51 protein-coding genes, 1 tRNA gene and 1 pseudogene (2 of these 53 running past the window's edge) are annotated in these 56115 nt (G+C 69.2%); 19 read left to right on the forward strand and 34 right to left on the reverse strand.

The genetic code is table 11. The features are described 5' to 3' along the window. The 3 genes from WDJ58_RS14245 to WDJ58_RS14255 form a co-directional block, all read right to left on the reverse strand. Positions 1-775, reverse strand: the 5' portion of a protein-coding gene (locus WDJ58_RS14245; RefSeq protein WP_338913930.1) for an acyl-CoA dehydrogenase family protein. It extends 389 nt beyond the left edge of the window; the window shows 775 of its 1164 coding nt (coding positions 1-775); the start codon lies at positions 773-775; its stop codon lies beyond the left edge, outside the window. Between the two features lie 24 nt (positions 776-799). Then, positions 800-2623 (reverse strand): 2-oxo acid dehydrogenase subunit E2, encoded by a 1824-nt coding sequence (locus WDJ58_RS14250; protein ID WP_338913931.1) that lies wholly within the window; start codon positions 2621-2623, stop codon positions 800-802. An 87-nt stretch (positions 2624-2710) separates the two neighbouring features. Further along, the gene (locus WDJ58_RS14255; RefSeq protein ID WP_338913932.1) at positions 2711-3361 is read right to left on the reverse strand and encodes a hypothetical protein; all 651 of its coding nucleotides are present in this window, start codon (positions 3359-3361) and stop codon (positions 2711-2713) included. Positions 3362-3670: 309 nt separating this feature from the next. On the opposite strand from WDJ58_RS14255, the gene WDJ58_RS14260 reads away from it, so the two are divergent. From WDJ58_RS14260 to WDJ58_RS14285, 6 genes are all read left to right on the forward strand, one after another. Then, positions 3671-5200: an AMP-binding protein gene (locus tag WDJ58_RS14260; protein WP_338913933.1), complete on the forward strand. Its 1530-nt coding sequence runs from the start codon at positions 3671-3673 to the stop codon at positions 5198-5200. 436 nt (positions 5201-5636) lie between these two features. Next, entirely contained in the window at positions 5637-6392 is a 756-nt protein-coding gene (locus WDJ58_RS14265; protein WP_338913934.1) for an SDR family NAD(P)-dependent oxidoreductase, read from the forward strand. A gap of 115 nt (positions 6393-6507) precedes the next feature. After that, positions 6508-6732 (forward strand): antitoxin VapB family protein, encoded by a 225-nt coding sequence (locus WDJ58_RS14270; protein WP_338913935.1) that lies wholly within the window; start codon positions 6508-6510, stop codon positions 6730-6732. Further along, positions 6729-7112, forward strand: a complete 384-nt coding sequence (locus tag WDJ58_RS14275; RefSeq protein WP_338913936.1) for a type II toxin-antitoxin system VapC family toxin — start codon at positions 6729-6731, stop codon at positions 7110-7112. The genes WDJ58_RS14270 and WDJ58_RS14275 overlap by 4 nt, the downstream gene beginning before the upstream one ends. A gap of 106 nt (positions 7113-7218) precedes the next feature. Next, positions 7219-8847 (forward strand): acyl-CoA synthetase, encoded by a 1629-nt coding sequence (locus WDJ58_RS14280; RefSeq protein ID WP_338913937.1) that lies wholly within the window; start codon positions 7219-7221, stop codon positions 8845-8847. Between the two features lie 106 nt (positions 8848-8953). Further along, positions 8954-9721, forward strand: a complete 768-nt coding sequence (locus WDJ58_RS14285; RefSeq protein WP_338913938.1) for an SDR family NAD(P)-dependent oxidoreductase — start codon at positions 8954-8956, stop codon at positions 9719-9721. A gap of 59 nt (positions 9722-9780) precedes the next feature. Here the strand turns inward: WDJ58_RS14285 and WDJ58_RS14290 are convergent, their stop codons facing one another. From WDJ58_RS14290 to WDJ58_RS14305, 4 genes are all read right to left on the reverse strand, one after another. Beyond that, a complete protein-coding gene (locus tag WDJ58_RS14290; protein ID WP_338913939.1) occupies positions 9781-10542 on the reverse strand; it encodes a sulfite exporter TauE/SafE family protein in 762 nt (253 codons plus the stop codon). A 225-nt stretch (positions 10543-10767) separates the two neighbouring features. Further along, the gene (locus WDJ58_RS14295; protein ID WP_338913940.1) at positions 10768-11955 is read right to left on the reverse strand and encodes an alanyl-tRNA editing protein; all 1188 of its coding nucleotides are present in this window, start codon (positions 11953-11955) and stop codon (positions 10768-10770) included. A 30-nt stretch (positions 11956-11985) separates the two neighbouring features. Further along, positions 11986-12495, reverse strand: coding sequence for a helix-turn-helix domain-containing protein (locus tag WDJ58_RS14300; protein ID WP_338913941.1), 510 nt, complete (start codon positions 12493-12495; stop codon positions 11986-11988). A 224-nt stretch (positions 12496-12719) separates the two neighbouring features. After that, positions 12720-13781, reverse strand: coding sequence for a M20/M25/M40 family metallo-hydrolase (locus WDJ58_RS14305; RefSeq protein ID WP_338913942.1), 1062 nt, complete (start codon positions 13779-13781; stop codon positions 12720-12722). 112 nt (positions 13782-13893) lie between these two features. On the opposite strand from WDJ58_RS14305, the gene WDJ58_RS14310 reads away from it, so the two are divergent. Continuing rightward, positions 13894-14202: a hypothetical protein gene (locus tag WDJ58_RS14310; protein ID WP_338913943.1), complete on the forward strand. Its 309-nt coding sequence runs from the start codon at positions 13894-13896 to the stop codon at positions 14200-14202. Positions 14203-14401: 199 nt separating this feature from the next. Here the strand turns inward: WDJ58_RS14310 and WDJ58_RS14315 are convergent, their stop codons facing one another. Further along, positions 14402-14929, reverse strand: coding sequence for a helix-turn-helix domain-containing protein (locus WDJ58_RS14315; RefSeq protein ID WP_338913944.1), 528 nt, complete (start codon positions 14927-14929; stop codon positions 14402-14404). Between the two features lie 75 nt (positions 14930-15004). Continuing rightward, positions 15005-15142, reverse strand: a complete 138-nt coding sequence (locus WDJ58_RS14320; RefSeq protein WP_338913945.1) for a hypothetical protein — start codon at positions 15140-15142, stop codon at positions 15005-15007. 88 nt (positions 15143-15230) lie between these two features. Here WDJ58_RS14320 and WDJ58_RS14325 point away from each other — a divergent pair, with 88 nt between their 5' ends. After that, positions 15231-16241 (forward strand): NAD-dependent epimerase/dehydratase family protein, encoded by a 1011-nt coding sequence (locus WDJ58_RS14325; protein WP_338913946.1) that lies wholly within the window; start codon positions 15231-15233, stop codon positions 16239-16241. 41 nt (positions 16242-16282) lie between these two features. Here the strand turns inward: WDJ58_RS14325 and WDJ58_RS14330 are convergent, their stop codons facing one another. Then, positions 16283-16984 carry an alpha/beta hydrolase gene (locus WDJ58_RS14330; RefSeq protein ID WP_338913947.1) on the reverse strand — a complete coding sequence of 234 codons (702 nt, stop codon included), beginning with the start codon at positions 16982-16984 and terminating at the stop codon, positions 16283-16285. Between the two features lie 154 nt (positions 16985-17138). On the opposite strand from WDJ58_RS14330, the gene WDJ58_RS14335 reads away from it, so the two are divergent. Then, positions 17139-18104 carry a zinc-dependent metalloprotease gene (locus tag WDJ58_RS14335; protein WP_338913948.1) on the forward strand — a complete coding sequence of 322 codons (966 nt, stop codon included), beginning with the start codon at positions 17139-17141 and terminating at the stop codon, positions 18102-18104. A 28-nt stretch (positions 18105-18132) separates the two neighbouring features. On the opposite strand, the pseudogene WDJ58_RS14340 reads toward WDJ58_RS14335, so the two are convergent. Then, a pseudogene (locus tag WDJ58_RS14340) lies at positions 18133-19376 on the reverse strand (MFS transporter). A 114-nt stretch (positions 19377-19490) separates the two neighbouring features. On the opposite strand from WDJ58_RS14340, the gene WDJ58_RS14345 reads away from it, so the two are divergent. The 3 genes from WDJ58_RS14345 (at position 19491) to purF (ending at position 21589) form a co-directional block, all read left to right on the forward strand. Next, positions 19491-19676, forward strand: coding sequence for an LSM domain-containing protein (locus tag WDJ58_RS14345; protein WP_338913950.1), 186 nt, complete (start codon positions 19491-19493; stop codon positions 19674-19676). Beyond that, a complete protein-coding gene (locus WDJ58_RS14350; RefSeq protein WP_338913951.1) occupies positions 19673-19849 on the forward strand; it encodes a 50S ribosomal protein L37e in 177 nt (58 codons plus the stop codon). Before WDJ58_RS14345 ends, WDJ58_RS14350 begins: the two co-directional genes overlap by 4 nt. Before the next feature lie 276 nt (positions 19850-20125). Then, positions 20126-21589 carry an amidophosphoribosyltransferase gene (gene purF / locus WDJ58_RS14355; RefSeq protein WP_338913952.1) on the forward strand — a complete coding sequence of 488 codons (1464 nt, stop codon included), beginning with the start codon at positions 20126-20128 and terminating at the stop codon, positions 21587-21589. Between the two features lie 35 nt (positions 21590-21624). Here purF and WDJ58_RS14360 read toward each other — a convergent pair whose 3' ends face one another. From WDJ58_RS14360 to WDJ58_RS14405, 10 genes are all read right to left on the reverse strand, one after another. Then, positions 21625-22182 (reverse strand): DUF420 domain-containing protein, encoded by a 558-nt coding sequence (locus WDJ58_RS14360; protein WP_338913953.1) that lies wholly within the window; start codon positions 22180-22182, stop codon positions 21625-21627. A 210-nt stretch (positions 22183-22392) separates the two neighbouring features. Then, positions 22393-22477, reverse strand: a tRNA-Leu gene (locus WDJ58_RS14365). Between the two features lie 176 nt (positions 22478-22653). Continuing rightward, positions 22654-24126: a response regulator gene (locus WDJ58_RS14370; RefSeq protein WP_338913954.1), complete on the reverse strand. Its 1473-nt coding sequence runs from the start codon at positions 24124-24126 to the stop codon at positions 22654-22656. A gap of 176 nt (positions 24127-24302) precedes the next feature. Next, positions 24303-24728: a Zn-ribbon domain-containing OB-fold protein gene (locus WDJ58_RS14375; protein WP_338913955.1), complete on the reverse strand. Its 426-nt coding sequence runs from the start codon at positions 24726-24728 to the stop codon at positions 24303-24305. Further along, positions 24725-25891, reverse strand: coding sequence for a thiolase C-terminal domain-containing protein (locus WDJ58_RS14380; RefSeq protein ID WP_338913956.1), 1167 nt, complete (start codon positions 25889-25891; stop codon positions 24725-24727). The genes WDJ58_RS14375 and WDJ58_RS14380 overlap by 4 nt, the downstream gene beginning before the upstream one ends. Positions 25892-25950: 59 nt before the next feature. Further along, positions 25951-26169, reverse strand: coding sequence for a hypothetical protein (locus WDJ58_RS14385; protein ID WP_338913957.1), 219 nt, complete (start codon positions 26167-26169; stop codon positions 25951-25953). After that, entirely contained in the window at positions 26169-26585 is a 417-nt protein-coding gene (locus WDJ58_RS14390) for a nuclear transport factor 2 family protein (protein WP_338913958.1), read from the reverse strand. Before WDJ58_RS14390 ends, WDJ58_RS14385 begins: the two co-directional genes overlap by 1 nt. A 113-nt stretch (positions 26586-26698) precedes the next feature. Then, entirely contained in the window at positions 26699-27112 is a 414-nt protein-coding gene (locus tag WDJ58_RS14395; protein ID WP_338913959.1) for a hypothetical protein, read from the reverse strand. Further along, the gene (locus WDJ58_RS14400) at positions 27109-27330 is read right to left on the reverse strand and encodes a hypothetical protein (protein WP_338913960.1); all 222 of its coding nucleotides are present in this window, start codon (positions 27328-27330) and stop codon (positions 27109-27111) included. Before WDJ58_RS14400 ends, WDJ58_RS14395 begins: the two co-directional genes overlap by 4 nt. Positions 27331-27651: 321 nt before the next feature. After that, positions 27652-28200 carry a hypothetical protein gene (locus WDJ58_RS14405; RefSeq protein ID WP_338913961.1) on the reverse strand — a complete coding sequence of 183 codons (549 nt, stop codon included), beginning with the start codon at positions 28198-28200 and terminating at the stop codon, positions 27652-27654. A gap of 111 nt (positions 28201-28311) precedes the next feature. Between WDJ58_RS14405 and WDJ58_RS14410 the strand changes: the two genes are divergently transcribed. Continuing rightward, positions 28312-31014, forward strand: coding sequence for an AAA domain-containing protein (locus WDJ58_RS14410; RefSeq protein ID WP_338913962.1), 2703 nt, complete (start codon positions 28312-28314; stop codon positions 31012-31014). A 51-nt stretch (positions 31015-31065) separates the two neighbouring features. Here WDJ58_RS14410 and WDJ58_RS14415 read toward each other — a convergent pair whose 3' ends face one another. Further along, on the reverse strand, positions 31066-31584 hold the full coding sequence (locus WDJ58_RS14415; RefSeq protein ID WP_338913963.1) for a DUF6789 family protein: 519 nt from the start codon (positions 31582-31584) through the stop codon (positions 31066-31068). Between the two features lie 216 nt (positions 31585-31800). Further along, positions 31801-34563 carry an ATP-dependent helicase gene (locus WDJ58_RS14420; protein WP_338913964.1) on the reverse strand — a complete coding sequence of 921 codons (2763 nt, stop codon included), beginning with the start codon at positions 34561-34563 and terminating at the stop codon, positions 31801-31803. Between the two features lie 174 nt (positions 34564-34737). Between WDJ58_RS14420 and WDJ58_RS14425 the strand changes: the two genes are divergently transcribed. Together WDJ58_RS14425 and WDJ58_RS14430 are read left to right on the forward strand one after the other, a co-directional pair. Beyond that, positions 34738-35487 (forward strand): MBL fold metallo-hydrolase, encoded by a 750-nt coding sequence (locus WDJ58_RS14425; protein WP_338913965.1) that lies wholly within the window; start codon positions 34738-34740, stop codon positions 35485-35487. Continuing rightward, positions 35484-36341 (forward strand): poly-gamma-glutamate hydrolase family protein, encoded by an 858-nt coding sequence (locus WDJ58_RS14430; protein WP_338913966.1) that lies wholly within the window; start codon positions 35484-35486, stop codon positions 36339-36341. The genes WDJ58_RS14425 and WDJ58_RS14430 overlap by 4 nt, the downstream gene beginning before the upstream one ends. A 188-nt stretch (positions 36342-36529) precedes the next feature. Here WDJ58_RS14430 and WDJ58_RS14435 read toward each other — a convergent pair whose 3' ends face one another. Further along, entirely contained in the window at positions 36530-37597 is a 1068-nt protein-coding gene (locus tag WDJ58_RS14435; RefSeq protein WP_338913967.1) for an mRNA surveillance protein pelota, read from the reverse strand. Positions 37598-37775: 178 nt separating this feature from the next. Further along, on the reverse strand, positions 37776-38459 hold the full coding sequence (locus WDJ58_RS14440; RefSeq protein ID WP_338913968.1) for a DUF4013 domain-containing protein: 684 nt from the start codon (positions 38457-38459) through the stop codon (positions 37776-37778). A gap of 21 nt (positions 38460-38480) precedes the next feature. On the opposite strand from WDJ58_RS14440, the gene WDJ58_RS14445 reads away from it, so the two are divergent. Continuing rightward, positions 38481-38732 (forward strand): hypothetical protein, encoded by a 252-nt coding sequence (locus WDJ58_RS14445; protein WP_338913969.1) that lies wholly within the window; start codon positions 38481-38483, stop codon positions 38730-38732. A gap of 85 nt (positions 38733-38817) precedes the next feature. Here the strand turns inward: WDJ58_RS14445 and rqcH are convergent, their stop codons facing one another. From rqcH to WDJ58_RS14465, 4 genes are all read right to left on the reverse strand, one after another. Then, positions 38818-40926 carry a ribosome rescue protein RqcH gene (rqcH, locus tag WDJ58_RS14450; RefSeq protein WP_338913970.1) on the reverse strand — a complete coding sequence of 703 codons (2109 nt, stop codon included), beginning with the start codon at positions 40924-40926 and terminating at the stop codon, positions 38818-38820. A 77-nt stretch (positions 40927-41003) separates the two neighbouring features. Continuing rightward, entirely contained in the window at positions 41004-42305 is a 1302-nt protein-coding gene (locus WDJ58_RS14455; RefSeq protein WP_338913971.1) for an MFS transporter, read from the reverse strand. A 195-nt stretch (positions 42306-42500) separates the two neighbouring features. Then, positions 42501-43532 carry an NAD(P)/FAD-dependent oxidoreductase gene (locus tag WDJ58_RS14460; protein ID WP_338913972.1) on the reverse strand — a complete coding sequence of 344 codons (1032 nt, stop codon included), beginning with the start codon at positions 43530-43532 and terminating at the stop codon, positions 42501-42503. Positions 43533-43659: 127 nt separating this feature from the next. Further along, positions 43660-44346 carry an MBL fold metallo-hydrolase gene (locus tag WDJ58_RS14465; RefSeq protein WP_338913973.1) on the reverse strand — a complete coding sequence of 229 codons (687 nt, stop codon included), beginning with the start codon at positions 44344-44346 and terminating at the stop codon, positions 43660-43662. Positions 44347-44516: 170 nt separating this feature from the next. Here WDJ58_RS14465 and WDJ58_RS14470 point away from each other — a divergent pair, with 170 nt between their 5' ends. Both WDJ58_RS14470 and WDJ58_RS14475 read left to right on the forward strand, forming a co-directional pair. Then, positions 44517-45278: a hypothetical protein gene (locus tag WDJ58_RS14470; protein WP_338913974.1), complete on the forward strand. Its 762-nt coding sequence runs from the start codon at positions 44517-44519 to the stop codon at positions 45276-45278. A 58-nt stretch (positions 45279-45336) separates the two neighbouring features. Continuing rightward, positions 45337-45543, forward strand: coding sequence for a hypothetical protein (locus WDJ58_RS14475; protein ID WP_338913975.1), 207 nt, complete (start codon positions 45337-45339; stop codon positions 45541-45543). A gap of 25 nt (positions 45544-45568) precedes the next feature. Here WDJ58_RS14475 and WDJ58_RS14480 read toward each other — a convergent pair whose 3' ends face one another. From WDJ58_RS14480 to WDJ58_RS14500, 5 genes are all read right to left on the reverse strand, one after another. Next, entirely contained in the window at positions 45569-47251 is a 1683-nt protein-coding gene (locus tag WDJ58_RS14480) for a tRNA uridine(34) 5-carboxymethylaminomethyl modification radical SAM/GNAT enzyme Elp3 (protein WP_338913976.1), read from the reverse strand. Positions 47252-47344: 93 nt separating this feature from the next. Next, the gene (locus tag WDJ58_RS14485; RefSeq protein WP_338913977.1) at positions 47345-49540 is read right to left on the reverse strand and encodes an OB-fold nucleic acid binding domain-containing protein; all 2196 of its coding nucleotides are present in this window, start codon (positions 49538-49540) and stop codon (positions 47345-47347) included. Positions 49541-49611: 71 nt separating this feature from the next. Beyond that, positions 49612-49875, reverse strand: coding sequence for a hypothetical protein (locus WDJ58_RS14490; RefSeq protein WP_338917863.1), 264 nt, complete (start codon positions 49873-49875; stop codon positions 49612-49614). Between the two features lie 862 nt (positions 49876-50737). Continuing rightward, the gene (locus tag WDJ58_RS14495; RefSeq protein WP_338913978.1) at positions 50738-51847 is read right to left on the reverse strand and encodes a DNA topoisomerase IV subunit A; all 1110 of its coding nucleotides are present in this window, start codon (positions 51845-51847) and stop codon (positions 50738-50740) included. 38 nt (positions 51848-51885) lie between these two features. Further along, positions 51886-54288, reverse strand: coding sequence for a DNA topoisomerase VI subunit B (locus WDJ58_RS14500; protein WP_338913979.1), 2403 nt, complete (start codon positions 54286-54288; stop codon positions 51886-51888). Positions 54289-54570: 282 nt separating this feature from the next. Here WDJ58_RS14500 and WDJ58_RS14505 point away from each other — a divergent pair, with 282 nt between their 5' ends. Next, positions 54571-56115 carry the 5' portion of an FAD-binding and (Fe-S)-binding domain-containing protein gene (locus WDJ58_RS14505; protein WP_338913980.1) on the forward strand. Its footprint extends 1479 nt past the window's final position, so the window shows 1545 of its 3024 coding nt (coding positions 1-1545); it begins with the start codon at positions 54571-54573; its stop codon lies beyond the right edge, outside the window.

The raw sequence follows: 56115 nt of genomic DNA on the forward strand, positions 1-56115 counted from the left end.
GTTCACCCGCCGAGAGCGGGATCGCCGCCCAGATGATCCGCTCGGTGTTGAGCGTCCCGAGCAGGTGGTAGAACCCGCGGCCCTCCTCGCCGAGGAGGGCATCCTCCGGGACGCGAACGTCGTCGTAGACGACCTCGCAGGATCCCAGCGCGCGCATGCTGAGCTTGTCGATCTTGCTCGTCGAGATCCCATCGGAGTCGCTCGGGACGACGAACAGCGAGATGCCCTCGTGGCGCTTGCCGTCGCCCATCGGGGAGGTACGTGCGAGCGTGACGATGTAGTCCGAGACGTGCGCGCCGGTCGTCCAGATCTTCGTCCCATTGATGACGTACTCGTCGCCCTCCTTCTCCGCGGTGGTCTCGATCCCCGCGGTGTCCAGCCCCGCGCCGGGCTCGGTGAGCCCGAGACAGACCATCGCGCCGTCGGCGATCTCCGGCAGGAGACGTTCCTGCTGTGACTCCGTGCCGTGCTCCTGGATCGAGATGCCCCCGAACACCGGGCCGAGCGTGAGGAGGTTCGGCCCGCTGACGCCGCCGCCGCGCCGCCCGAGCGCGAGGGCGACCGCGACGACCTCCTCCATCCCGAGACCCTCCCCGCCGAACTCGGTCGGTACCGTGAGCCCCATGAACCCCGCCTCGGTCAGGTCGTCCCACATCTCGCGGGGGAACTCCTCGGTCTCGTCCTTCTCACGCCAGTACTCGAGCCCGTAGTCCTCGGCGATCTCCCCGGCCAGCCGCTGCATCATCTCCTGCTCCTCGGAGAGCCTGAACTCCATCGACCTCCCTTCCGTGGCCGGGTGTTAGTCTCTTTCGTCGGGGGTAGTGGTCGGGTGCGATCGGTCGAGTTCGATCTCGGGATCCCGCAGGCCGGCTACCGTGCCCGCGAACCTCGACTCCCGGCAGGCCGCGTAGGTCAGTCGACTGAGCGTCGCCGGCGAGTCCCCCTCGTCTCCCTGGACGCCGACGACCGGTCGGTCGCCCCCGAGTCGTACCTCGAACGCCGGGACCGGCCAGCCGTGGACGGCCGCCACCTCCCGGGCCCGATCGGCGAGATCGGCCGCGACCGCGGCCTCGATGGACTCCAGATCGTCGGAGCCGCTCGTCGGCGATCTCGGCCGAGTACCCGTGTCACCGCTCCCGCTCCCCACCCCGGCGGCGGCCCGCTCGGCGACGACGACGCTCGGCGATTCGAGACCCCCCGTCAGGGTGTCGAGGAACCGGGCGGCGTCGGCCCCGTCGGCCACCCGATGGTCGAACGTGAGCGACAGCGTACACGATCCCTCGACGACCCGTCCGACGCCGAGTATCGCCACCTGCGGCGGGTCGAGTATCGGGTCGAACGAGTCGACGCCGAACGGGCCGAGGTTCGACACGGTGAACGTCCCGCCCTTGAGATCGTCCATCCCGTGGCGACCGTCGAGGACGGCGTCGGTGAGCCGGCGGCGCTCGCGGGCGATACCCGCGAGCGTCCGGCTACCCGCGTCGCGGACGACGGGCGTGAGCAGGCCGGCCGCCGCGTCGACGGCGACGGCGACGTTCACCTCCTCGATCAGCCTCAGCGCCTCGCCCTCGTACCAGGCGTTGAACTCGGGATGCCGTTCGAGCGCGCGGACCACCGCCGCGACGAGCAGGTCGGTGAACCCGACGGTCGTCTCGCTCTCCTCACGCCTACTCGACGACGCGCGTTCCAGTTCCTCCACGGTCTCGAACGCCCGCTCGACGTCCACCTCACGATTCAGAGTCACCTGTGGGGCGTCGCGCGCCGACCGGGACATCCGCTCGGCGACCGTTCGACGGACGCCCGCGAGTTCCCGCTCCTCCGAGACGGTGACGCCGAGCCGCGAGGGGTCACGCGGCGGCGGTCCCGCGATGCCGTGTGCCTGTCCACCAGTTCCGCTTCCCGGCGACCGGGTCGCCGCCCCCGCGTCCGTCGCTCCGGCGGCCGCGCGGACGTCGGACTCCGTCACCCGACCGTCCGCGCCGGTGCCCTCTACGGCCCCCGGGTCGACGCCGAGTTCGCGCGCCAGCCGACGGGTGCTCGGGGGGAGGAACATCGGGCCGTCGGTCGGGGTGGCCGGCTCCGGGTCCGGTTCCCCGTCGACATGCTCCTCGACGTCGGCGATCAGGACCGCACCGTCGGGTCCCGTCCCCTCGACGGCTCCGAGGTCGATCCCCTCTTCGCCGGCTAGCCGTCGCGCACCCGGCGCGGCGCGGATCCCGTCCGTCTCGGACGCTCGTTCCTCGTCGTCCTCGGAGGCTCTCGTGCCTGCGGCCACCTCCGTTCGATCCGCGGATTCTCCCTGCAGGGCGGCTCCCTCGCGGTCGCCGTCCGCTCCGTCGGGTTCGATCCGGCTCCGCGGCGGCGGCGCGTCACCGAGGCCCTCGTCCGGGCCGAGCACGACCCCGATCAGCGTCCCGGGAGGGACCTCCGCGCCCTCCTCGACGTCGACCCGGGCGAGGGTGCCGTCCCGCTTCGCCACCACGTCGGCCGCGGCCTTCTCGGACTCGACGACGGCGACGACCTGATCGGCCTCGACGGGGTCGCCCTCGTCCACGACCCACTCGGCGAGGAGCCCCGTCTCCATCGTGTTGCCCATCATCGGCATCCGCAGCGCCTGGACCATCCTCCGGCACTCCAGACCCGAGCGAGAAAAGGGTAGCGCCACCGCCGACCGCGGGGTGGATGCGGGCGAGCTGGCGGCGTCCTCTCCTCAGGCGACCTGCCGTCGCTCCTCGAACCGCCTCGTGATCCCCTCGGACTCGACGGTGGTGACGATGGTGATCCACCCGCCCTTCTGCTTGATCGAGAGCGCCTCGAAGTACGAGAGCGAGACGCGCTCGGTCGCGGTCGTCGACCCCTCGGGTTCGAGCGTGCCGACGTCGCGTCGACCCTCCCACACCCGTGCGTCCTCCCCGGTCGAGTTCCCAGCGTAGATACGGGTGGTGACGACCACGTCGTTCGCGGTCGCGTCCCGGTTGTTCGTCAGCCGAACCGTCACGTCCCGACAGGTGTTCCCGCAGTTCTCGGTGCGCAGCACGTCGAAGCCGTACGGCGGAGGGGCCGGGGTATCCGCGCTCGCCCCGCCGTCCGAGCCATCGTTCGATCCGCCGCCACCGCCGTCGCCCCCGGATCCGGCCGAACCATCGGAGCCACCCGATCCACCCGAACCGCCCGGGTCGTCCGAGTCGCCGTCCGGTGCCGGCGTCGCGGTCGCCAGCCCCCGCTCCGGCGGGCCCGCGTCGAGCGGGCCGACACCCGAGGTGAGCGTCAGGGCTCCGGCGAGCGCGACGGTCAGCAGTGCCGCGACGGTGGCGACCAGGATCGTACCGTTCGTCCGACCGCCACCGGAGGGGTCGGTCATCGTCCCTCCCTGGGTACCGAGGTAGCAAAAGGCGACTGCCTGCAACGAACGCTGTGTGCGAGCACCGAGACCTGGGGAAAACCGCCGGGCGGGGGCCGGTTTCAAGCCCTCCCCGCGAGGGATGTGCGCATAAACGTCGTGGGCATCGACCGGGTGGTATAGTAGCGTTTGGAAGTCTTTACTCACGGGCGGGGGGAACGTCCCCGCCTGGAGCGTGTCATCGGTTCCAAACGCTACTATTGTCGGTCGCTCGTGGACCGACAGCCCGCTCGCACAAAGGGTAATACTCCCGGCCCGGAGGGTGGGGCCATGCGCCAGGCCAACTTCGGCTACATCGTCCGGAAGAAGTCCTACTACCACCCGGAGAAGGTCGCCATCGTCGAGGGGTCGACCCGCGAGGAGTTCACCTACGGCGAACTCGAACGTCGCTCGAACAGCGTCGCACGGGCGCTCCGAGAATGCGGGATCGGCCAGGGCGACCGCATCTGCGGGCTGTTCCGCAACTCCGTCGAGTTCTTCGACCTCTTCTTCGCGACCTGCAAGCTGGGTGCCGTCGTCGCGCCGTTCAACTACCGGCTCTCGGTCGACGAACTCCGGTACCTGAAGGGTGACGTCGATCCCGACCTGTTCGTCTACGAGGGTGTCTTCGGGGGGAAGGCCGCGGCGCTCGCCGGGGACGTTCCCGCGGTGCGCGTCGGAGAGGCGACGGACGACGGGGGGGTCGACGCCGAGGACTGGTCCGCGTTCTACGACTACGACGAGAGCGAGGTAGAGGTCGCGGAGGGTTTCGACGACCCGGCGATACTCCTCTACACGAGCGGGTCGACCGGCCGACCCAAGGGCGTGCCCATCAGCCACAAGAACCTCTTCTTCTCGTCGGTGAGCTACCTGGTCGACACGGAGCTCGACAGTGGCGACGTCACGGTCACCTCCAGTCCGATCTTCCACGTCGGCGGGCTCAACATCTTCACCCTCCCGCTGATCCACACGGGCGGGACGGTCGTCCTCCAGCGGGAGTTCGACCCCGTCGAGACCTGGGAGATCCTCGCCGAGTACGACGTGACGAAGCTGTTCGCCATCCCGACGATGCTCAACGCCATGGTCGGTACCGAGGGCTGGCGCGAGCACGACCTCTCGGCGCTCGACCTCGTCGTCGGGGGCGGTGAACCCGTCCCGAGCGAACTCAAGCGGGCGTTCGACGACATCGGCGTCCCCTGCGTGGCCGCCTACGGGCTCACCGAGACGACCGACGGCTCGCTCGTCCTCCGCCCGGAACACGCGATGGCGAAGGGTCCGAAGTGCAACGGGAAGACGTTCACCCACGTCGACGCGAAGGTCGTCGACGAGGACGGCGAGGAGTGCCCGCCGGGCGAGGCCGGCGAACTCCTCCACCGCGGGCCGACGGTCGCCGAGAGCTACCTCGGTCGACCGGACGAAACCGAAGAAGCGTGGCGCGACGGCTGGCTCCACTCGGGCGACATCGCCGAGGTGGACGAGGATGGCTTCTACCACATCCACGGCCGGATGGACGACATGATCATCTCCGGGGGGGAGAACGTCTACCCGAGCGAGGTCGAGGAGGCGCTCTACTCCCACCCCGAGATCTCGGAGGTCGTGGTGTTCGGGGTGCCGGACGAGCAGTGGGGTCAGGTCGTCAGGGCGGTCATCGCCACTACCCACGGCGAGGAACTCGACTACGAGGCGCTCCGGGAGTTCCTCGACGACCGACTCGCCCGGTTCAAGCACCCGCGAGAAGTGGAGTACGTCGAGGAACTGCCCAAGAGCGGCACGGGGAAGATCGAGCGGTCGGCCGTGCTGGATCAACACGGTCCCGAGTGAGGGTGTTCCCAGGACGTCCAGGCCGAAACATCGGGTGGGACTGAAAGGGGCCGGCGGTTCGAGGAAGGCAGGCGACGTAAGCACCGTAGCGCGAGCGGAGCGAGCGGGAGGAGCGCAACGAGCCTCCCGACTCGAACCGCCGGGGGCTTTCGAGATGTTCCCTGATCCCGCTGGTGACGAAGACACCTCGAAAGCCCCGACCGATACGCTCCCGTGACTCGCTGCGCGCCTCGCCACACTCCGTTCGGCTGCGGTGCTTGCGTCGTCGGGGTTCGCGTAGCGTGGGTTGCCGGCGGAGCCGGCAACCGCATAGCGTGGCGGCGAAGCCGCCACGCGCGGCCCCTTTCAGTCCCACCCGCCGTTCCACACGACCGGTCTCGGGCACCACCCACAAGGCGGGGACAAACGTTTTCGCCGGGCCACCGGAGCAGAGTCCATGCGACTCGAAGACGAGACGGTCGTCGTCACGGGCGCGAGCTCAGGGCTCGGGCGGGCGACCGCGCTCCTGGCCGCCGAAGAGGGCGCGAAGGTGGTCAATGCCGACGTGACGCGGGAGCCCCGATACGACGAACAGCCGACCGACGCGGCGATCGAGGAGGCGGGTGGCGACGCGATCTTCGTCGAGACGGACGTGACCGATCTCGACGCGGTGGCTTCGGCTATGGACGCCGCGACCGAGACGTTCGGGAGCCTCGACGCCGTCGTCAACAACGCCGGCCGGGCCGAGTCGTACGCGATCACCGAAACCGACGCGGAGAACTGGGCGAGCATCGTCGAACTCAACCTCACGGGCGTCTACCACGGCACGCTCGCCGCCGTCGAGCGGATGCTCGACGCGGATGGCGGGAGTATCGTGAACGTGGCGAGCGTCTTCGGCGTCGTCGGCGCGCCGAACTCGGCGTCGTACAGCGCGGCCAAGGGCGGGGTCATCTCGCTCACCCGGCAGGTCGCCCGTGACTACGCCCGGAAGGGGATCCGCGTGAACTCGGTCTCGCCGGGGTTCGTCGACACGCCGATGCTCCGCGAGGACACCCACGACGGTACCGTCGAGTTCGCCGAGAACTACACCCCGATGGGCCGGGTGGGCCAGCCCGAGGAGATCGCCGAGGGAATCGTCTACCTCGCGGGCGACGGTGCCTCGTTCGTCACCGGACAGAACCTCGTCGTCGACGGCGGGTTCGGGATGACCTGAGGTCGACAGCGTTCGGGGACGAGATCCGATCCCCGCGAACGTACCCCGTACGCAGTATCCGTAGCCCGTGACGAGGCTGGTGGAGATAAGTACGTGTACGTCTAAGGGTAGACGTATGGGGACGAAGAGCCTGACCATCACGGAGGAGGCGTACGCCCGATTGCGGGAACACAAGCGGGAGGGCGAGAGCTTCACGGAGACGATCCTGCGCCTCACCGGAGCCGAGCACGACCCGCTGGAGGGGTTCGGTGCGATGCGGGACGTCGAGGGGTTCCGCGAGGCCGTCGACTCGACACGCGACGAACTGGATACGGATCTCCGGAACCGGCGGGCCCGATGATCGCCGTCGATACGTCGTTCCTGATCGACTATCTCGACGGTGTGGGTGCGACCCGTGAGTTCCTGGAAGACCGCCGGAACACCCCGTTTTTCGCTCCGTCGCTCGTACTGTTCGAGGTGTATCGGGGCGGCGGGCGGACCGAGGGGCAGGCAGGGATCGAACGGGTGGCGTCGGCGCTGGAGTGGGTCGACCCCCTCCCGCTGACCGACGCGACTGCACGCGAGGCAGCGCTCGTCGAGAGTGAACTCCTCGACGCGGGACACCCGGTAAACCTCGGTGACGTCCTCATCGCGGGGACGTGTCGGCACCACGGGGCTGGGATCGTCACACGCGACGAGCACTTCGACCGTGTCGACGGCCTAGACGTCATCACCTACTGACGACGGCTCGCGTACCCCGACCTCCCGGCTTCCGGACCACTGCCCCATCCCAACCCCACCCCGAGCATCCACCACAGTCATATCACCACCCCCGTCAACGGGAGGCATGGATACGGTGGACGTGGACATCGATCTCGGCACCTACGACAGCTACGAGGCGGCCTACGAGGGGTTCGAGTGGGACGTCCCCGAGACGTTCAACGTCGCGGAGGCGGTCTGCGGGCGGTGGGCCGACGCCCCCGACGGCAAGCGGCGGGTCGCGCTGTTCTACGAGGGCGAGGACGGACGACGGGAGACGTACACGTTCTGGCGGATGCAGCGCGAGGCGAACCGCGTCTCGAACGCACTCGCCGACATCGGCGTCGGGCGGGGCACCCGCGTCGGGATCGTCCTCCCACAGCGTCCGGAGAACCTGATCGCCAACCTCGCCGTCCTCCAGATGGGCGGTATCGTCGTCCCCCTCTCGGTCCTCTACGGGAGCGAGGGCCTCCGCTACCGGCTCGATCACTCCGAGACGGAGGTCGTGATCGTGGGCGAACAGCGGGCGGGGCTGGTCGAGGAACTCCGTCCGGGCCTGGACGCCCTCGAATCGGTGATCACCGTCGATGCGCCCGACGTGGGTGACCACACCTGGGAGGAAGCGGTACGGTCAGCCCCCCCGGAGTTCGATGCCGTCGAGACGGGTGCCGAGGACTCGGCCTACGTCATCTACACCAGCGGGACGACCGGGAAGCCGAAGGGCGCACACCACGCCCACCGACAGGTTCTCGGGTACGTCCCCGGCTGGCAACTCATCAACGAGTTCCCCGACGAGTCGGCGGTCCACTACTCCCCGTCGGGGTGGGCGTGGGTCGGGGGGCTGTTCGCCGTCGTCTGGGGTGCCTGGTTCCACGGGCAGCCGGTCGTGGGATACGGTGGCGACTTCGAGCCCGAAGCGGTCTACCGGGTGCTCGACGAGTACGGCGTGACCCACACGCTTCTGACCCCGACGATGGTCCGCATGATGCGCGAGGTCGACTATCGAGGGGAACTCGACGTGGAGGTCGTCCCCAGCGGCGGGGAGAAGGTCTCGCGGGACGTCCACCGGTTCGTCGAGGAGGAGTGGGGCGCGGTCGTCAACGAGATCTACGGGCAGACCGAGTGTAACTTCCTCGTCGGGACGAACCACGAGCTGATGGAGATGAACTACGAGGCGACGGGCAGGCCCGTTCCCGGTCACGTCGTCTCGGTCGTCGACGAGGGGACCGGCGAGGAGCTCCCCCCGAACGAGATCGGTCACATCGCCGTGAAACGCCCGAACCCCGGGATGTTGCTCGACTACTGGCACCAGCCGGAGCTGACCGAGGAGCTGTTCGTCGGCGACTGGATGCTCACCGGCGACGCCGGCTCGTTCGACGAGGACGGCTACCTCCACTACGAGGGCCGGGCCGACGACGTCATCATCACCGCGGGGTATCGCGTCAGTCCGCTAGAGGTCGAGGACACGCTCCGCGAACACGAGGCGGTGGCAAACGCCGTCGTGATCGGCGTCGACGACGAGGAGCGCGGACAGGTCGTGAAGGCGTTCCTCAACCTCGAACCCGGGTTCGACCCCTCCGAGGAACTCGCAGAGGAGGTGCGGACGTTCGTCCGCGAACGCGAGGCCGCCTACAAGTACCCTCGACAGGTCGAATTCGTCGAGGAGTTCCCGACGACGGTGACGGGGAAGGTCCAGCGCCGGAAGCTGAAGGACTGAACCCGTTCCTCCGCTTCCAGGGACCGAAAGCCCGCCACGGGCCCGAACCGCGGCACGCCGACTCGCCCTCAGAATCTTTATGCGGACGGCATCGGCACCCCGAGGTATGACACTCGACGCGTTCTCGCTGGAGGACCGGGTCGCCATCGTCACCGGCGGGAGCCGCGGTATCGGCGAGGCCGTGGCCGTCGCCATGGCCGAGGCCGGCGCGGACGTGGTTCCCGTCGCGCGTTCGGAGGACGCCCTGGCCGAGACGGTCGAGCGTATCGAGGCCGCCGGAGGCGCGTCGATGCACCGCACCCTCGACGTGACCGACCGCGCGGCCGTGGAAGCCACCTTCGAGGCCGTCGAAGAGGAGCTCGGACCCGTCGACGTCCTGGTGAACAACGCCGGCGTCAACCCGTTCTTCGGGAACGCCCGCAAGCTCGACATGGAGACATGGGAGTGGATCCTCCAGGTCAACCTCACCGGCGCGTTCGGCTGTGCCCAGGAGTTCGGTCGACGGGTCGCCGACCGGGAGGGGACCGGCTCGATCGTCAACGTCGCCAGCGTCGGGGGCGTCGTCGCGCTCCCCTACCAGGTCCCCTACACCGCCTCGAAACACGCGATGGTCGGGATGACGAAGTGTCTCGCCGTCGAGTGGGCACCCGAGATCCGGGTGAACGCGCTCGCGCCGGGCTACGTGAAGACCGCGTTCACCGAGGGCGTCCGCGAGAACGAGTCCATCCGACAGGACCTCCTCGAGGACATCCCCCAGGACCGCTTCGCCGAACCCGAGGAGATCGCGGACGTCGCCGTCTACCTGGCCAGCGACGCCGCCGCCTACGTCACCGGCGAGGTCCACGTCGCCGACGGCGGGATGGCGGCGCAGTAACCGGCGGGAACCGGCGCTCTCCCTCGCGGTCGGCCTCGACCCGCGCCGTCGGACTCGCCTCACGAGAGCGTGCCGTACACGAGCCGGAGCGCGCTGACGAGGAGGACCAGCCGGACGAGGACCTCGAACCTGTCCGCCGGGATGTGCCGTCGGAGACGGACGCCGGCGAGGACGCCGAGGAACAGCGGCGAGACGAACGCCGCGCCGAGGAGGAGTTCGGTCCGTCCGAAGACGTCGCCGGCCCAGAGCGCCGTTATCCGGACGGAGTTGTTGAGCGCCAGCAGCACGACGAGGAGGAGCGTGAACGCGTCGCGTTCGAGCCCGCGGGCGTCGAGGTACGCCGCCAGCGGGAGCCCGCCCATCCCGAGCGCGCCGCCGAGCACTCCCGTTGCGCTCCCGACGACGTACTCCGACCACGCCTCCCTCGCGTAGGTCGCCAGCGTCTCCCCGCCCGAGCGCTGCGTGAGGAGGAGGTAACAGAGCACGCCGACCCCGACGACGAGCGAGAGCAGGTCGGCCGGGAGCGTGATCAGCCCGACGGCACCGACGATAGTCGTGAGGAAGACCACGGCGACGAGCCGCCACCGCGGGCGGATCACCGCCCAGGAGAGGCCGTCCCGCCAGACGATGACGAGGTTCGCGATCAGCATCGGTATCGAGAACGCCGCGATGGCCGCCCTGGGATCGAACACCTGGACGAGCACCGGGATCGACACCAGCGCCGGCCCGAATCCGAGGACCCCCTTGACGAGCCCGGCGAGGATCAGCACCCCACCGACGACACTCAGGAGCAGTACGCTACTGCCTCCCGTCTCGATCATCGGCGAACGATACCCCCGACCCGCGACTCGTCGGGATCCCCTCGTTCGACGACCGACTCGATCCCCGGTGTCTCCCCCACGTCGAATCCTCTCATCTCGAACGTGATTCCTCCCCGCCCCTGGGGTCATGTACGTGCCGGTTCCGCCAAGATATGACTCGGTTGGCTCGGCGCAGACCGGGGAGTGATGGATGCCTCAGGGGTCGGAATTCCCCCGGTGACAGACTCACTCCCCGCGGAGGAACGCGACGACCTCGTCGGCGTCGGCACCGATCCCCCCGCCCTGGGCGACGGTGGGCGAGCCGCCACCGCCGCCCCCGAACTCGCCCGTGACGTCCTCGACCACGTCGCCGGCGTCGACCTCGCCGGTCGTCCCCACCGCGAGGGTGCCGTCGGGGGAGACCAGCGCGACCACGTCGGCGGCCTCCCCCGAGAGCGACCGGACCTGCTCGGCGAGTTCGTTCGCGTCGAGGCCCTCCAGCGAGCCCACGAGCCAGGTGTGCCCGTCGCGCTCGACCGCCTCCTCGCGGAGGCGTTCGACCTCCGCGGCGACCAGTTCGTCCTGGAGGTCGCTCAGCTGTGATTCGAGCTCCTCCCGGGTGGACTGGAGCCGCTCGACGGCGTCGGGGAGGCCCTGCACGCTCGTCCCGAGGGACCGGGCGGCGGCCATCGTCGCCCGCCTGTCCGCGGCGCGGCGCTCGATCCCGTCGGGGCCGACGGCAAACTCTATGCGTGTACGGCCCTCACCGGGGTTCGACCGTTCGAGCACCGTCACAGGTCCGATCTCCCGGGTGTTCCCGACGTGTGTCCCCCCGCAGGCCGCGACGTCCCAGTCGTCGACGGTGACGATCCGCACCCGGTCGTAGCCCGAGACGCCCTCCTCGGTCTTGGTGTTGAACGCGACCTCCTCGCGGGAGAGCGCCTCCTCGCGCGGGACCGTCTCCCAGGAGACGGCGTGTGACTCCCAGACTGCGCGGTTGGTGAGCCGTTCGAGTTCGACCAGCGCCTCGTCGTCGACGTCGCCCTCGGTGGTGAGGTCCACTCGCACCTTCTCGTCCGTGATGCCGAATCCGCCGTAGCCGAGGTCCTCGAACAGCCGCCGGCCGGCACCGTAGAGGACGTGGCTCGCGGTGTGGGCCCGCATGCAGTAGGTCCGGAAGGTCGCGTCGACGTGGCCCGTGACCGTCCCGCCCACCTCGGCGTCCAGCGGTTCGGCGAGGTAGTGGACGACGCCCTCGTCGGTCGACTGGACGTCCTCGACGCGGACGCCCTCGATAGTGCCCCTGTCGGCCGGCTGGCCGCCCCCCTCGGGGTAGAAGTAGGTCTCGTCGAGGACGACCTCGCGGCCGTCGGCCTCGACGGTCGACTCGAACGACAGCGTCTGCGGGTCCTCCGGAGCCTTCGACTCGGCCATAGGTACCGGGACGTCCCCGGGGTCCTAAAATCAGGCCTCTTCGGACAGTTCGACGTTCAGCCGCTCCTCGAGGGCGGTGATGAGCGACCCGCCGATCCCGGCGCGGTTCGCCCGTCCCTGCTCGACGGCGAGCACGTCGGCCTCGTCGACGCCCATCTCCGCCGCGAGTTCGTCGGCCTGGAGGCCGGCCTCCTGCCGGGCGTCAGCCAGCCGCTCGCCGTACCCCCTGACGAGGTACGGGAGCGGGTCGTCGTCGTAGTCGGTCCCCTCCTCCTCCCAGTGTTTCGGATCGCCCTTCCGTGCGTCGTCGAGCCGGGCCGCGTTCCTGGCGGCGCGGCGCTTGCGGTCGGTCTCGTCGCCCGACTCCTCGTCGCGAGTCCTCGACGGCTCGGCGTCCTCTGCGTGTCGCGCACACTCCGCACAGACCTCCAGGCGGGCACCGGCGACGGTCGCCGTGCGGAGGTTCCCCCCCTCGGCTCCGCAGAGCTCGCACGACCCGCCGGAGTCGCCACCGACCCCCCCGGTCGAGTACTTGGCCATACCCCCACGGATTCGATGCGGCTACTTGAACCCCCCGCTCGCGGATACCGGCGATACCCGCGGCGTGAGGGGGTTCAGGTCACGGAGCCGGTCCCACCGTCGGACGGCGAGGGCTCCGCCGAAGCTCGTAGGGGTTATCGTAGCCGGCCGGAGGATTCGACTCGCTGGTACGGGTCGAGCGGCGTGGTCCTGGGACGAGGTACGAGTGACGACGATAATCCCTATCAGACGTCGACGCGGAACGGCGCGAACTCGCCGAGCCGCTCGGCCAGCCGACCCATCAGCGTCGCCACCTGATCCAGGTCGCGCGTGTCGACGACCTCCACCGGCGTGTGCATGTAGCGGTTCGGCAGCCCGAGGTCGAGCGTCGGCGTCCCACCCCGCGAGGTGTAGAATTTCACCGCGTCGGTGCCGCCCCCGCTCCCCGCGGCGACGAGCTGGACGTCGAACCCCTCGTCGTCGGCCACCATCCGTGCGGCCTCGACGAGCACCGGGTGGTTCTGGGTCCCGCGACCGAGGACCGGCCCACCGCCCAGCTCGACGGGCGAGGTCTTGTCGCCCGGGGCCTCCGGGTAGTCCGTCGCGAAGGTGACGTCCACGCCGACGAAGACGTCGGGGTCGAGGTCGAACCCGACCATCTCCGCACCGCGGAGGCCGACCTCTTCCTGAACCGTCGAGACCGCGTACACCGTGGCGTCGGTCCCGGCCTCGACCGCCCGGCGGAACCCCTCGGCGGCCGCCCAGGTCCCCGTCCGGTTGTCCATCCCGCGGCCGGCGAGCCGACGCCCCGCCAGGTCCACCACGTCCGAGGAGAACGTGATCGGGTCGCCGACCGAGACGAGTTCGTGCGCGGCCTCGCCGTCTTCGGTTCCGATGTCGACGTACTGCTTCGAGATCTCCTTCACGTCGTCCTCGTCGCCCTCGCGGAGGTGGATGGCGTTCTGTCCGATGACACCCTCGACCGGTCCCTCGGAGCCGTGGACGGTGACGTGCTGGCCGCGAGTGACCGTCCGGTCCGACCCGCCGATGCGCGAGAGTCCGACGAACCCCTCCTCGGTGATCTCGCGGACCATCAGCCCGATCTCGTCGGCGTGTCCCGAGAGCGCGATCGACCCCTCCCCGTCCCCCTCGTACGTCGCGACGGCGTTCCCGTAGGCGTCGGTCCTGATCTCGTCGGCGAACGGCTCGACGTAGTCCAGCCAGACACGCTGGCCGGGGGCCTCGAACCCCGAGGGGCTCGGGGTCCGGAGCAGCCCGTCGAGGAACTCCCGCTGTGACTCGTCCATGGGTGTTCTGTTGCCCACTCCGGTATGAACCCTCCCGAAGCGACCCGACGCGATACTACCCGCTGACGAGTCCTGCACAACGCATATCCCGTTCGCCCACCTGGTCGGGGATATGGCTGACTTCACCCTCCTGGAGGTCGACGTCGACGTCGGATCGGTGACCGCGAAGGCCCACGCCTACGCCCCGTTCGCGAAGGCGGTCCACGAGGGGACCCCTGAGGTGGACGAGGAGCCAGGGACGGGCGTGGCCGTCGAGACGGAGGAGTCCGACGGCGGTCGCTCGAAGGCCAAGCTCGCGGCCGCACTCGTCGGGCTCGTCTTCCTCGTCGTCGCGGCCGTTGTCCTCAGGCGACGGTTCACCGAAGAGGACGAGGGCGACGAAATCGACGACGTCGACCGGGCCGAGGTCGCCATCGAGTGAGCGACCGGACCTCGCCGTAACCGGCTGGTGCCGGTCCGCTCGGCATCTACCGGAGCCACAGCCGGCTGTCCTGCGTGTGTCAGACTGCAGGGGACCCGATAGCCCACCTCCCGTCCCCACCGAAGGGAGGTCCCACCTCCCGTCACTCGTACTGTCGAGGGACTCACCCCCACCGAGTGAGGGGAGTATCTGAGCGATGCTACGCACCGAACGCCGACGAGACGAGTCTCGATTCGGCCTTCCGGAGGTGTTCGGCCGCGGTGCTCGGCGCACAGCCGAGCGCCTCCGCGACCTCGGCGTGACCGGCCTCCCGCGGGATCTCGTAGTACCCCAGTTCGACCGCCGCCCGGACGGTCTCGCGCTGGCGCTCGGTGAGGAGCGTCTCGACGGCCTCGGCCGTCGCGTCCAGACCGCTCACCTCCTCGACGGTCACGTCCACCGGGTCGGGGACGCTCTCGACCGCCGCCTGGAGTTCCGCGTCCGGGCCGAACAGCGAGAACGCCACCGTCCCGTCCTCGCGGTACCGGATGGGCGGGACGACGATCAGTCCGCCCCGCGTGATAGGGCCGAACAGGTCGCCAAGCGCCTCCGTCGTAGCGTCCCGGACGTAGACGTAGAACGCCTCCTCACCCGTTCGTTCGATGTCGTATCCCAGGACCTCGGGGATCCCCTCGACGGCCGCCTCGAACGCGTCGGCGTCGCCGACGGCGTGGTGGAGGATTCCCATAGTAGCGTTTGGAACCGATGATACACTCCGAACGGGCGCGTCCGCCCGTTCGTGAGTGAAGCCTTCCAAACGCTACTACAGCGCGTCGCCCGTGAAGTTCCACTGGAGGGCGGTCGCACGCTCGACGAACGGGGCGTTTACCCACAGGTCGTACATCGGGTGTATCTCCGCCTCGCGGACGCCCGCGGTGATCCTGACCCGGACGTGCTTCATGCGGGTGGGGATCGAGTGGTCCGGCTTAAACCCCCCGAGCGGATCCGGCAGCAGCGTTTCCCGCCCCCAGGTGGTATCGTCGACCGTCATGAAGGTGTTCGTCACGGGTGCCACGGGCGTCCTCGGGAGCCGTCTCGTCGATCGACTCGCCGATCGCGACCACGAGGTCGTCGGGCTCGCGAGGGACGAAGCCGGCGAGCGTTCGGTCGAGGAACGGGGTGGAACCGCGCGGCACGGCGACGTCCTCGACCCCGCGACGCTGGAGCGGTCGGTCGACGACGAGGTCGAGGTGCTGGTCCACGCCGCGACGGCCATCCCGGACTCGACCAAGCCCACCGAAGCGGAGTGGTCCCGGAACGACCGCGTCCGGTTAGAGGGGATGCGGAACCTGCTCGACGTCGCCCCGTCGGGGATCCGGCAGGTGCTGTTCCCGAGCGTCGTCTGGGTGGCCCGCCAGCCCGACGGCTCGCGGTTCGACGAGACCGCCGAGCGTCACCCCGACAGGGCCACGCGGTCGGCGGCCGAGGTCGAGGACCTCCTCGAGCGGCGCGCCGCGTCGGACGGGTTCGACGCGGCGGTCCTCCGCTGTGGGTTCTTCTACGCCCCCGACGCGCGGGACACGCGCGAGTGGGCCGCACGGCTGCTCGATGGCGACCTGCCCGTCGTGGCCGGCGGCCTGCTCGGTCGCCGAGACGCCGAACTCTCGTTCGTCCGCGCCGACGACGCGGCGACGGCGTTCGTCGCGGCCATCGAGACGGGAGCGGGTGGGGTCTACCACGTCGTCGACGACGAACCGGCGACCCCCGCGGCGTTCTTCGGGCGGTTCGCGGACCTGCTCGACGCCCCGGAGCCGGGCCGGATCCCGGCCTGGCTGGCGCGGTTCTTCGTCGGGAAGGTCGCCGCCCGACTGCTCGCTAGCCCGATGCCGACGACTAACGAGCGCGCCAGGGAGGAACTCGGATGGGAGCCGGAGTACCCGACCTACCGCGAGGGCCTGGAGGAGGTCGTCGAGACCTGGCGGGCCGACGGGACGCTCGACGAACTTCGAGGCGAGGGACCTTCCGGGACGGCCGCGCCAACGGACGAGGAGCCGGCGTGATCGGGGCCCGACACGTTCCGAGCCCCCGGTGATGGGGCTTCCTACCGCCCTCCGCCGTCCGCCGCGCGCTCGACGATCCGCCGGACGTGCTCGAGTTCGTCCCGGTTCACCGTGTGGGCCATCCCCTCGTAGATCCGCTCGGTGACCTCCGCACCGAGCGCCTCGAACACCTCGCGGGTGTCGTGGACGCGCTCCTCGGGGATGTGCGGATCCACGTCCGAACAGCCGAGGAAGATGGGGGTCCCGTCCATCGATCCCTCGCGCCCGGCGGCGTAGTCCTCCGCGTCGACCGACTCGCCGATGAGTCCCCCCGAGAGCGCGAACGCCCCGCCGTACCGTCTGGGGTTTCGCGCGGCGAACTCCGTCGCCAGGCAGGCCCCCTGCGAGAACCCGCCGAGGACCACCCGTTCGAGGGGTATCCCGGAGTCGGTGAGCGTCCCGACGGCGTCGGCGATGGCCTGCAGTCCGGACGACCGGCCGGGTTCGTTCGCCGAGACCGGCGCGAGGAACGACTGGGGGTACCAGGTGTTACGGGCCGCCCCCGGCGCGAGGTAGGCGACCCCATCGACGTCGACCTCGTGGGCGAGGTCGAGGATGCCCCTCGCGGTCGCCCCGCGGCCGTGGAGCAGGACGACGCCCGCCCGGGCATCCCCGGGATCCGCGCCCGCCCGTTCCGGGTCGCTCCCCTGGTGGGGGCCGTCGATCCGTTCGCCGTCGCCGCCGTCCGTCCGGACGCGATCCATGCCCGTCCTACTCGTCGGACGTGTAAGAAGGCTCCCGAACACGGACGCGAGCAGGTGACACCGACGCCATCTGGCCGGGGGCCGTTCGGCAGTGTGACCCGACGGGGACCGCCGCTCCCGGAAGGTCTTTGCCCGTCCTCCCGGTAGCGTCGGTGTGAGTATCTATCGCGTAGTCCGGGCGGTCGCGGACGCCTCCGGCGACGAACCCGTCGACTGGGGGGCGGCGGCCGACGCGGCGAAGGCCGCGACGGAGCCGGGGGCGATCGACCTGACCGCGGCCGAGCGGGCCGGCTACGCCGCCGACGTCCGCGAGGCCCGCGACCGCATCCGCGAGGTCACCGGCGTCGGGTTCGACCTCCCCGACACCGTGGAGGTACAGCATCGCCACCACTGGATCGACGCCAACGTTGCGACCTTCAGACGGGTGATGCGGCCGCTCGCCGACAGTGTCGGCCCGCTCCCGGGGCTGGCCCGCTCGGTCAACACCGGCTCGATGGCCGTCTCGCTGACGTTCCTCGCCAACAACGTCCTCGGACAGTACGACCCGCTCCTGCTGGGCGAGGCGGCCGACGACCACCGGCTCTACTTCGTCCACCCGAACATCGGGAAGGTCGCGGCCTCGCTCTCGGTCGACGAGGAGCGGTTCCGCCGGTGGATCGCCTTCCACGAGGTCGCCCACGCCGCCGAGTTCGGCGCGGCTCCCTGGCTCCCCGGACACCTCGAATCGGACGTCGAGGAGGCCCTGGAGTCGCTGAAGGCGGGCAGCATCGACCGAAGCGCCCTGGGTGCGCTCGACACCACTATGACCGCCGTCGAGGGCTACGCCGAACTCGTGATGGACCGGGCGTTCGACGACGAGTACGCCGACCTCCGGGCGAAGCTGGAGGCCCGGCGGAAGGGTCGCGGTCCGCTGACGAAGCTGATCAGGCGACTGCTCGGTCTGGGCATGAAGCGCCAGCAGTACGAGCGCGGCAAGCGGTTCTTCGACGCCGTCGCCGACGAGCGCGGGCTCGAAGGGGCCGCGGCGGTCTGGGAGAGCCCCGAGACGCTCCCGACGAGCGAGGAGATCGACGACCCCGACCTGTGGCTCCGGCGGGTCCCGTCCCGTCGGAGACTGTAGTTCTCGCCGGAGGACCCGACGCACCGACTCACGCCGCCCGGCGGACCAGCGAGAGGCCGACGAGCGCCGCGAGGATCGCGAACGCCGCCAGGAGCCCGAACAGCACCCCCGGCGACCACCGCGTCAGGACGATCCCCGCGACTGCTGCCCGAGCGCGCCGACGCCGAAGACGGCGACGTAGGTCCACCCGAACGAGAGCCCACGGAGGTTCGCGGGCACGTGCTTCGAGATGACCTCCTGGTTGACCGGCGCTTCGAGGAAGACGAGAAGGCCCAGGAGCCCCGAGACGACGAGCAGCGGGACGAGCCCGGCGTTCGCCGCCGGGACGAACGCGAGCGCGACGAGGGCGAGCGCCGCGAAGTTGGCGACGAGGACGCGCTCCGCGGGGAAGCGGTCGACGAGTTTACCTCCCAAGAACTGGCCGGCGCCACCGAGGACCAGTAGCCCGGAGTAGACGTACTGGCCCGGCTCGAACGGGCAGCCCGCGAACGTCACCGGGTCGAACACGGGGAGCCCGGCGAGGATGTCGGGGAGGAATGTGAACGCCCCGCGGTAGTAGAGGCCGTAGAGGTTCTCGACGAGGAACACGAGGAGGAAGCCGCCCGCGAACAGGAGCCGCGAATCGGCGGCGAATCGGCGGAGACCACCGGTTTCGCCCCGCTCGTCGGCGGTAGGAGGATCGGTCGCGCTCCCGTCGGTAGCGGCGGGCTCGACCGCGGCCGTCTCGTCGAACTCCAGCCGGAGCGCGAGGGCGACCGCGAGGAGCGCCGGGAGCACGAGCAGGGCGGCGACGGTCCGCCACCCGAGGAAGACGAGGTGCACGGCACCGAGGAGCGGGCCCGTCGCCACCCCGACGTTCCCCACCATACCGTGGTAGGCGAACGCCGTGCCCCGCTCCTTCGCGCCACGGCTGATGAGCGAGAGCCCGGCGGGGTGGTAGACGCTGGCGGCCGCGCCCCAGACGAGCAGGCCGAGCGCCAGGACGAGGAGGTCGGAAGCGACGCTCACGAGCAGGAACCCCGCGCCCACCCCGAGCATGCTGGCGACGATGAGCCGCTTCGCGCTGAACCGATCGGAGAGGACGCCGCTCGGGAGCGCCCTGAGGCCGGTGAGGGCGTAGCTCGCCCCCACGACGACGCCGAGCGTCGCGGCCGACGTCGAGAAGGCGTCGAGCCAGACGACGACGAATATCGGGACGACCAGCTCGTAGGTGTGGAACGTCGCGTGGCCGAGCATGGTGAACGCGGTGAGCGCCCGGTCGTTCCCGTCCATGACCCGGGGACCACGCCCGCGAGAATGAGTGTGGGAGACACACTCATATCGACCCCCCAGCGGCCCGGTAACGGTCCCGGTGTGTTTATACTCACCCCCGCTCCCCGTAAGCGTATGTCCGGGAGACCGCTCGACGTCCTCGAGGAGACGCTCGGCGACCGCGTGACGGTTCAACTGAAGGACGGCGAGGTGTACACGGGGGTGCTCGCCGGCTACGACCAGCACATGAACCTCGTCGTCGAGGACGGGGACAACACAACGATTATACGGGGCGATAACGTCGTCTCGATACAACCATGACCGGCGCGGGCACCCCTTCTCAGGGCAAGAAGAACAAGACGACCCACGTCAAGTGTCGACGCTGCGGTGAGAAGTCCTACCACGTGAAGAAGAAGGCCTGTGCGAGCTGCGGGTTCGGCAAGTCCGCCAAGCGGCGCGAGTACGCCTGGCAGGGCAAGACCGGCGACAGCTGAACCGGGTCGACCCGGGTTCTCACACGGTTCGCTCCATCCCGTCGAGCCACGGCTCCCGTCACCCTCGCCAACCACGGTCCGCCCGCGGTCGTCGTGGCCCGGGTCCGGACTCGGGTCCGGGGCCGCCTCCGGCCGATCCGACCGCCGGAGGGGCGGGGACGACTCACGGGCGGGCCGGTCGGGAGTATGCACGAACGTGCATATACACGGCCGTGCACATCTCCCCCTGGGCACAATCACGAACGTTTTTGGGCGTTCCCCCCGGCTGTGTGACTGATGACCGCCTCCGGTCCGAGGGAGAAGTGCGGCGTCGTCGGCGTCTCACTCGGCGACCGTGCCTCGGCACGGCCGCTGTACTACGCGCTCTACGCGCTACAACACCGGGGCCAGGAGTCCGCCGGCATCGTCACCCACGACGGCTTCCAGCAGCACTCCCACGTCTCGATGGGCCTCGTCGGCGACGCGTTCGACGAGGCCGACCTCGCGGGACTCAACGGATCGGTGGGGATCGGTCACGTCCGCTACCCGACCGCGGGGAGCGTCGACACCTCCTGTGCACAGCCGTTCTCCGTCTCGTTCAAGTCCGGCTCCCTGGGGCTCTCGCACAACGGCAACCTCGTCAACGCGGCGGAGATCCGCGACGAACTCGCCGGGCTCGGCCACGCGTTCACGAGCGACGGCGACACGGAGGTCATCGCCCACGACCTCGCCAGGAACCTGCTGGAGGAGGACCTCGTCCGCGCGGTCAAGCACACGATGCGGCGCATCCACGGGTCATACTCGCTGACCATCATGCACGACGACACGGTGATGGGGGTGCGCGACCCGGAGGGGAACCGGCCGCTGTGTATCGGCGAACTCGACGAGGGGTACATCCTCGCCTCCGAGTCGGCCGCCATCGACGTCCTCGACGGCGAACTCGTCCGCGACGTCCGACCCGGCGAACTCGTCATCCTCCAGCCCGACGGGGCCGACTTCGACGCCTACCAGCTGTTCGAGCGCGAACGTAGCGCCCACTGCTTCTTCGAGCACGTCTATTTCGCTCGCCCCGACTCGGCCATGGACGGCCACCTCGTCTACGACGTCCGACGCGAACTCGGCCGACAGCTCTGGGCCGAGTCGGGCGTCGACTCGGACGTGGTGATGCCCGTCCCCGACTCGGGACGGGCGTTCGCCTCGGGCTACGCCGAGGCCGCACAGGAGGAGGGCGCGGACGTGGAGTTCGCCGAGGGGCTGATGAAGAACCGGTACGTCGGCCGGACGTTCATCATGCCGACACAGGACGCCCGCGAGCGGGCGGTGCGGCTGAAGCTCAACCCGATCTCCGACGTCGTGGAGGGTCGGACGGTGACGCTCATCGACGACTCGATCGTCCGGGGAACGACCTCGAACCAGCTCGTCCAGCTGATGCGCGACGTCGGCGCGGAGGGGGTCCACGTCCGCATCGGGGCGCCGCCGATCGTCGCGCCCTGCTACATGGGTATCGACATGGCGACCCGGGAGGAGCTCATCGCCGCCGACCGCACCGTCGAGGAGATCCGCGAGGAGATCGGCGCGGACTCGCTCGGCTACCTCTCCATCGACGCGGTCGCCGAGGCGCTCTCGACCTCGCGCGCGGACCTCTGTCTCGGCTGTGTCACCGGCGAGTACCCCTACGACATCGACGGCGAGACCACCGACCGGGACGTCGAGCGGCCGGTCATCGGCGGTGGAGCCGAGGCCGCGCCGAGCGACGACTGACCCCGTTCGTTCCAGAGACAGGTCGTCGGGCCGACTCAGTACACGACGTAGATCATCGCGTAGACGACGTTCCCGAGGACGAACGAGACCAGCCAGAGCGACGCGGCGATCCGACCGATCCGCCGGTGAGCGGTCCCGAGCACCTCCTCTACGGGTCGGGTCAGTCCCAGCAGGAGGACGTAGTAGAGCAGCGGGACACAGACGACCGCGAGGAGGATGTGGATCGCCAGCACCGGGAGGTAGACGAACCGGTAGACCGCCCCGGGACCGGGAAACGGCGCGGGCCCCTGTACCGAGACTTTGTAGAGGTAGAGCGCGAGGAAGACGGTGAACAGCGCGACCGAGGCGAGCATCAGCGCCCGGTGGCGGCGGTACTCCCCGCGGCGTGCGCTCTGTACGCCGGCGGCGATGGTGACGATGGCGACGGTGCTCACGACGGCGTTGACGTGGGGGATCGCCGAGAGGAACGACTCGGGCGCGGGGAGCGCGTTCGTGGGAAGGACCTGGAGGGCGGCCCCGAAGACGAGCGCGAGCGACACCACCGACAGCAGCCCCGTCAGCGCCGGAACGTGGTCGCGTACCCACGACTGCATGGCCGGGTGTAGGGCACCTGGGGGCTTGAATCGTTCCCGAGAGTCGGTGACACGGCCTCCGGTGGCCCCACACCGCGCGCTGGCCGTAGTCGTCGCTCGTCTCCGACCACCACGGACGGTGCTACCGCTCGGGAAGTAGCTTCGGTAGGATTTGCGTGGGTGCTGTCTGCAGCACCCGCACTGTGACGCCGAGGAACGGCGTCGGGGCAGTGCGTGGGACCGGATTTGAACCGGCGGACCTCTACAGGACAGCGCCCTCAACGCTGCGCCGTTGGCCTGGCTTGGCTACCCACGCACGGTGGTTCTGTCCGCGTACCCTGATTCACGGAAGGGCTACTAAAACCACTCGCTTTGGGGTCGCGAACCCCGCGCTGGCGATCACGGCCGTGACTCGCTCCTCCGGCGGAGATCCCCGGCGGGAGACGGAGGTACGGGGACAGCACCGGTGGAACAGCCGGTCCGTCGCCCCGGTCACCCCATCTGGACGCCCGAGATATCGAAGCGGGCACCGCCGTCGGTCCCGTCTGTCACGTCGATCTCCCACCCGTGAGCCTCGGCGATCCGCCCGCAGATCGCCAGCCCGTAGCCCGTCCCCTCGGCGGCCCCCGAGTACCCCATCTCGAACACCTTCGCTCGCGTGGACTCGGGGATACCGGGGCCGTCGTCCTCGACGTAGAACCCCGTTCGATCGTCGAGGAGACCGACGCTGACCGTCACGTCGGGGCCGGCGTGTTCCACACTGTTCGCGAACAGGTTCTCCAGCAGCTGCCCGAGCCGCCACCGATCCGCCACGACCGTCCCGCTCCCCTCGACGGTCAACGTGGCTTCGTCGGCCTCGAGCGCGTTCCAGGTGGCCTCGGCCGCGTCGCCGAAGTCGACCGGTTCGGGCTCCGCGGCGTGTTCTCCCTCCTCGGCGGCCTTCGCGACGTAGGCGAGCAGCCTGGTCGCGCGATCGAGTGCGGCCTCGGCCGCGTCGAGTCGCGAGGGATCGCCCGTGTCGCGGGCCGCTTCGACGTTCCCCCGTGCGACGCCCAGCGGGTTCCGCAGGTCGTGCGAGATCGAGGCGATGAACCCCTCCAGCTGCTCCTTCCGTTCGAGCAACTCCCGCTCCCGCTTGCGGTCGGAGCCGTCGCGCAGGACCTTCGCGTAGCCCACGAGCTCGCCCTCCTCGCGGAGGGCCGTGATCGTCACGTTCGCCCAGAACTGTGAGCCGTCCCTGTGGACGCGCCAGCCCTCGTCGCTGACTCGCCCCTCCTCGGCCGCCTCGTGGAGGCTGCGCTCGGGAGCGCCCGCCTCGACGTCGACCTCGGGGTAGAAGATCGAGAAGTGCTCGCCGACGATCTCGTCGCTCTCGTACCCCTTGATCTGCTCGGCACCCGCGTTCCACGTCCGGACGTGGCCCTCCTCGTCGAGCAGGATGATCGCCTGGTCGTCGGTCGTCTCGACGAACAGCCGGAACCTGGGCTCGGTGTCCCGACTCAGCCGCCTGAGCTCCGTCTCGGCACGATACTGCGCCGTCGCGTTCCGGATACGGTTCACCAGCACCGCGAACTGCGTGGTGCCGGTCCCCTTCTGGACGTAGTCGGTCGCGTCGGCCTTGATCGCTCGCTCGGCGATGTCCTCGCTCCCCTGCCCCGTGAAGAGGATGAACGGGAGGTCGGGCCAGCGGGCGCGGACGGCCTGGAGCAGTTCGATGCCGTCCATCTCGGGCATCTGGTAGTCACTCACCACGCAGTCCACGTCGTCGGTCGTCTCCAGTTCGGCGAGCACCCCGTCACCACTCCGTGCCGCCCGAACGGTGATGTCGCCGTGCCGTTGCCGGACGTACTCCTGGACGAGTTCGACGAGCCCCTCGTCGTCGTCGACCAGGAGGACAGTGATAGACGGGTCGGTTCGCCGGTCGCCGAGATGTGGTCCCGAGATGATTAATTTCGGAGTACACATCAACTTTAATAAAGGTGGGGGTAACCGACGTACAGCGTGACACGATCGATGGGGGTCTAGCGGTTCCGACCGGGGGCTCCCCTCGCTCGTCGACTCACAGGGACCGTTGTACGGATTTATCGGCGACCGCCCGGGCGGGGTCGGCGGTCACCGGTAAAGGACTACGACCGTCCGTATCAGACGGGCTCGAACAGCGGGCCGGTGTCGTCCTCCTCGCCCCTGACGTAGCCCGCGAGGCGGAGTTCGTCGCCGATGGCCACCTCCTCGCCCTCGATGCGGCCCATCACGCGCGCCTCGCCGACCCGGACGATCGCCACCTGGTAGCCCCGCTCCTCGACTCCCTCGGGGGGGACCATCACGGTCGTCTCGGTGTAGACCTCGCCGGTCGTCGGGAGTTCGACGGTCTCGATGGCGCGCGAGCCACACCGCGCGCAGGCGGCCTTCGGCGCGCCGGCGACGTGTCCGCAGTCCGGACAGGCCTGGCCGAGCAGCCGACCGGAGCGGAGCGCGTCGCTCCAGGTCCGGAAGGTGAGTTCGGGGAGGTCGTCCCCGTCCTCGGACTCCGATCCGGCCTCCTCGGCCGGCCCCTCCGTCTCGCTCATGCGCGGGCCTCCATCACGCTGACGACGGTGGTCGCGGCGTCCCCGCCGAGGTTGTGCGCGACGCCGGTCCCCGGGGCCGGGAGCTGGTGTTCGCCGGCATCGCCGCGGAGCTGCTCGGTCAGTTCGACGATCTGGCCGGTGCCGGTCGCGCTGATGGGGTGGCCCTTGGCCTTCAGTCCCCCGGAGGCGTTGATCGGGATCTCCCCGCCGACGGCCGTCCGGCCCTCGGCGGCGGCGAACCCACCCTCGCCGTCGGGGACGAGCCCGAGCGCCTCGCTCGCGAGCACCTCCGCGCCGGTGAAGCAGTCGTGGACCTCCGCGAAGTCCACGTCCTCGGCCGAGATGCCGGCCTGTCCGTAGGCCTCGTTCGCGGCGTCACGCGCCGCCTGCGTGACGTGGGGCGTCTCCTTGTCCCCGATGGGGACTACCCCCGTCGCGTGGCCCACGCCAGAGACGTCCACGGGCGCCTCGAACGAGTCGGCGTACTCCTCGGAGACGACGACGACCGCGCTCGCCCCGTCCGAGAACGGACAGCAGTCCATGAGCCGGAACGGATCGGCGACGACGGGGCCCTCCATCGCCTCCTCGACGGTGACCTCCTTGCCGAAGTGGGCCTTCGGGTTCCGGGTGCCGTTCGCGTGGTTCTTCACCGCCACGTGCGCGAGGTGCTCCTCGGTCGTGCCGTGCTCGTACATGTGTCGTTTGACGAACAGGGCGAAGACGCCCGGGAACGTGATACCGGTCGGCTGCTCGTACTGCCGGTGGGAGGCCGACGCGAAGATGCGGGTCATCGCGGCGGTGTCGAGGCCCGTCTCGGGCGTGCAGCGCTCGACGCCGCCCGCGAGAACCACGTCGTGTCGCCCCGACTCGACCGCCTCGACGGCGTTATTGAACGCGTTCGCCGAGGTCGCACACGCGTCCTCGTAGCGCTGTGCGGGGATCCCGGCCATGCCGACGTGCGAGGCGACTGTCGGCGCGAGGTGGGTGTCGTTCTCGGTCTGTCCACCCATCGCGTTGCCGAAGTAGAGCGAGTCCACCTCGGGCGGCTCGACGCCGGCGTCGTCCAGCGCCCCGAAGGCCGCCTCGCCGAACAGCTCCGTCAACGGCGTGTCGTGGACGCCGAACTTCGTCATCCCGGCACCCACCACGCTTGCCCTTGCCATGGGCGGACGGTGCGGTCGGACGCTAATGAGTGACCCGATCCCGACGGATCCCGCCCGCCCTATCGTTCCCGCGTCGTCTCGCCGGACCCGGGGAAGACGAACCACGTCACCAGCACGCCGAAGACGGTCCCGATCAGCGTCACCAGGGCCGTGACCGCGATCGAGACGTCGCCCTGGAGGGTGATGAGCCCCGCGGACGCGCCGATGACGAGCGCGAAGGCGATCTTGACGCGGAACGCGACCGACTCGCGGTCCTCCGAGGGGATCGGTCCGACCATCAGGGTCGACCCCGGACGCTCACCGAAACGTGCATCCCGGCGAACCGCCATCGCCCCGGCCCGGAGTCGGTCTCTGCCTCCAGCTCCTCCCCGGTGAGCCGTACCATCGGCCCGGACCACCGGGTGTCGTACTCGTGGCGGACGTCCGCCTCCTCGTCGGTCCAGCCCATGGAGACGTCGTCGCTGAACCACGCCCCCCCGGGACGCTCCCCGACGAGCAGCCGCGAGGAGTTCACCTCCCAGCCCCCGGTCGTCGCGGTCTGCTCGCGGAGCCCCTCGGCCACCGCCTCGTAGCCGGTGAGCCGTTCGCCGACGCCGAACTTCACCGTCCGGTCCGATTCGAGGAAGAACGGGTGGAGCGGCTCGCCACCCCGGAGCGCCTCGTAGTAGTCACGGACGGTCGTTTCCGCGTCCATACCGTATGGTCGAGGCCGGGTGACTTACCGGTACTGGACCGCCCCGAGGCTCCCGACGACCGAACCGGCTCGTCGGGCGGTCACGAGGTGTCGCCCACCCGGATTGCGGGGGGTCAGGACTGTGCCGCTCGCATCCCCTCGCGGGCCGCCTCGGCGAACTCCCGCCCGAGGCGCTTCGGGACGCGGTAGCTCTCGTAGAACCCGACACCGCTGAACCGTAGTTCGGCGGTGATCACCCCCGCGTCGTACCCGACGTTCACCATGTCCTCGAGCCAGTGGCTCCGCTTCACCGGCGCGGCGGGGTTCGGCGAGAACGCGACCACCCGCTCGTCCGTCAGGACCAGCCTGGTGCCCCGCCGCCGGAGCCCCCAGCGGTCGGCACAGTCGATCCCGGTGACGTACTCCTCCGCCGGGGGGACGATGCTCGCGAGTGCCGTGGCGTGCCATCCGGTGAAGTCGGTCGGGGCGTCGTACCGACGGAACAGCGCCAGTCCGCCCCGCTCGATACCCGTCTCCCTCCCGCTCATCGCGACTCACCCGTGATTTCGTCCCCGGTTCGGGCGGCGAGCGGGGCGACTCCAGGGGGGACGAACGCGCCCAGAAGAGCGGCGTTCAGTGTGATCCCGAACGGCCCGGGTACCCCGCCCGTCCCGCGCGTCAGGATGGTCGTCACCACGGCCGGTACGACACCGATCCCCGCTCTGTCCCGTTCGTCCTCCGTCCCGCGTACCCCTCTCGTATCCATCGTCCTCTCCCCGCCCCCGTGAATCCCCGCGGTGGCGTGCTGAGTGTTCGATACAGGTAGACCTCGCTAAATAATCCTGAGTTGGTTTTCCGGCACGAAACGCCGAAGGGTTTAGACGGCGCCCCGACTGGTCCCGACGAGCCTCCACTCGACGACGGCTTCCGGGCGACTGCGGTCGTCCCGGATCGCCGACCGATCCTCGGTGTACACCCCGGTCGTCGGCGGTCGGTTCCCGGTTCGGTGACTCCCGACTCTCCGGAGGCCCTTGCCGAACGGTGTTTCGACCGTGGGCGGTCCAGTGCGGGGAGAGCCGAGAGTACGTTACATGAACCCGCGGTCGACCTCGTCGGCCTCCACGAGGTCGTCGAGTTCGGCGCTCAGCAGCTCCTCGGCCTCCTCGAACCGCTCCGAGAGGCCGTCGAGCCCCTCGGGTCGTCCGGTCATGTCGTACTCCATCGGGCCGAACGCGGGCGAGTCCATCGCCTCCATCACGTCCTCGAAGAGGGCACCCCCGGTGGTCGGCGCGTCGGCGTGCGTCCTGATGACCTCCTCGAGCCGCCGGGCGGTGTCCTCTGCCTCGGATTCGTCCTCGACCGGCCGCTGGACGCCGAACCGCCCCGCCGAGTCGTCGGGGAACAGGGGGTCGAGGTCGTCGTCGATGCGGCGGGCCACCTCGGCCCCGACCCCCTTCACCTCGTAGGGGTTCTTCGCGTAGGTCTTGAGCTGGAACACCCCCACACGGGGGTGGCCGAAGAAGAGGTCCTCGCCGAGGCCCTCCCGTCGATCGCCGGCGACCGCCCGCCAGCCGTCCGGGTCCGCCTTCGACTCCACCACGTCCTCCAGTACGTCCTGCCAGTCGCGAACACGCATTGGTGGGGGTGAGGCCGCCCGCCGCAAGAACCTGCCGCACGCCCCGGTCGGGAGCGGTCGTCGCGGTGGGACGACCGACAGGCTCTTTCCGACGACGGGGCAGGGGGGAGTGTGAACGTCAGAGGTCCGGTGGTCGACGCCGGCGAGACGCGGACGGTCGACACGCGCAACGGCCGGACGGAGCTCGCCGAGGTCCGGATCCGTCCCGAAGGGGGCGCGGCCGAGCCGGTCAGGGTCACCCTCTGGGGGAAGTGGACCGAGACCGCGGAACTGCTGGACCTGGGGATGGAACTCCTGGTGACCGACGTCTCGACCGACGAGTTCCGCGGCGAGACCACCTACGCGACCACGGGCGACTCGTACGTCGTCGTCGAGCCGGAGTTCCTCGTCGACGTCACCGACATCCGTGCGTGGGTCCAGTGCCCGCGGATGTACTACCTCAACAAGCTCTCGGGCGTTCCCCTGGAGTACCCCGTCGTCAAGGGGACGCTCGTCCACGAGGTGTTCGGCGACCTCCTCCGCGGGCGGGACATAGAGGAGAGCATCGAGGAGCACGTCACGGAGGCGGGGCTCGAACTCGGGCTGATGGGCCGTGATTCGGACGAGGTGGCCGACGAGGTGAGACGGAACGCGGCGGCCATCGAGGGCTGGCTCCAGCAGGGCCGGCTCGGTGGGGGGGACTCGGGGGACGCCTTCGCGCCCGAGGAGAGCGAGTGGCGCTCGGAGCTCACGCTCGTCTCGGAGCGGTTCGGGATCAAGGGCCGGGCCGACGCCGTCCGCCGGGGGATGCCCGTCGAGCTGAAGACGGGCAAGAACACCCGGCGCGAGCCGCGCTTTCACGACAAGGTGCAGGCGGCCTGTTACGCCCTCCTGCTCGGCGAGCGCGACGGGAACGGCGACGGCGACCACCCCGATACGGGGACGCTGCTGTACACGAAGAACGCCGCGCTCGACCGCTCGGAAGCCGACGGCGACCTCTCGCCGGCCAAGGAGTTCTCCGTGAGCGGCGGGTTCCTGAACTACGTCGTTCGCCAGCGCAACGGCATCGCCGCGATGGAGTTCGATTCGTCCGTTCCGACCGGCTACGAGGCCGACGCCCGCTGTGAGTACTGCTTCGAGCAGGACACGTGTATGGTCGTCGCCGGCCGGCTCGATCAGGAGTCGAAGGCCGGCACAGTGGGAACGCCGGTCCCCGAGGAGGAGCGCGACTACTTCGAGCGGTTCTACCGCGCGATAGAGGAGGAGCGCCGCGAGGTCCATCGCGAGTACCACAAGCTCTGGGAGCAGACCGCCGAGGAACGCGCGGACGACGACCGCGCGCTGATCGGCCTCGAACCCGTCTCCCGCGAGCGCATCGAGGGCGGGCGCTGGCGGCTCACCGCCGAGAAGGACCCCGCGGCGGTCTCGAAGATACGCGAGGGCGACCTCGTCCTCACGAGCGAGGGTCATCCCATCGAGACGCGATCGGAGATGGCCCGCGTCGAGCGGCTCGGCGAGCGGGTCGTCGTCACCACCGACGAACCGCTCGACCTCCGGCGGCTCGACGTCTACCCCTCGGAGTTCACCGTCGACCGCCAGCTCCAGGCGCTCCACGACGCGATCCTCAGGGGGAACGAGGACCGAAAGGACGTGCTGTTCGGCCGTCGTGATCCGTCGTTCGAGTTCGAGGACTCGACGACGTACATCGACAACAACGACGCCCAGGACGAGGCGGTGCGCCTGGCGCTCGGGGCCGAGGACCTCGCGCTCGTCCACGGCCCGCCCGGGACGGGCAAGACCTACACGCTGGCCCGGATCGTCAGGGAACTCGTCGACCGTGGCGAGCGCGTCCTGCTCTCGGCGTTCACGAACCGCGCGGTCGACAACGCCCTCGAAGCGCTCCGCGAGCAGGGGTTCGACTCATTCGTCCGCGTCGGCTCGGAGACGGGCATCCGCGAGGACACCCTCCCCTACCGGCTGGAGACGGGCGGCGATCCCGTCGAGCGGGCGAACGAACTCCGCGAGGCACCCGTCGTCGCGGCGACCACCGCGTCGTGTGGCTCGCGGATCATGCGGGAAGCGGAGTTCGACGTCGCCGTCGTCGACGAGGCGGGCCAGCTCACCGAACCGGGAACGTTCCTCGCCACGAACCGCGCCGATCGGTTCGTCCTCGTCGGCGACCACCAGCAGCTCCCACCCGTCGTCCGCGCCGAGAACGATCTCCGGACGAGCCTGTTCCAGCGGCTGATCGAGCGCTACCCCGACGCGGGCGTGATGCTCGACCGGCAGTACCGGATGAACCAGCGGGTGCAGTGGTTCTCCTCGACGGAGTTCTACGACGGGGCGCTCCGGCCCGCCACGCCCGAGGTGGCCGGCCAGCGGCTCGCGGACCTGCCGGGCGTCTCGGTCGGGACGCTCCCCGAGCACCTGCAGGACCCGGTCTGCTTCGTGGATCCCGATGGAACCCGGACGGGGAACTCGAACCCGGTCGAGGCCGACGCCGTCGCGGAGGTGGTACGTGAATTCCTCGACGCTGGCGTCGACCCCGACGACGTGGGCGTCATCGCGCCGTTCCGGGCGCAGGTGGCCGAGATATCACGTCGGCTCCCGGAGGTGACCGTCGACACCGTCGACCGGTTCCAGGGCTCGGCGAAGGAGGTGATCGTCGTCTCGTTCACGGCGACCGGCGAGATCGCGGGGCCGATCTTCGAGGACCACCGGCGGATGAACGTCGCGCTGACCCGGGCCAGGCGGTCGCTGGTGATCGTCGGCGACCGCGCCGCGCTGGGGTCCGAGCCGTTCTACGAGCGGCTGCTCCGGTGGGCCGAGGCCTGAGGACTGGTCCGTGACGTCCGACCGCCCGGAACGATCCCGGGGGGTTCGGTTTCAGACCTCGTGCTGGGGGATCTCGGCCCACCGATCGAGCAGGTAGCCCAGCGAGACACCGTAGATCCCGTGGGAGACGAGCGAGACCACGACGAAGATCGCGCTCGTGAGCAGGCCGCCGCCGGGCCAGAACGCGAACAGGAAGCCGAACCAGTAGGCGGTCATGAAGCTCACGCCGCGGAGGTACCGGGGCGACTTCGGCGGGAGGAACCCCCCGATGACGAGGAACTGGACGGGCAGGAGCGTCGACCCGCCGAGGACGAAGACGACGACACCGAGCGCCAGGCTCGGCTGGAGCCCGAAGAACGAGACGATCGAGGAGAACTCCACGATGGGTGCCGTCCGGAACAGGCCGAGCGCCAGGGGCGCGCCGACCAGCAGCGGGAGCATCAGCACCATCCCGACCACGCCGCCGAGCATGGCCGTGCCGATCAGGCGGATCGTGATCGGGAGTTCGGCCGTGCTCGAGTCGAGTTCCTCGCCGGTCAGGGTCTCGTTCGTGGTGGCCTCGCTGCTCATGTACGTGGGACGTTAGCACCCCACCCGTGATTACTGTTGGGATTAATCAGATGGTTCTCGGAGGGGAACGTTCGCCGGCCCGGGACGGCGGAGAGCGCCCCGTTCACGGTCGCTCGTCTCCTCGCCGTTTGAGTCCCTGCTCGGCGCGTTCGCCCTACTCCCTCGTTGGGGCGTCCGTCGTGTCGCTCCTCGCCGTCCGATCTCGCGGTGTGTCGGTCAGTCCGTCCGGGCGACGGCGGCGTCCCCGTCCCCCTCGATGGCCTCGATGACGCGGCGGTGGAACTCCCGGAGGACCGCGCTCTCGTCCTCGGCGAGCACGGTGTCGGAGGCGACGAGCGTCGCCATCCCGAACGCCCGCGGGGTCGGCGAGTCGACGGTCCGAGTGGTCACCTCGACCTCCCCGTCGCGTATCTCGCCGAGCACCGCCTCGATGCCAGCGAGGTCGAGCCGGTCCTCGAGTATCTCCCGGTAGGTCTCCTCGAGGACCGCGAACCCCTCCAGCTCCTCGGCGAACCCCAGCAACATCTCACTCGATACCTGCTGCTGGCTCGCCGACTTCTCGTACCCCTTGTAGCGCTTGAGTATCATCAGCGAGCGGGTGGCGTTGATGCGGAAGTACCGTTTCAACAGATCGGTCCCGGAGAGGGCCGCCCGGAGGTCGGCCCGGGCGTCAGCCGGGTCCACGTCGGCGAGGAGGCCCGCGAGGTCGATCTTCCGGTTGAGCGGCATCGACAGCGTGAACCCGTGGTCGGCGACCGCGACGGTGACGTTCGCGTTCACCGACCGGGCGATCCGGTAGGCGAGCAGCCGGGAGAACCCGTCGTTGAACCGCCGACCGTAGTTCGAGTGGACGTAGTAGTTTCGCCGATAGCGGTCGTGGTCGCGCTCCTCCTCGATCACGAGTCGTCCGTCCGTCGAGACGCTCTCCACGCCGGCGTACCGGATCTGCTCGTCGAACATCCGGGCGATCGCGCGGACGGCGTTCTCGTCGAGGGGGAACTCCCGGAGCCACCGGCGGACGGCAGGCGGCCCCCCCTCCTCGAACCGCGCCAGCAACTCGCCCTGGAACCCGAGGATCTCACGGCCGAGGTCGTAGGACAGCGGGAGTCGCTCGGAGTACCAGGACGGCACCGTCGGTCGGTCGCTCGTCGGGTCGACGTACGCCTTCGACCCCCGGCGGTAGCGGTACTCGTAGCGGTTCCCGCCGATGACGAACACGTCGCCGGGTTCGAGCGTGTCGAGGTAGGACTCGTCGAGCTGGCCGACCCACTCCTTGTCCGAACGGGTGCGGACGTCGACCGTGAACGAGTCCGGGATGGTCCCGATGTTGGTCATGTAGATGACCCGCGCGAGCCGGCCGCGCTTGCCGATCAGGGCCTCGTCCACCTCGTACTCCTCGTAGTGGTGTTCGCCCGACGGCGGGTCGTTCGTGTCCCGCCAGACCTTCGCGTAGACGTTCCGGTCCTCCATCCCCTCGTAGCCCGCGGTGAGATACCGCATCAGGTCCTCCCACTCCGCGTCCGTGTAGTTCCGGTAGGGGTAGGCCCGCCGGAGGATGCCCTTCACCTCGGTTTCGGGCCGTACCGAGTTGATCGCCATTCCGTAGACGTGCTGTGCGGCGACGTCCTGTGCGTCCTCGGGGACGAACACGCGGTCGACGAACCCCTCCTCGGCCCGCTTCAGCATCACCGCACACTCGACGAGTTCGTCCCGGTCGAGCGCGACCACCCTCCCTCGGACGGTCTGTCCGAGACGGTGGCCCGCCCGTCCGACCCGCTGGAGCAGCGCCGCGACCGACTTGGGCGAGCCGACCTGCACCACGAGGTCGATGTGGGGCATGTCGATGCCGAGTTCGAGCGACGTCGACGTCGTGACCACGTCGACGTCCCCGCGCTTGAGCTTCCCCTCGATCCGCTGGCGCTCGTCCTTCGACATCGACCCGTGGTGGGCCCCGGAGTTCCCCTCGTCGTAGCAGTCGAACCGGTCGCGGAGGTTCTGGAGCACCCGCTCGGCCCCCGACCGCGTGTTCGTGAACACGAGCGTGTTCGTCGACCCCTGTATCCACTCGTGTAACTGGTCGTAGAACCGCTCGGTCACCACCGAACGGGGGGTGTCGATGAGGTCGGCTGCTGGTGTGCGGAGTTCGACGTCGAACTCCCGGACGAACCGCGCGTCGACGATATCGTACTCACGGGACGGTCCGCCGGGACTCTCCCGACCGACGAGGAACTCGGCCATCGTCGAGAGCGGCTCGACCGTCGCCGAACAGCCGATCCGCGTCGGCGAGCCCTCGCACATCTCCTCCAGCCGTTCGAGCGAGACCGACAGATGCGTCCCGCGCTTGTTCTCCGCGATGCTGTGTATCTCGTCGACGACGACGTACTCGACGGTCCGGAGCTTCTCCCTGAACTTCGGGCTGTTGAGGAGTATGGCGAGGGTCTCGGGCGTGGTGTTCAGGATGTGTGGCGTGGTGTCGAGCATCGCCTGCCGGTCGGCCGAGTCCGTGTCGCCGTGACGGATGGCGTGGCGGATCTCGACCTCCTCGCCCCGGGATTCGAGCCGCTCCGTTATCCCCTCCAGAGGGATCTCCAGGTTGCGGTGGATGTCGTTGGCGAGCGACTTCAGGGGGGAGACGTAGAGCGCGTAGACGGAGTTCTCGAGTCCCTCCTCCCGGTCGCGCCGGAACAGTTCGTCGATGATGGAGGCGAACGACGCGAGCGTCTTGCCCGAGCCCGTGGGCGCGCAGATGAGGCTGTTCGTCCCCTCGTCGATGTTCGGGATCGCGCCGCGCTGTGGCGGGGTGAAGAACCCGCCGTTTCCCGGCACGAACTCGCCGAACTCCTCGACCCACCACTCCCGGACCGCGGGCTCGAACCGCTCCAACACCTCCTCGTCCTCGATACCGACGGAGTCGGGGTCGAACGGTAGTTCGTCGCGCCACCTGGCGAGCAGGTCGCGGCCGGAGGGCTCTCCTCCCATCCTCGTTCGAGCCGAGGACCGCCCGAGACAAAGGGCTTCCCACAGCGCGGCGGAAGTGGTCGCGCTCGCTCCCCCTCGTTCGAGGAGGAACTCCGATCACCGTGGTCGGGGATATCGAATCTGGGGGGAGCCGTCCGGCGGAACACCTTAGAACGTCGACCCCTCCCATCCCCCATGCAGGTGACGTTCCTCGGGACCGGGAGCGCGATGCCGACCGGCGAGCGGGTTCAAACGGGGCTCCTCGTCGAGTCGGAAGGGGAGCCGTTACTCGTCGACTGCGGGAGCGGCGTCCTCCACCGGCTCGCCGGAACCGAGACCGGATACGAGGCCGTCGATCACGTCCTCCTGACCCACCACCACCTCGATCACGTCTCGGACCTCCTCCCGCTCCTGAAGGCGAAGTGGCTCGCCGGCAGCGAATCTCTCTCAGTCGCCGGCCCGCCCGGGACGCGCGAGCTCGTCTCCGACCTCCTGGCCGTCCACGACTACCTCCGGGACCGCGTCGATCTCACCGTCCGGGACGTCGCGATAGAGGACACCCCGTTCGAGTTCGCCGGCTACGAGATCGACGTGGCCGAAACCGTCCACTCGATGCCGTGTCACGCCTACCGGATCGAGCGCGGCGGGCCCGCGCTGACCTTCTCGGGTGACACCGAGGCGACCGAGAGCGTGGGCGACCTCGCCGACGGCTCGGCCGTGCTAGTCCACGACTGCTCGTTCCCCGACAGCGTGGACGTCTCGAACCACCCGACGCCCTCACAGCTCGGCGCGGTCCTCGCCGGACGTGAGTTCGGGACGGTCTACCTCAGCCACCTCTACCCCCACACCGACGGCGAGCACGCGGGAATGCTCGACTCGATAGCCGAGCAGTACGACGGCGACGTCCGCTTCGCCCGGGAGGGGACGACGGTCCCCGTCGAATGACGCCCCCGCCGGAGGACTCGACTGGGCCGATCGGCCCCATCGACTCACCCGATCCGACCGACCAGATCGGGGTCGATCCCGACCTCTACCGCGAACACTGTCGGCTCCCCGCCGCCGTGCTCGCGTGGGCCGGAGCGGCGGTCGGTCAGCAGGTCCGTCTCCGACGTGGGAGGGAGTGCGTGCTCTCGACGGTGGTCGACACCGACGACCGGGCGATCGTCGCGCCCGAACTCGGGGAACTCCTGGACGGCGTCGGTCCCGTCAGGGTCAGGGGGGAGGCCCCGACGCCTCGCACCTCCCTCGCCGCAGGGCGGTTCACGGAACGGGCCCGCGAGAGGGGCCCGGTGATCGCCGTCGCCCCCCACGGCGGGGACGTCGAGCCCCAGACCGACGCGCAGGCCAGGCGACTGGGCGAGCACGGGGCGACCGTCTGGGCGTGCAACGGGTGGTGGCCGAGCGGGCGGGCGTTCGACCGCTGGCATGTCACTTCGGCGGACCTCCACCCGGGGTCGTTCTCGGCGCTCGACGGCCTCCTCGGGACGGGATCCGGAAAGCGTGGGGCGTTCGAAGCGGCCGTCTCGTTCCACGGCTGGCGGCACGACGGCGTCGGGATCGGCGGCGGCGCTCCGCGGAACGTCCGTCAGCGCGTCACCGAGGCCATCGAGGGGATCCTCTCCCCCGAAATCCCCGTCGAGCGTATCGACGAGGGGGACTACGTCGGCGACTCGCCGGAGAACGTCGTGAACTGGCTGACCGACGACGACACGAGCGGCGTCCAGATCGAGCAGTCCACGGAGGTCCGGTGGCGGCACGGGATGGACGTCGCCGACGCGGTGGCGGACGTGTTGCTGTAGCGTTCTGGGTGTGGGGTTCGTCCGAACGAATACGATCGAACCTCTCGGAGCTCACTCCAGGGGCCTACGACGCGAGGGTTCAAGTACGATACCGGGACCAGATCGTCCGTGCTCTGAATCCGGTCCCCGGACGCGAGCGGGAGCGCGGCGTCACGTCCGGGCGGAGCGGAGTCGGTCGACGCCGCCTGTCAGTTGAGCCGGTACCGTAGCAGCGCGGCCACGCCGCCGAGGTTGCGTAGCTGCTGGCCGGGATCGAACTCCCCGGAGAGGACGGTCACCTCGCCGCCCTGCTGTTCGACCGACTCGACGAGCTCGTTCGCGTCGACCTCCCAGTCCCCCTCGCCGGCCCGTTCCTGACGGAGTCGCTCGTCGAGCACCAGGAGCGTCTCGACGGCCCCGTAGTCGGTCGCCTCGGCCACCTCGTCGATCCCGTAGGCGGCCTTCGCGCCCTCGGCGATCCGGGCCATCAGCTCGTCGATGGCCTCGGCCTCGCGGGCGATCCGGGTCTCGGCCTGCACCTCGTCGACCGCACCGCGCTTCAGGACCTCGTGGACGCCACGGTCCCCGACGCTCGCCGTGTCGACGGTCGTCATCTTCCCGGCGAGGTCGGGATGGTTCTCCCCGATGTAGTCGAGCGCGTCCTGCTTCGTGAACCCCGGCCCGGCGAGGATGATCGCCTCGACGTCCATCCGGGAGAGCACGGTCGCGAGTTCGGCGAACAGCTCCTTCCGGGGGCGGGCGAACTCGCCCTTGCCGGTGGGCCCGGAGATCGACGCCCGCTCCTCGACGCCGTACTGGGCGACGGTGTGGACGTACGCCGCGCCCTCCTCGACGGTCGCGATGGCGACGTCGGGGTTCTCGCTCGCCTCGACGGCCTCCTGGAGCCGCTCGAGCTGGTCGGTCTGCCAGGCTTTCGTGACCGTCACCTCCTCGCGCTCCTCGATGTTGAGCGTGTGGTGCTGGCCGAGCTGGTCCTCTCGCGAGCAGTCGGAGATGACTCCACCGACGCGAAGGCGGTTGGCGAAACGTGCGAACTCCACGTCGTCGACCTCGATCTCGACCCAGAGGTGCTCGCGTTCGCCGCCGGTGTCCCGCAGCTGGTCGTCGTTGCGCTGGATCCGGCGGGTCGTGTCGCCCGAGACCAGATCGGCCGGCTCGAGCACGTACTGGAGGTGCCAGAGGTCGTCGAGGCTCTCCGGGACGAGCGAGATCCGCTCCCGACCGCCCTCGACCCGCTCCCGGTCGGCGATGCGCATACCTCCGGGTGTCCCTCGGCGGGTAAGTGCCCTGCTATTCCGGGAGCGATGCGCCACTTGCTCCATCGAGGTTCTCCCGAGGCGGCTCGGCGTCGTTAGAGAGATCGAGACCCCACCGGGGAGACGCAGAAGCGAGCGTCCGCGGCCCCGGCAGGAGCTCGACTACGTGGAGGCGGTCTCAGATCGCAGCGGCCCCGGTGTCGGTTCCCGGGGTGGTGCTCATCCGCATCGCCTCGGCGAACCCGTCGCCCCACAGCCAGCCCGCGATGATGAGGGCGTAGAACGACAGGAAGGTGGCGAGGATGGCTCCGACCCCCGTGACGCTCAGGGCACCGGCGATCGCGCCGACCACGATGTTCAGCGCGATAACGTAGACCCACGCCATCAGGTAGGCTCGGGAGGTGATGACCTCCCTGATGACGCCGAAGTCGAAGCCGGAGCCGAAGCTCCCCTCCCTGGCGTAGTTGGCGACGCCCGCGAACCCGACGAACCCGAAGACGATCGACAGGATCCACCAGACGAACAGCCCGCCGAACAGGCCGAGCATCCCGATCCCGCCGCCCGTGTTCGACCCCGTTGCGAACGCGAGGATCGAACCGCCGACGAAGACGAACAGCACGATCAACGGGACGATCTGGTACACCAGCCCGATGATACCGGCGACGAACCCTTCCTTCAGCATCTCCCCCCACTCGTCGAACACCGGCGGTTCGTCGGCCCCGTCCATGCCGGCCCTGATAGCCCGGACGAGATAGCCCGACACCAGAAACAGGGGAACCACGAGGAACGAGAAGAGGAGCGCCGCTCCGCCGATCAAGACGGTCTTGATCCACTCGTCCGATTCCATTGGGTATTTCGCCATCGTCTCGATGTCCACGTCCATATGAATCAACATAAGATACTACCGAGGAAGAATATAAAGCTTGCTGATATGCAGAGGGTAGGCGACGTGGAGTCCCCTGGTGTCGGTGTCGACCCCTGGGCCGAGTATCGGTCTGATTCCTGGGCTACACGAAGGGCTAACGAACCGCTGGGGGGATCTGAGGCCGTCGAAAGGGACGGAGAGACGAACAGGGGAAGACGAGACGACGGGTCGGGTGTTCCGGTGACGGAACTCGTCGATGGGAGCGTCTAGCGGCTGCGACTGATGCCTCGCCGGAAGTAGTCCGATTATGTCACATCGGTCGAGTGTATCGCCCGGGGCGACGGGAGCCTCCCCGTCACTCCTCGACCATCCGCGATCCGCCGTTCGGGCAGAACTCCTGGATGCGGTCGGCCGAGGCGACCCGCCGGACGAACGACTGGTCGGCGAAGCGGTTCCGGAACTCGCGGTAGATCATCTTCGCGATGTCGTTCTGGGCGTACTGGCCGGGTTCGAGCCGCACGCTCGTCGCGACCCGGTCCTCGATGGCCGACGGCGGGCCACCGACCACGCGCGTCTGGGGTTCGACCTGGATACCCACGGCCACCCCGACGGGCGTGTCGTCGTAGTAGGTCCGATCGCCGCGGACCACGAACGAGCCCTTCTGGATGTACTCGCCCGATTCGGGAGTCTTCGAGACCTGGTCGGGCGTGACCATGTAGACGTCCCCGGCGAACTGGCCGGCCTTCCACACCGAGGAGTACGAGACGGCGAACTGCGCGGCCTCCTCGTGGGAGGACTCGGGGATGTCGACGTCGCGCGCGGCCTCGCTCGGACCCGTGGCCTTGAGTATCGTGACCGGCGCGCCGTGGGCCTGGGCGTGGAAGAACAGGTCGCCGCGCTCGGTGTACTTCTTCACGAGTTCCTCGTTCTGGTCGGCGTTCCGCCCGCCGACGACGAGAAAGCCGTCGGAGGTGTGGAACCACCGGAACCGCTCGTACCACTGCTCGTCACGCCGGACGGGTATCGAGGAGCGGGACAGCCAGTCGACCTCGCGGAACTCCTCGTCGTCGGTCTCGTCATCCGCCTCGCTCGCGTCCTCGGCCTCCCAGGCATCGCGTCGCTCCTTCACTTCAGCGAGTTCCTCGCGCGTGTCCCCGATGGCCGCCAGCGCACCCTCCCGTTTCTCGTTGACGCGCTTTGCCTCCTGGTAGAGCCGGTCGGCGTTCTTCTCCACGCCGTCGCGCGGGTCGACCGTCACCCGGGTGTCGTCGAGGTCGAGCGTGACCGTCCCCTCCCGTCCGTCCACGTCGACCACGGCCTCGGCCGCATCGATCCCCCGTTCCGCGCCCTCCTCGAACTTCGCCGCGATGTCGTCCCAGGCGACGTCCGCCTCGCGGGCCTCCCGGACCGTGGTGAGCACCTCGTCGACCAGATCGTAGTTCGCGTACAGCAGTTCGGCCCGCTCCCGTTCGGCCCTCGCCTGCTCCTCGAAGTCCTCGATGGCCCCCTCCTGCTGGGCGATGATCCGTTCCTTCTTCTCGATCTCCGCCTGGAAGTCCGGTCGGTCGCGGCCGCCGCCCCCGCCGCCCGGTTCGTCGGCCTCGAGTTCGTTGAAGTAGGTGTCGAGCGCGGCGTTGAACGTCTCGAACGCCTCGGCGTCGAGCGCCCCGCGTTCCTCGATCGGAACCGGCGAGACGTCGACCACCCCGCCCTCCTCGTCGCGGTAGATTCGCGGGTCGAGGTCGCCCTCCTTCAGCCGTCGCCGGAGCTCCTCGACGACCCGGAACAGCGCGCGGTACTCGTCCTCGCCGGCGTCGGAGATGGCCTTCGTCTTCTCGACCCCGGCGCGGGTACAGATCTCCTCGCCCCAGAGCCCGCCGAAATTCAGTTGGGTAGCGAGCGTCCGGACGAGGTCGGTGTCCGAGTCGTCCATCGCCGCGGCGAACGCCTCGTAGTCGGCGACGAGGGGATCGAACCGCGAGTCAGGGTAGCCGTACTGGCTGCCCGGCGCGACGGTCCGTGACTTCAACCGGACCGTGTCGAGCGAGGAGATCACTTCCCAATCCTCGTTGAGCACCGCGACGTTGCCGTCGCCGAACAGTTCGACGACGATCAGCGTGTTCGCGTCCTCCCGCTCGAAGCGGAAGGTGAGGATGCGGTCGAACTCGAACTGCTCGACGCCGTCGAAATCGGCTCCCGAGAGCCGATTCCGGAGCATCATCGCGAAGTTCGGCGGTCGTCCGGGGGCGTCGGGGACCCGTTCGGGGTCGGAGACGTTCACCCGCTTGGGATCCCGCACCTCCAGCAGTAGCTCCACGCGGCCGCGGTCGAAGTCGCGCATCTTCAGCCGGACGAGGTCGTCGTCGTAGAGGTACGCCTTGTCGACCTTGGCACCCTCGTACCGGTTCAGTTCCGTCACGAGCGCCGCGAGGTCGACGCTCGTGAGGGCGCGTTTCCCGTCCATATTCGAGGTGACGCCGGATAGCGGAAAGGCGTGTCGGGTCGCGCCGAACACCGGTCGGCAACCGCGTTCGACCGGCCTCAGGCGTACGCCTCGAACTCCCGGCCGAACGCGACGAAGTAGGCGACTCCCAGGACGCCGATGGCCGAGGCGACGCCGAACGCCACCACCGGGTCCATCGCGTAGAGCACGCCACCCACGACCGCCGAGGGGATGACGACCGTGTTCCGGACGAGGTAGTACGTCCCGGTTACCCGTCCCCCCGCGTCGCGCTCGGCGGGGCCCACGATGAGCGCCTTGTGCGCCGGGAGGCCGGCGAACCGCAGACCGGAGAACGCGAAGAGCAGTGCGAGAACCCACTGGTTCGCGGGAGCCACGATCAGCAGTGCTGGGAAGACGGCGTAGACGGCGAACCCGAGCGCGACGACGGGTTTGAGCCCCACGCGCTCGGCGGCCCTGGCGACCGGCACCATCGAGACCAGCGCCACCACCATCTCCACACCAAGGAGGACCCCGAAGTAGGCGTCCGGTCGGAGCGTGAGGCCGAACCCCTGGAACCCGACCGAGAGGAACTCGACGACGACGATGACGAAGAAGACGTACACCATCCCGTTGGCGAACCGGACGAGCGTGTCGGCGACGAGGAGCGGCCGGAGCGTCTCGGGCATCCCGAGCAGGTCACGGCGCACCTGCCCGAGCCCCTCGAACGACCTCCCGATCGAGTCCTCGCTCGCGTCGTAGAGCAGGTGCTGGACGACGGTGGCGACCGCGCCGAACACGACCGCCATCAGGATGATCCGCCGGAACCCGCCGGTGAACCCCGGCGTCGAGGCGAGCAGCGCCGCCGCGAGCAGCGGCCCCACGAGGAACCCGACCCGACGGAAGGTCTCCGTGCTCGCGAACCCCGAGGCGAGGTGTTCGGGCGCGACGCTCTGTTTCACTACCGCGAACGTCGCCCCGAGGCCGAACGACTTCCACGCCTGCGTGAGGAAGAGCCCGAGGAACACCAGCGACCACCCGGGGACCACGATGCTCCCCACCGCGAGGTCGTCGACCGTCGGCGCGAGATACCACACGCCGAACCCGACCGTCGTGACGACGCCGAACAGTGTCAGCGACACCCGCGAACCCACACGATCGGAGAGGGCACCCCCAGGGTAGGGATAGATGGCCGAGATGAGGTTCCCGACCGAGCCGTAGAGCCCGATGACGCCCGCGCCGGCACCGAGCACGCGCAGGTACTCCGGGACGTACCGCGAGGTGGTCTGGAAGGCGAGGCTGAACGCGAACATCGCCACCGAGAGGACGAGAACGTCCCGACGCAGGGCGAGGAACTGCCGGAAGGCGTCGAGCGGGTCGGCCCCTCCCTCCTCCGTGCTCATCGTCCGGTGGAGCGGACCCTTCCGGCGTAAAACCAGGTGGTGACGGTGATCGAGCCCACCCCGCGCCTACGTCCCTCGGGGGAACGGTCCGGAGGGCTCCCGATCCGAGGTCGTTCGTACTGACGGTTGTAACGATCTACCGGTGATCGTCGGCCCTGCCCGACGATCACCAGTAAAAGACTACAACAGTCCGTATCAGAGCCTGTCGGCCATCCGCTCGCCGACCTCCAGACCCGAGCGGAGGGCGGCGTGGACCCGTGCCTCTCCGGCCACCCAGTCCCCACCACAGTAGAGGCCGTACTCCTCGGCCGCTCGGACCGTCTCCTCGTCCGCCTGCCCGTCGGGGAGCGCGTAGCGCCAGCCCTGGTGGTCGGTCCAGTCGGGTTCGGCGAGCCGCGGGTCGTCGAGCAGGTCGGCCGCGAGTTCGGCGAGTTCGGCGACGTTCCCCTCCGGGGGATCCTCGTAGTGCTCGGTCGACCAGTCGGGGCCCGCCTGTACGACGAGCAGGCTCTCGCCCTCGGGAACGTGGCCCGGTTTGCACTCCTCGCGTGAGACCCATCCGACCTCGTGTTCGCGGTCGGTGTTGACGAGCGCGTAGTACGGCCGGTCGAGTTCGAAGGGGTAGTGGAGCACCGCCGTCCAGATCGTCCGGTAGGGCACTGCCGCCGTCTCCTCGGCGAGGGCTTCCCGGATCTCGGCGTCCCAGTCGGCCCCGCGGAGGAGTTCGGCCGTCTGGGGTGCCGGCGGGTTCAGCAGGAGCAGGTCGAACGGACCCCACTCCGTCCCGCCGGTATCGGTCAGGTACCACGCGTCGCCGTCCCGCGTCACCGTCTCGACGCGGGTCCGGCGCTCGACGGTCGCCCCCGTGGTGGCGAACAGCCGCTTCGCGATCTGGGTGAGCCCTGCGCGGTAGGTCCACTTGTGCTCGTCGTCGCGGCCCTCCGAGATCGTCCCCTCGCGATCGAAGGTGTAGACCGGTCCCTCGGCCTCGATCAACCCCTCGACGTCGAGCTCCCCGGTCAGGAGTTCGTTCACCCGCGGGTCCTCGGACTTGACGTAGTTCGCGCCGTAGTCGTAGGTGCAGTCCCCGCGCCGGCGGGTCGCCGCCCGACCGCAGACCCCGCCCGACTTCTCGAGGACCGTGATCGAGACGTCCGGAGCCTCGTCGAGGACGTACGCCGCGGCCGCGGCGGCCGCACCCGCGCCGACGATACCGATGGTCGTCATGGGTGCAGTAGACCCGCCCGGCCCTAAAGCCCGATCCAACCGGCAGTCCCGGAGGGGCGGTCGGACGCCCTCACCGGTGAGGCGTCCGTTCGGGTCGGTGCTCGCCGGTGGCCGGTCGCGATCGCCCTCAGAGTCGGTCGGTGAGCCGTCGAAGCGCCTCGTACCCCCCCTCGACGAACGGCTCGCCGTGGCCCATACAGGCCATCTCGAAGGGGGGCGTGCGTGCGGCGAACGAGCGGATCGACTCGCGCAGCGCGTGCATATCGTAGGAGTCGAGCCAGAACGGGGGGGTGAACTCGCCGTCCTCCTCCCAGACCAGGTCGCCGAGGAACGCCACGTCGAGCCCCTCGTGGACGTAGACGGTGTGGCCGGGGTTGTGTCCGGGGGTGTGGAACGCCTCGAACCCGCCGATGCGGTCGCCGTCGGCGACCGGTTCGACGTCGGGGATGCCGAAGAAGGGTCGAACGATCCGGTGGAACACCCCCTTCGGGTGGAACGCCGACGGCGACCACCCGCCGTCCATCAGGGCGACGTCCTCCCGGCCGACGTGGACCGTCCCGTCGAACCCTTCCCTGCGGAGCCTGGAGATCCCGCCGGTGTGGTCGAGATCGTAGTGTGTGAGCAGGACCCGGTCGAGGTCGGCCGGCTCGTACCCCGCCCCGCGGACCTCCGCGAGCAGTCGCCCGGGGTTCACCGGCAGCCCCGCGTCGACGAGCGTCGTCTCGCCGTCGTCCGCGAGGTACGCGTTCGACGCGATCGGCGGGAACAGCCCCAGATCGAGCGCCCAGACGCCGTCGGCGAGCCGGCTCGGCATACCCACGGCTACGGGCTCCCGACTTAGAAGCCGTGCGGTTTCACACCACGCCCTGGGTCCGCGTCGGCCCCGTGCGAACTCCCGAGTCGTGCTGGTTGGCGGTCGACAACGCGATATTGATATTCGCCACGCTTCTGGGACGGGGCGTGAGATCGCCCTCCAGAAACACGATGGCTACGGTTCTCGTCGCACTCGTCGTCCTCTCCGCGGGGTGTGCCTTCCCGTGGACCGAACCCGAGAGCCGCGCCGCCACCTACGACTACACGTTCGGCCTTGATGCCTACGGAACCCTCTCGAACGCGACGATCCGCGTCCCACTCCCCGCAGAGGGCGGTGCGAGCGTGCTGAACGCCTCGGTGCTCGCCCCGAACGGGACCGTCGACGGGGCGTTCGAGGCGAGCGTGGTCGACACCGAGTTCGGCCCGATGCTCGAGCTTCGTGCTACCGAATTCGTCGTCGAGCCACGCTACTTCGCGACCGTCGAGGCCGAGGGGACGGGCCGTCGCGTGGAGATCAACGAGTCGGAGTACGACCCCGACGACCCGAACCACTCGAAGGTCGACTTCCGCTCGGTCGACGTGCTCGTGACCGTCGACGCGCCCTACCCCGTCGACACCGAGACGCCCGTCGGCGACGAGCCGCTCCTCCCGAGTTCGTCGGAGCGGGTCGCCACCGCCTGCGAGGTCCCCACCACCGAGAGCGCGTCCTGCTTCGCCTACGACGCGCCCGTCCACCTGGCCTACGACGCGGCCGACGACGCCCGGGTACAGCTGATCGTCCACTTCGAGGGGAGAAACGAGTGGTTCGCCGGCGGGTGGACCGGGAACCACTACCGCGAGACGGTCGACTACTCGGCGACCGGGCCGCAGTCGGGATGGGTCGACGCCGAGGGGCACCTCGTCGTCGGGGAGGGGAACTACCCCTCGCCCTGAAGCCGCTCCCGGGCGACGGGACTGAAAGCTTATTCGGCTGGTGACCGTACCTGCGGGTATGATCCGTCGCGCCCTGACGTGGGTTCGGGCTCGCTTCGACACCGGGGAGGGACGCGACCCGGACGAAGGGCAGGGCGGGTTCGTCCCCTCACCCCTCGATCGCTCGGTGCGGGACGCACACGGGGGGAACGATGGCGGGCGTCGGGAACTGGCCCACATCCAGGAGCAGGCGGAGACGCTCGAAGAGAAGCGGCGGGACGGTTGAGTCCGACCGGGCGGGCGGATCAGTACTACTCCAGGGACTTCGAGACGTACGGGCCGTCCTGGTAGTAGCCGAGTTTGTCGCGGTAGTACTCGCGAACGCCGATGCCGGAGATGACCGAGAGCTTCGAGTAGCCGGCCTCGCGGGCGCGGCGCTCGGCCTCCGCGAGTAGCCGCCGGCCGTACCCCTCGTGCTGGTAGTCCCCGTCGGTAGCCTCGGTGCCGACGCCGACCTCGTTGCCGTAGACGTGGAGCTCGCGGACGAGCGCGGCGTCGTCGAGTTCGCGCCGCACAGGACTGTTGGGGAACCGGAGCCGGCAGAAGCCCACGAGCAGGTCGCGGTCGAAGTCCTCGACGGAGATGAACTGCTCCGTACCGCCCGCGGCCTCGTAGGTGTGGGTATCCATCTCGACGCTCCCCGGGTCCTCGTCGTTCATCCCCACCTCCCGGCACCGGATACAGTCACAGGTCCAGCCGTGCTCGGCCATCCGCTCGCGGGCGAGCTGACGGAGGTTCGACTTCCAGACGCCGGCGTCGATGAAATCGGCGGGGATGTCCCGCTGGACGCGCTGGAGCCGCGTGTACGGCGGGATCATCGACTTTATCTCCGCGACGAGTTCGGCCGCCTCCTCGTTGGTCAGCGGGTCGTACTCCCCGCGACGCCACATGTCGTAGGTCAGCGTGTCACGAACCACGAGCGTCGGGTAGATCTTCAGGTAGTCCGGCCGCCAGTCCGAACTCTCGAATATCTCGCGGAAGTCCTCCAGACACATCTCGCGGGACATCCCGGGCTGTCCGGGCATCATGTGAAAGCCCACTTTGAACCCCGCGTCGCGGAGCCGGCGGTTGGCGTCGAGGCTGGCCTGGACGCCGTGACCGCGGTGCATCTCCCGGTTGATGCGCTCGTAGGTCGTCTGGACGCCGACCTCGACCTTCGTCCCCCCGAGCCGCAGCATGCGGTCGATCTGTTCGGGGTCACACCAGTCGGGCTTGGTCTCGAACGTGGTCCCGATACACCGGACGTCCGCCCGCTCGTTCTCGGCGATCACGTCCTCGAGGTAGCGGAATTCGACGCTCCCCGGATCGTCGGGCGCGAACGACTCCGTCTCCGAGGGTTCGGGCACCCCGGAGGCGTCGTAGTCGTTCATCGCCTCGTAGGCCCGCTTGACGAACCACTCCTGGTAGTCGTGGCTCCTCGCCGTCATGGTCCCACCCATCAGGATGAGTTCGACCTTGTCGACGGGGTGGCCGATGCGTCGGAGCTGTTCGAGACGGAGAGTGACCTGCCCGTAGGGGTCGTAGTCGTTCTGTTCCCCCCTGGCCGCGGCGGGTTCGTGGCCCGTATAGGACTGCGAGGAGGAGAACTCGCTGGCCGGTCCGCCCGGGCAGTAGAGACACTTGCCGTGCGGGCAGGTGTGTGGCGAGGTCATGATGGCGACGGGCGAGACGCCCGACGCCGTGCGCACGGGCTTGCGCTTGAGCACCCGCTGGACCGCCTCGCGCTCGCCCTCGGGGGCGTGGTCGACGATGTCCGAGTGTCGGGGGACCTCGCCCGCCCCGAACTCCGAGCAGGCGTCGAGCTTGGCCGACTCGACGTCCTCGCGTTCGAGATCGCCCGAGGCGACCCGCTCGGCGAGGTGACGACAGACCCGCTCGAACGGCGAGGGGTCGGCCTCCTCCGACCCCTCCGTCTCGGGTGTCTCGGTACTCATTCGGTTGTCGGACCCTCGGTCCGGCCGCTCAAGTATCGTACGGTCCGGCGAGGAGGAGTCGATTCGGAACCGAGAGCGAGAGCGAGAGCGAGTCTACGCCTCGGAGGTCGCCGACAGGCGCTCGGCGACGACGTCCATCGTCGCCTCCAGCACCGCCTCGCGCTCGCCCGAGAGGAACTCGACGGTCCCCTCGCGGGTGCCCTTCGTGTCGACGCCGCCCTCGGGGACCCGCTCGCGGACCGCCTCGGCGACCTCCCGGACGCCGACGTCGGTCGTCGAGCGGAGGTGGAGTTCGTCCATCGCGAGGCCGATAGTGACAGTGGGGCCGTCGCCCTCGGCGGCGATCTCGCGCCGGTGGAGTTCGTCGAGCAGGAGCCGGGTCGGCGGGAAGTCGAACCGGTGGGTGTACGCGTCCGTGTCGAGGACGGCGAACTCGACGCCGCCCACCTCCCTCCGATCGAGGTTCGCCGTCGCCGTCTCGAGTTCGGCCTCCAGCTTCGTGCGGAACTGCTCGGCGACCTGCTCGGCGAGGCCGGTCACCCGGTCGAACAGCAGGTCGATGATGAGCTCGCGCTTGTCCTCGTAGGACTGGTAGTACGCCTCGAGCGCGACCGCCTCGCGGAGGTCCCGGACGGCGTCGGCGTCGAGCCCCGCGTCCTCGGCGGCCTCGGCGTACGCCTCGGGTACGTCGTCCCAGTAGGAGATGGCCGGGAGCGGGCGGAGGTCCTCGCGGACGGCGTCGTTGACGCCCGCCGCGACGGTGGCGGCGAGCGTCGTCGCCGTCCGGGCCTCGCCATCCTCGGGGCCGAGCGACGTCTCGACCGTCTCGGTGACCTCCTTCTCGACGGGGAGCCCGTCGATCACGAGCCGCTCGGAGCCGTAGATCCCCAGGAGTTCGAGCCCGTCGAGCGAGTCGCGGGTCCCGCCCGCGCCGGCGAAGACGAACAGCGGGAGTTTCTCGTCGTGGCGCTCCTGGTCGTCGAGCATCCGGGTGACGTCCTTCGTCGCGTCGTCGAGGTCGTACACCGTCCCCTCGAGGGGCCGCCGGTCGAAGTAGTGATAGACCGCGTCGGTACCGGCGTGCTCCTCGCGGACCAGCGGGAGGACCGCTCGTTCGATGGCCGCCCCCGCCACGTAGCCGTCCGTGTCCGCGCTGTGACGGACCACGATGGGTCGGGATTCCTTGATGGCCCGCCGGATCGCGGTCGCGGCGGCCTGGACGCCCTCGGCGAGCGCCTCGATCGCCGGGTCGTCGGCCACCGGCTCGACCTCGCCGGGGTCCGACGCCGAGCGCAGCGCCTCGTCCATCCGATCGGTGACGGCCGCGAGTTCGTCGCCCTCGAGCACCGCCAGGGTCTCGGTCTCGACCTGGATCTCGTCGCGGCGGACGCGGATCTCGCCGTCGAGCCGGACGACGTCACCCACCTCGACCTCGGGGTAGGCCCGGACGCCCGCCTCCTCGAAGGCGGCACAGTCGGCGACAGCGGTCTCGTCGCGGAGCTCGAACACCGTCGGGCCGGACGTCTGCCGGACGCTCACGATCTCGCCCTCCAGACGGACCGTCTCGCCGACCCGCTCGCGGAGCCCCTCGACGTTCACGCGCTCGGGCGGCTCCTCGTCGGTGGGCGTCGATGTCGACTCGGATTCGGTCGCGCTCTCGGTCTCGGATCCGGATCCGGGTTCGGTCTCGGTCTCGGTATCCGACCCGGAGTCGGGTACGGGCTCGCGCTCGGAGTCGGTTTCGGCCGCCGGTCCGGTGTCTGCCTCCGCCCGCTCCATCCCGGTGTCGGCCTCCGTCCCCGTTTCCGGTTCGGGCTCGGGTTCGGAGTCGGCTTCGGTCTCGGGTTCGGCGGACGCCTCGGGCCCGGATCCGGGTTCCGGTCCTGATCCCGACTCGGACTCCGTCTCCGTCTCGGCGAGCCGGTCGCCGTCCGGGGCGTCGATGAGCGTCCCGCGGAACTCCCTGTCGGACTGGCGGATCGACCAGCCGAGGTCGATATCGCCGTTGTCCCGCACGTTCGTCACCTGGACGTAGACGGTGTCGCCGACGTCCCAGTCGAGCGATTCGAGCCGCCGGTCGAGCTTCGAGCGGTGGAGCAGCCCCGTGACGTGCTCGTTCAGGTCGATGAACACGCCGAACTCGGCGTAGCCGTCGACCGAGCCCCGGTAGAACCGGCCCTCCGTCAGCTGGTTCGGCTGGTTCCCCTCGAACTCGAAGACGACGTCCTCCTGGTGCGTGTCACAGATGGGCCCGTCCGACGACGTGCCGCAGATGATACAGTCTGCCATTAGCCCGGGGAACACGGGCGTCCCGTAAACGGTTGTCGGAATCCTCGCGTCGGGTTACACGCGGTCCGCTTCTACTCGAAGACCCGGCTCTCCTCCTCGAGCCCCTCCAGGTCGGCCCTGATCGCCGACGCCTGCTCGGGGAACAGCGCCACCTCCACCTCGTTCCCCTCGCCGTCGGCGAACGCGAGCTTGATCCGCTCGTCGCCGAACTCCCGCGCCTCCGCCTCCTCGACGTCGTAGAGCTTGACCGTCGCGTCGGTGTTTGCCGGTCCGACGTTCTTGACCACGCCGTCCTTCAGTTCGAGCATCAGCGAGTCGAAGTCGACCGTGAGCATGCTCGGCGGTTCGGCTGCCACGGCAAAAAGTCGACTATCGGTGGCGAGTGATGTTCGGGTGGGGCGGCGTTCGGTCGTGAGACGACGTGGATCGGACTGGACGGGGAGACTGGCTCGAGGAGTCCGGAGAACTCCGCCGAGGTAATCGGGGAGTGATACGTTTCGGTGAGTACGACGAAGAGAGGGTGCGTATCTGACACCGAGCCTTGCTCAAATCGACGCCGTCTCGGTTTGAGGTCTCCGTCCCCCTCCATCCGATCTGTCTCTCCCGGTTCCGATTACAGAGCTGCCGGCATCCGTATCAGTACCGACTACGCACTGGGGCGGAGGACGACATCCTTATTGCTGGTCGAATAGTAGACTGTGGAATGGTTCCCTCCAATACGTTCTCTGAGCGTCAGCCGTCTCACAAAGCGACCCTTTATTGTACCAACTGTAATCACTCGAGCCGCATCAATGGCGACTGGATCATCGAAGTGCATACTAACCGTCTCGACTACGAGTGTCCCGAGTGTGGGACGACGATCGATTCTCGCCGTGATGGGACGGCTTTGACCGCCCAAAGTGGTGGGGTGCTTCGGCCCGATACCACTGATTGAAATAGAAGCGGGTGTTCCGGTACTGCCCGCTGATACACTTGCCTGTTTGATCGGATATCTCCGAACAAACACTCTGTCCTGCGACGCGCGTCGTCTCTATGCAGCACGCCGCTTCCGACAGCAGTCGGCGGGCCTGTGGGCACTCCGCTGAGTCGAGGGCGCGAGTGCAGCATCGGCCGGGAGCCGACTTCGGACTACTGGAACCGGTGAACACAGCCGCGTATCCTGCTCGCAGGCCAGTGGCAAGTAGTACTTGTGGGAGCCTACATCACGCCCATCTCACCGAGGCGATCGGGGAGGTAGGTGTCGGTGACGAAGTCCAGCCCCCGGGAGGCGAGCGACTGCTGTTCGGACTTCTTGCCGATCTCGAGCTGGAGCTCGATCTCCTCGCGCCAGAACTCCGTCTGGAACCGGGGGTCCTCCAGCTCGCTCTGGAGGGCGTTCACGTCCGAGTCGGTGAGGGGATCCGCGGGCAGGTCGTACTCCCGGATGTCCCGGGGGCGGATGCCGACGAACCGCGCCTGGGGCGTGGCGAGGTACTCCGAGAGGTGTGCGGACTTGATCGAGCCGTAGGCGACGGAGCCGAAGATGCGGTAGCTCCACGGGTCGCCGTCGGTGAACACCACCACGGGGAGGTCGAGTTCGTCGTGGAGCCGACGGGTCAGTCGCCTCGTGGCCCGGGCGGGCTGGCCCTTCAGGTGGACGATGATGGCGTCGTGGTCGGTGTCGAAGCCGTTCTCGACGAGCCGGTCGCGCATCCCGCCGGTCTCCACACAGAGGACGAACGCGGCGTCGTGGTCGAGGAACTCGATCGTGTCGGGATTGTTCGGGATCTGGTAGCCCCCCTCGCCGACGTCCTCCTGGCAGTGGATGTCCCGCTCGCCCCGGCGGGTCTGCTCGCGGAGGAAGAGCGGCCCCATCACGGTCGCGCCGGACTCCTCCGGGCGCATGTGGAAGTCCTCGCGGGTGACCTCCGAGACGATCTCCAGGTCCTCGACGAGCTGGTTGGACTCGTCCTGGTCCGCGAACTGGGCGTGCTCGTTGTCCCAGGATTCGCTGAGGTAGTAGAGCTCACGCAGGGTCGACGAGCGGTCCTGTTCGAGCTGTGCGGCGAGGAACTCGATGGTGTAGACCGCCTTGAGGAGCTTCTTGGCCCCCCGAACCGAGTTCGCGCTCCGCGTCGACTTCCGGTCGCCGTACACCCACACCTCCTTGTCGGGGTCGTACTCGATGTTGCTCTTCGTCCGGGTGGGGATCTCCATGTAGGGGATCTCCCCGCCGGCGAACTGGTCGTAAAATCGCGCCGCGAGGTCGATGAGATGTTCTCGTGCCTCCTGGCTGCGGGCGTCTTCGGGGACGTCTTCGGTGCTCATGTAGTGTGTTGGGGTTTGGGTTGTTGTCCTGATCAGGATCACGCGTCGATGGTGACTCTCTCGCCCTCGATGCCCTCGACGGAGACGTCGAAGGCGGTGTCGTCGGGGACGCGGTACTCGAGGACGGCCTCCTCGCCGGAGGCGACCTCGGGGCTCCACTTCACGAACCACTCGCCGTCCATCTCGACGACGCGAGCCCCCTCGACGTCGCCGGGATCGGCCGAGAGGATATCCGTCACCTCCAGGGCGGCGTTCGTGTCGTCGTGGTTCGAGACGACGAGCTTGACGCTCCCGTTCTCACGGCGGCGCTCGACGAGGACGTTGTTCATGATGCGGGCCAGCGAGTCCTCGACGTTCAGCGGCTCCCGTCCCGTCACTTCCGAGACCTTCCGGGCCATCTCGGGCAGGAGTTCGGCGATGACGTTCTGCTTGCGCCGGCGCTGTTCCAGCGAGCGCTTCTTGTTCAGGTACGATTTGAGCTCGCGGGCCGCCTCCCGGAGCGCGAGCTCCACCTCGTCCTCGATCGCGGGGACGTTCGCGACGGCGTCCTTCGACTCGCTCGTGAAGGGAACGTTCGTCGAGGCGACGTGGATCATCAGCACCGCGGGGCCGTTCGGGATGCCCGAACCGCCGGGCTGGTCGAGGTTGTAGTTCCGCCAGTTGATCCGCTTGACGACGTCGACGGTCGCGCACGCCCCGCGCTGGTAGACGAGCGGTACTCGGTTCGCAAAGCGGAGTATCTCGACGCTCCCCTCCGCGGGCAGGTCCCCGCCGTAGGCGATGCCGGCCTCGACGATGAACGGGTCGCCGCCGTGGACCTCCGCGTCGCGGGTCGAGGCGGCGTAGAAGTCCGCGTCGTACTCCTTGCGGAGCCCGGCCTCGACGAGGTCCGCGGTGATGGGCGCGAGACAGTCCGTCGGCGGCGCGAGGATGTCCGTCTCGCGCATCGCCTCGAGGAACTCCGCCGCCGTGTCGCGGTCGGCCGCCACCTCCCCCACCTTCGGTGGGGTGTCCTCGACCGTCCGGGCGCGCTCCCAGATCGCTGCGACGACGTTCTCGCGGGAGGTCTCGCCGAACGACTCGTCCTCGCGTTCCTTCGTCCTGTCCGCGGCCCACGCCACCCAATCGACGAGCGCCGCGCGGGTCACGCGCCCACGGTCGCCGTCGGCGTCGTCGAACTTCGAGGCGATCCGCCGGGCGAACGCCTCGACCGCCGCGTCGTCCTTTCGCTTGGTCGTCACCTCGTCGACCAGCGCGTAGATGTCGGACTGGCGCTCCTCGGTGACGACCGACCACACCGCGTCGACGGCGTTCTCCCTCACGGTGGATCCGAACCGCCGGTCGGTCGCGGTCTCGGTCTCCTCCGCGGCGGCCGCGACGATCCGTTCGAGGTCCGTGTAGGCGACGTGATCGCGGTCGAGGAGACCGTCGACGTCACCCGTTCCGTCCAGCACGCTGTCGGCGAACGCGGTCGTCGCGTCCGCGCCCTTGTTCGAGACGGCGTCGTCGATGGCCTCGACGACCGCCTCGCGCCGTCGGGCGTCCGGTGCCCGCCAGGCCATCTCCCGGCCGAAGTGCCGGTCGCGGAACCGGTCGATGACCTTCCGTGCGGTCTTGCCACCCACGCGAGTGAACTCCTCCTGGAGGAACCCCGACAGCGAGTAGGAGTCGGTCGAGTCCAGCATCTTGAGGAGGGTTCCGAGTTCGACGCCGTGGGGATGGGGACGGATCTCCTCGGTCTCGGCGGGGAGCTGGTCGGTCGCCCGCTCGAACTTCAGCGACTCCTTCGGCTCGTGGAACTCGATCCGCGCGTGGGGGTTGACGACCGCCGTGTACTTCACGTAGTCGTGGAGTTGCTGGCGGGCCCGCATGTTCCCCTCCATCTCGAGTTCGATGCGCGTCCCGTGGGGTCGCTCCCAGACCGTCTCGCGCTCGACGTCGATCTCCGGTTCGTTCGTGTCCGTGTCGACGATGAGCTCGAAGTACTGCGCGTCGCGACCCTCGGTCTTGGAGGTGATCCTCGCCGGTTTGCCGGAGGTGAGCTGGGAGTAGAGCACCGCCGCGGAGATGCCGATACCCTGCTGGCCGCGGTTCTGCTCGCGCTTGTGGAAGCGGCTCCCGTACAGGAGCTTGCCGAACACCTTGGGGATCTGTTCCTTGGTGATGCCCGGCCCGTTGTCCTCGACGACGAGGCGGTAGTAGTCGCCGGCCTCCTCGATCTCGACGTAGATGTCGGGGAGGATGCCGGCCTCCTCGGCGGCGTCGAGCGCGTTGTCGACCGCCTCCTTGACGGCGGTGACGAGCGCCCTCGCCCCGCTGTCGAAGCCGAGCATGTGCTTGTTCTTCTCGAAGAACTCCGCGATGGAGATCGACCGCTGGGAGCGGGCGAGCTCGTCGGCGATCGCCTCGCCATCACCGAGCTCCGACTGGTAGGATGGCATTCGTATGGCTCCGGGTTCCATCGGGGCGGATAAAACCTCGTCGTTAGTTCGGTGGAAGTGAAAGCGGTTTCGCGCGACGGGACGGCGTTCGAGCGTCCGACGGACGTCCGACCCGGTCCGCGGATTCCCGAGGAGTGGAGGGTGCGGGCGGCCCGTGAGGGCTGTTCGGACCCGTTCTCACCATCCAGGGGGCGGAAGGTATCGTGTGACGGCGCGGCTCCGGAACCGTCCGTGTGATCCGATACCAGAGGGCTTAATCCCGTGCCCCGAATGGGACGGGTAATGGCCACCGAGGAAGGGTACGTACCCCCCGACGAGAGTACGAGCGTGGACTCCCTGGGTCACTCCCATCCGGACGTAGCGGAGTACGCCGCGCTCGCGGCCGATCTCCGCGGAGCGGTGGACGGGAAAGTCCGTTTCGATGAGTACGCACAGGTGCTGTACGCGACCGACGGGAGCATCTACCAGGCCCGGCCGGCGGGCGTCGTCTTCCCGACGTCGGTCGAGGACGTGCAGGCGGCCGTCCGGACGGCCGCGGCACACGACGTCCCCGTGCTCCCCCGCGGGTCGGGATCGTCGCTCGCCGGGCAGGCCGTCGGCCCGGGGTGTGTCGTCCTCGACTTCACCAAGCACATGGACGACCTGCTCGACGTCGATCCCGGGGCACAGCGGGCGACGGTCCAGCCCGGCGTCGTCCAGGACCACCTCGAGGCGCGGCTCGAGGAGTACGGCCTCAAGTTCGCGCCCGACCCCGCCTCGTCGGGACGCTCGACCGTCGGCGGCGGCATCGGCAACAACTCCACCGGCGCACACTCGGTCCGCTACGGCATCACCGACGCCTACACCGAGGAAGTTCGTGCAGTTCTCTCGGACGGGTCGCTGCTCCACGCCCGCGAGATCGTCCTCGACTCGCCGGAGTACGAGGAGATCGTCTCGGGCGATGGCCGCGAGGCCGAGATCTACCGGACCGTCCGGGCGCTCGTCGAGGAGAACGAGGCGGAGATCGAATCCCGCTACCCGGAGCTCAAGCGCCGTGTCAGCGGCTACAACCTCGACCGGGTGATCTACGAGAACGAGGACGGCGAGGAGGTCATCAACCTCTCGAAGCTGTTCGTCGGAAGCGAGGGCACCCTCGGCGTGCTGGTCGAGGCGACGGTCTCGCTCGTCACCGTCCCGGAGGAGACGGCGCTGGCGCTCTACTGCTTCGACGGTCTCGTCGACGCGATGCGGGCGGTGCCCGAGGCCCTGGAGTTCGAGGTGAGCGCCGTGGAGCTGATGGATCAGGAGGTATTCAGGTTAGCAAGCGAGTCGACCGAGTTCGCCCAGTACGCCGACCCCATCCCCGAGGGGACGGCCGCGGCGCTGATGCTGGAGTGGGACTCCGAACTCCACGACGACTTCGAGGCCGCTATCGCGGCCACCAACGAGCACTTCCTCCGGGAGGGCGCGGCGTTCGACGTCCTCGAGGCCTACACGCCCGAGGCACAGGCGGACCTCTGGAAGCTCCGGAAGGCTGCCATCCCGCTGCTGATGAGCCTCGAGGGCGACCCCAAGCCCTACCCGTTCATCGAGGACGCGACCGTCCCACCCGAGGAACTCGCCGAGTACGTCCAGGGGTTCGAGGACATCCTCGAGGCGCACGGCACCTCGGCGGCGTACTTCGCTCACGCCGGGTCGGGGACGCTCCACATCCGGCCCATCCTCAACCTCAAACAGGACGATGGCATCCAGAAGATGCACTCGATCACCGACGACGTCACCGACCTCGTCCTCGAACACCACGGGGCGTTCTCGGGCGAGCACGGCGACGGGATGGCCCGGACGGAG

This window comes from Salinirubellus litoreus (assembly GCF_037335815.1).
GTDB lineage: Archaea > Halobacteriota > Halobacteria > Halobacteriales > Haloarculaceae > Salinirubellus > Salinirubellus litoreus.

Bases quoted from the DNA above. Each gene is read 5' to 3' on its own strand.
- WDJ58_RS14390 (WP_338913958.1), bottom strand. From the start codon at position 26,585: ATGGACGCGGAAACGACCGTCCGTGACTACTACGAGGCGCTCCGGGGT.
- WDJ58_RS14380 (WP_338913956.1), bottom strand. From the start codon at position 25,891: ATGGCAAGGGCAAGCGTGGTGGGTGCCGGGATGACGAAGTTCGGCGTC.
- WDJ58_RS14475 (WP_338913975.1), top strand. From the start codon at position 45,337: ATGATCCGTCGCGCCCTGACGTGGGTTCGGGCTCGCTTCGACACCGGG.
- WDJ58_RS14300 (WP_338913941.1), bottom strand. From the start codon at position 12,495: ATGGCCAAGTACTCGACCGGGGGGGTCGGTGGCGACTCCGGCGGGTCG.
- WDJ58_RS14395 (WP_338913959.1), bottom strand. From the start codon at position 27,112: ATGAGCGGGAGGGAGACGGGTATCGAGCGGGGCGGACTGGCGCTGTTC.
- WDJ58_RS14360 (WP_338913953.1), bottom strand. From the start codon at position 22,182: ATGCAGTCGTGGGTACGCGACCACGTTCCGGCGCTGACGGGGCTGCTG.
- WDJ58_RS14270 (WP_338913935.1), top strand. From the start codon at position 6,508: ATGGGGACGAAGAGCCTGACCATCACGGAGGAGGCGTACGCCCGATTG.
- WDJ58_RS14290 (WP_338913939.1), bottom strand. From the start codon at position 10,542: ATGATCGAGACGGGAGGCAGTAGCGTACTGCTCCTGAGTGTCGTCGGT.
- WDJ58_RS14350 (WP_338913951.1), top strand. From the start codon at position 19,673: ATGACCGGCGCGGGCACCCCTTCTCAGGGCAAGAAGAACAAGACGACC.
- WDJ58_RS14425 (WP_338913965.1), top strand. From the start codon at position 34,738: ATGCAGGTGACGTTCCTCGGGACCGGGAGCGCGATGCCGACCGGCGAG.
- WDJ58_RS14320 (WP_338913945.1), bottom strand. From the start codon at position 15,142: ATGAAGCACGTCCGGGTCAGGATCACCGCGGGCGTCCGCGAGGCGGAG.
- WDJ58_RS14330 (WP_338913947.1), bottom strand. From the start codon at position 16,984: ATGGATCGCGTCCGGACGGACGGCGGCGACGGCGAACGGATCGACGGC.
- WDJ58_RS14280 (WP_338913937.1), top strand. From the start codon at position 7,219: ATGGATACGGTGGACGTGGACATCGATCTCGGCACCTACGACAGCTAC.
- WDJ58_RS14370 (WP_338913954.1), bottom strand. From the start codon at position 24,126: ATGTGTACTCCGAAATTAATCATCTCGGGACCACATCTCGGCGACCGG.
- WDJ58_RS14385 (WP_338913957.1), bottom strand. From the start codon at position 26,169: ATGGTCGGACCGATCCCCTCGGAGGACCGCGAGTCGGTCGCGTTCCGC.
- WDJ58_RS14375 (WP_338913955.1), bottom strand. From the start codon at position 24,728: ATGAGCGAGACGGAGGGGCCGGCCGAGGAGGCCGGATCGGAGTCCGAG.
- WDJ58_RS14420 (WP_338913964.1), bottom strand. From the start codon at position 34,563: ATGGGAGGAGAGCCCTCCGGCCGCGACCTGCTCGCCAGGTGGCGCGAC.
- WDJ58_RS14315 (WP_338913944.1), bottom strand. From the start codon at position 14,929: ATGGGAATCCTCCACCACGCCGTCGGCGACGCCGACGCGTTCGAGGCG.
- WDJ58_RS14275 (WP_338913936.1), top strand. From the start codon at position 6,729: ATGATCGCCGTCGATACGTCGTTCCTGATCGACTATCTCGACGGTGTG.
- WDJ58_RS14260 (WP_338913933.1), top strand. From the start codon at position 3,671: ATGCGCCAGGCCAACTTCGGCTACATCGTCCGGAAGAAGTCCTACTAC.
- WDJ58_RS14480 (WP_338913976.1), bottom strand. From the start codon at position 47,251: ATGAGTACCGAGACACCCGAGACGGAGGGGTCGGAGGAGGCCGACCCC.
- WDJ58_RS14460 (WP_338913972.1), bottom strand. From the start codon at position 43,532: ATGACGACCATCGGTATCGTCGGCGCGGGTGCGGCCGCCGCGGCCGCG.
- rqcH (WP_338913970.1), bottom strand. From the start codon at position 40,926: ATGGACGGGAAACGCGCCCTCACGAGCGTCGACCTCGCGGCGCTCGTG.
- WDJ58_RS14415 (WP_338913963.1), bottom strand. From the start codon at position 31,584: ATGAGCAGCGAGGCCACCACGAACGAGACCCTGACCGGCGAGGAACTC.
- WDJ58_RS14295 (WP_338913940.1), bottom strand. From the start codon at position 11,955: ATGGCCGAGTCGAAGGCTCCGGAGGACCCGCAGACGCTGTCGTTCGAG.
- WDJ58_RS14445 (WP_338913969.1), top strand. From the start codon at position 38,481: ATGAATCAACATAAGATACTACCGAGGAAGAATATAAAGCTTGCTGAT.
- WDJ58_RS14435 (WP_338913967.1), bottom strand. From the start codon at position 37,597: ATGCGCATCGCCGACCGGGAGCGGGTCGAGGGCGGTCGGGAGCGGATC.
- WDJ58_RS14490 (WP_338917863.1), bottom strand. From the start codon at position 49,875: ATGCTCACGGTCGACTTCGACTCGCTGATGCTCGAACTGAAGGACGGC.
- WDJ58_RS14250 (WP_338913931.1), bottom strand. From the start codon at position 2,623: ATGGTCCAGGCGCTGCGGATGCCGATGATGGGCAACACGATGGAGACG.
- WDJ58_RS14430 (WP_338913966.1), top strand. From the start codon at position 35,484: ATGACGCCCCCGCCGGAGGACTCGACTGGGCCGATCGGCCCCATCGAC.
- WDJ58_RS14265 (WP_338913934.1), top strand. From the start codon at position 5,637: ATGCGACTCGAAGACGAGACGGTCGTCGTCACGGGCGCGAGCTCAGGG.
- WDJ58_RS14345 (WP_338913950.1), top strand. From the start codon at position 19,491: ATGTCCGGGAGACCGCTCGACGTCCTCGAGGAGACGCTCGGCGACCGC.
- WDJ58_RS14485 (WP_338913977.1), bottom strand. From the start codon at position 49,540: ATGGCAGACTGTATCATCTGCGGCACGTCGTCGGACGGGCCCATCTGT.
- WDJ58_RS14465 (WP_338913973.1), bottom strand. From the start codon at position 44,346: ATGCCGAGCCGGCTCGCCGACGGCGTCTGGGCGCTCGATCTGGGGCTG.
- WDJ58_RS14500 (WP_338913979.1), bottom strand. From the start codon at position 54,288: ATGCCATCCTACCAGTCGGAGCTCGGTGATGGCGAGGCGATCGCCGAC.
- WDJ58_RS14305 (WP_338913942.1), bottom strand. From the start codon at position 13,781: ATGGACGAGTCACAGCGGGAGTTCCTCGACGGGCTGCTCCGGACCCCG.
- WDJ58_RS14255 (WP_338913932.1), bottom strand. From the start codon at position 3,361: ATGACCGACCCCTCCGGTGGCGGTCGGACGAACGGTACGATCCTGGTC.
- WDJ58_RS14455 (WP_338913971.1), bottom strand. From the start codon at position 42,305: ATGAGCACGGAGGAGGGAGGGGCCGACCCGCTCGACGCCTTCCGGCAG.
- WDJ58_RS14495 (WP_338913978.1), bottom strand. From the start codon at position 51,847: ATGAGCACCGAAGACGTCCCCGAAGACGCCCGCAGCCAGGAGGCACGA.
- WDJ58_RS14325 (WP_338913946.1), top strand. From the start codon at position 15,231: ATGAAGGTGTTCGTCACGGGTGCCACGGGCGTCCTCGGGAGCCGTCTC.
- WDJ58_RS14310 (WP_338913943.1), top strand. From the start codon at position 13,894: ATGGCTGACTTCACCCTCCTGGAGGTCGACGTCGACGTCGGATCGGTG.
- WDJ58_RS14440 (WP_338913968.1), bottom strand. From the start codon at position 38,459: ATGGCGAAATACCCAATGGAATCGGACGAGTGGATCAAGACCGTCTTG.
- WDJ58_RS14405 (WP_338913961.1), bottom strand. From the start codon at position 28,200: ATGCGTGTTCGCGACTGGCAGGACGTACTGGAGGACGTGGTGGAGTCG.
- WDJ58_RS14470 (WP_338913974.1), top strand. From the start codon at position 44,517: ATGGCTACGGTTCTCGTCGCACTCGTCGTCCTCTCCGCGGGGTGTGCC.
- WDJ58_RS14285 (WP_338913938.1), top strand. From the start codon at position 8,954: ATGACACTCGACGCGTTCTCGCTGGAGGACCGGGTCGCCATCGTCACC.
- purF (WP_338913952.1), top strand. From the start codon at position 20,126: ATGACCGCCTCCGGTCCGAGGGAGAAGTGCGGCGTCGTCGGCGTCTCA.
- WDJ58_RS14400 (WP_338913960.1), bottom strand. From the start codon at position 27,330: ATGGATACGAGAGGGGTACGCGGGACGGAGGACGAACGGGACAGAGCG.